56 protein-coding genes (2 of these 56 running past the window's edge) are annotated in these 57,671 nt (G+C 46.1%); 29 read left to right on the forward strand and 27 right to left on the reverse strand.

The window, feature by feature from the left end; all coding sequences use genetic code 11:
* Positions 1 to 57 carry the 5' portion of a bifunctional uridylyltransferase/uridylyl-removing protein GlnD gene (gene glnD / locus OJ16_RS03470; RefSeq protein WP_040987488.1) on the reverse strand. 2,568 nt of this gene lie to the left of the window's left edge, so the window shows 57 of its 2,625 coding nt (coding positions 1-57); its start codon is at positions 55 to 57; its stop codon lies off the left edge, out of view.
* A gap of 89 nt (positions 58 to 146) precedes the next feature.
* Positions 147 to 1,025: a type I methionyl aminopeptidase gene (map, locus tag OJ16_RS03475; protein WP_040987489.1), complete on the reverse strand. Its 879-nt coding sequence runs from the start codon at positions 1,023 to 1,025 to the stop codon at positions 147 to 149.
* A gap of 390 nt (positions 1,026 to 1,415) precedes the next feature.
* Here map and rpsB point away from each other — a divergent pair, with 390 nt between their 5' ends.
* The 20 genes from rpsB to OJ16_RS03575 all read left to right on the forward strand — a co-directional run bounded on the left by rpsB (position 1,416) and on the right by OJ16_RS03575 (position 23,582).
* On the forward strand, positions 1,416 to 2,147 hold the full coding sequence (gene rpsB / locus OJ16_RS03480; RefSeq protein WP_040987491.1) for a 30S ribosomal protein S2: 732 nt from the start codon (positions 1,416 to 1,418) through the stop codon (positions 2,145 to 2,147).
* A 131-nt stretch (positions 2,148 to 2,278) separates the two neighbouring features.
* Positions 2,279 to 3,124 (forward strand): translation elongation factor Ts, encoded by an 846-nt coding sequence (tsf, locus tag OJ16_RS03485; RefSeq protein ID WP_040987493.1) that lies wholly within the window; start codon positions 2,279 to 2,281, stop codon positions 3,122 to 3,124.
* 150 nt (positions 3,125 to 3,274) lie between these two features.
* Positions 3,275 to 4,006, forward strand: a complete 732-nt coding sequence (gene pyrH / locus OJ16_RS03490; RefSeq protein WP_040987494.1) for a UMP kinase — start codon at positions 3,275 to 3,277, stop codon at positions 4,004 to 4,006.
* Between the two features lie 105 nt (positions 4,007 to 4,111).
* Positions 4,112 to 4,669 carry a ribosome recycling factor gene (gene frr / locus OJ16_RS03495; RefSeq protein ID WP_040987495.1) on the forward strand — a complete coding sequence of 186 codons (558 nt, stop codon included), beginning with the start codon at positions 4,112 to 4,114 and terminating at the stop codon, positions 4,667 to 4,669.
* A gap of 93 nt (positions 4,670 to 4,762) precedes the next feature.
* Positions 4,763 to 5,518, forward strand: coding sequence for an isoprenyl transferase (locus OJ16_RS03500; protein WP_040987496.1), 756 nt, complete (start codon positions 4,763 to 4,765; stop codon positions 5,516 to 5,518).
* 10 nt (positions 5,519 to 5,528) lie between these two features.
* Complete coding sequence (locus OJ16_RS03505; protein WP_040987497.1) at positions 5,529 to 6,371, forward strand: phosphatidate cytidylyltransferase; 843 nt, start codon at positions 5,529 to 5,531, stop codon at positions 6,369 to 6,371.
* Between the two features lie 46 nt (positions 6,372 to 6,417).
* A complete protein-coding gene (gene ispC, locus OJ16_RS03510; protein ID WP_040987500.1) occupies positions 6,418 to 7,626 on the forward strand; it encodes a 1-deoxy-D-xylulose-5-phosphate reductoisomerase in 1,209 nt (402 codons plus the stop codon).
* Entirely contained in the window at positions 7,623 to 8,981 is a 1,359-nt protein-coding gene (rseP, locus tag OJ16_RS03515; protein WP_040987501.1) for a sigma E protease regulator RseP, read from the forward strand. The genes ispC and rseP overlap by 4 nt, the downstream gene beginning before the upstream one ends.
* Before the next feature lie 39 nt (positions 8,982 to 9,020).
* Positions 9,021 to 11,423, forward strand: a complete 2,403-nt coding sequence (gene bamA / locus OJ16_RS03520; RefSeq protein WP_040987503.1) for an outer membrane protein assembly factor BamA — start codon at positions 9,021 to 9,023, stop codon at positions 11,421 to 11,423.
* A gap of 23 nt (positions 11,424 to 11,446) precedes the next feature.
* Positions 11,447 to 11,947, forward strand: a complete 501-nt coding sequence (locus tag OJ16_RS03525; RefSeq protein WP_173424992.1) for an OmpH family outer membrane protein — start codon at positions 11,447 to 11,449, stop codon at positions 11,945 to 11,947.
* A gap of 6 nt (positions 11,948 to 11,953) precedes the next feature.
* A complete protein-coding gene (gene lpxD / locus OJ16_RS03530) occupies positions 11,954 to 12,985 on the forward strand; it encodes a UDP-3-O-(3-hydroxymyristoyl)glucosamine N-acyltransferase (RefSeq protein WP_040987507.1) in 1,032 nt (343 codons plus the stop codon).
* A gap of 152 nt (positions 12,986 to 13,137) precedes the next feature.
* The gene (fabZ, locus tag OJ16_RS03535) at positions 13,138 to 13,590 is read left to right on the forward strand and encodes a 3-hydroxyacyl-ACP dehydratase FabZ (protein ID WP_040987509.1); all 453 of its coding nucleotides are present in this window, start codon (positions 13,138 to 13,140) and stop codon (positions 13,588 to 13,590) included.
* A gap of 1 nt (position 13,591) precedes the next feature.
* Positions 13,592 to 14,380 carry an acyl-ACP--UDP-N-acetylglucosamine O-acyltransferase gene (lpxA, locus tag OJ16_RS03540; RefSeq protein WP_040987511.1) on the forward strand — a complete coding sequence of 263 codons (789 nt, stop codon included), beginning with the start codon at positions 13,592 to 13,594 and terminating at the stop codon, positions 14,378 to 14,380.
* 83 nt (positions 14,381 to 14,463) lie between these two features.
* Entirely contained in the window at positions 14,464 to 15,612 is a 1,149-nt protein-coding gene (gene lpxB, locus OJ16_RS03545; RefSeq protein ID WP_040987513.1) for a lipid-A-disaccharide synthase, read from the forward strand.
* Complete coding sequence (gene rnhB, locus OJ16_RS03550) at positions 15,612 to 16,241, forward strand: ribonuclease HII (RefSeq protein ID WP_040987515.1); 630 nt, start codon at positions 15,612 to 15,614, stop codon at positions 16,239 to 16,241. The genes lpxB and rnhB overlap by 1 nt, the downstream gene beginning before the upstream one ends.
* A 62-nt stretch (positions 16,242 to 16,303) precedes the next feature.
* Positions 16,304 to 19,783: a DNA polymerase III subunit alpha gene (gene dnaE / locus OJ16_RS03555; protein ID WP_040987518.1), complete on the forward strand. Its 3,480-nt coding sequence runs from the start codon at positions 16,304 to 16,306 to the stop codon at positions 19,781 to 19,783.
* A 37-nt stretch (positions 19,784 to 19,820) separates the two neighbouring features.
* Positions 19,821 to 20,780, forward strand: coding sequence for an acetyl-CoA carboxylase carboxyl transferase subunit alpha (accA, locus tag OJ16_RS03560; RefSeq protein ID WP_040987521.1), 960 nt, complete (start codon positions 19,821 to 19,823; stop codon positions 20,778 to 20,780).
* A 92-nt stretch (positions 20,781 to 20,872) separates the two neighbouring features.
* Positions 20,873 to 22,195, forward strand: a complete 1,323-nt coding sequence (tilS, locus tag OJ16_RS03565) for a tRNA lysidine(34) synthetase TilS (protein ID WP_040987523.1) — start codon at positions 20,873 to 20,875, stop codon at positions 22,193 to 22,195.
* 64 nt (positions 22,196 to 22,259) lie between these two features.
* Positions 22,260 to 22,598 (forward strand): nitrogen regulatory protein P-II, encoded by a 339-nt coding sequence (gene glnB / locus OJ16_RS03570; RefSeq protein ID WP_040987526.1) that lies wholly within the window; start codon positions 22,260 to 22,262, stop codon positions 22,596 to 22,598.
* Positions 22,599 to 22,718: 120 nt separating this feature from the next.
* Entirely contained in the window at positions 22,719 to 23,582 is an 864-nt protein-coding gene (locus OJ16_RS03575) for an endonuclease/exonuclease/phosphatase family protein (protein ID WP_040987528.1), read from the forward strand.
* Positions 23,583 to 23,595: 13 nt separating this feature from the next.
* Here the strand turns inward: OJ16_RS03575 and OJ16_RS03580 are convergent, their stop codons facing one another.
* The 3 genes from OJ16_RS03580 to gloB all read right to left on the reverse strand — a co-directional run bounded on the left by OJ16_RS03580 (position 23,596) and on the right by gloB (position 26,682).
* On the reverse strand, positions 23,596 to 24,282 hold the full coding sequence (locus tag OJ16_RS03580; protein WP_040987530.1) for a YIP1 family protein: 687 nt from the start codon (positions 24,280 to 24,282) through the stop codon (positions 23,596 to 23,598).
* Positions 24,279 to 25,853 (reverse strand): LysM peptidoglycan-binding domain-containing protein, encoded by a 1,575-nt coding sequence (locus OJ16_RS03585; protein WP_040987533.1) that lies wholly within the window; start codon positions 25,851 to 25,853, stop codon positions 24,279 to 24,281. The genes OJ16_RS03580 and OJ16_RS03585 overlap by 4 nt, the downstream gene beginning before the upstream one ends.
* Positions 25,854 to 25,923: 70 nt before the next feature.
* Entirely contained in the window at positions 25,924 to 26,682 is a 759-nt protein-coding gene (gloB, locus tag OJ16_RS03590; protein WP_040987535.1) for a hydroxyacylglutathione hydrolase, read from the reverse strand.
* A gap of 33 nt (positions 26,683 to 26,715) precedes the next feature.
* Between gloB and OJ16_RS03595 the strand changes: the two genes are divergently transcribed.
* Positions 26,716 to 27,477 (forward strand): methyltransferase domain-containing protein, encoded by a 762-nt coding sequence (locus OJ16_RS03595; protein WP_040987537.1) that lies wholly within the window; start codon positions 26,716 to 26,718, stop codon positions 27,475 to 27,477.
* A gap of 22 nt (positions 27,478 to 27,499) precedes the next feature.
* Here the strand turns inward: OJ16_RS03595 and rnhA are convergent, their stop codons facing one another.
* The gene (gene rnhA / locus OJ16_RS03600) at positions 27,500 to 27,964 is read right to left on the reverse strand and encodes a ribonuclease HI (protein WP_040987540.1); all 465 of its coding nucleotides are present in this window, start codon (positions 27,962 to 27,964) and stop codon (positions 27,500 to 27,502) included.
* A 56-nt stretch (positions 27,965 to 28,020) separates the two neighbouring features.
* On the opposite strand from rnhA, the gene dnaQ reads away from it, so the two are divergent.
* Entirely contained in the window at positions 28,021 to 28,764 is a 744-nt protein-coding gene (gene dnaQ / locus OJ16_RS03605; RefSeq protein ID WP_040987542.1) for a DNA polymerase III subunit epsilon, read from the forward strand.
* 8 nt (positions 28,765 to 28,772) lie between these two features.
* Complete coding sequence (locus OJ16_RS03610) at positions 28,773 to 30,089, forward strand: TIGR03503 family protein (protein ID WP_040987544.1); 1,317 nt, start codon at positions 28,773 to 28,775, stop codon at positions 30,087 to 30,089.
* Between the two features lie 89 nt (positions 30,090 to 30,178).
* Here the strand turns inward: OJ16_RS03610 and fadE are convergent, their stop codons facing one another.
* Complete coding sequence (gene fadE / locus OJ16_RS03615) at positions 30,179 to 32,626, reverse strand: acyl-CoA dehydrogenase FadE (protein ID WP_040987546.1); 2,448 nt, start codon at positions 32,624 to 32,626, stop codon at positions 30,179 to 30,181.
* Between the two features lie 299 nt (positions 32,627 to 32,925).
* Here fadE and lpcA point away from each other — a divergent pair, with 299 nt between their 5' ends.
* Together lpcA and OJ16_RS03625 are read left to right on the forward strand one after the other, a co-directional pair.
* A complete protein-coding gene (gene lpcA, locus OJ16_RS03620) occupies positions 32,926 to 33,504 on the forward strand; it encodes a D-sedoheptulose 7-phosphate isomerase (protein WP_040987548.1) in 579 nt (192 codons plus the stop codon).
* An 84-nt stretch (positions 33,505 to 33,588) separates the two neighbouring features.
* Positions 33,589 to 34,434: a class II glutamine amidotransferase gene (locus OJ16_RS03625; RefSeq protein WP_040987550.1), complete on the forward strand. Its 846-nt coding sequence runs from the start codon at positions 33,589 to 33,591 to the stop codon at positions 34,432 to 34,434.
* Positions 34,435 to 34,512: 78 nt separating this feature from the next.
* Here OJ16_RS03625 and OJ16_RS03630 read toward each other — a convergent pair whose 3' ends face one another.
* From OJ16_RS03630 to metN, 5 genes are all read right to left on the reverse strand, one after another.
* Positions 34,513 to 36,228 carry a proline--tRNA ligase gene (locus OJ16_RS03630; RefSeq protein WP_040987552.1) on the reverse strand — a complete coding sequence of 572 codons (1,716 nt, stop codon included), beginning with the start codon at positions 36,226 to 36,228 and terminating at the stop codon, positions 34,513 to 34,515.
* 109 nt (positions 36,229 to 36,337) lie between these two features.
* Positions 36,338 to 37,033, reverse strand: coding sequence for a tRNA (N6-threonylcarbamoyladenosine(37)-N6)-methyltransferase TrmO (gene tsaA / locus OJ16_RS03635; RefSeq protein ID WP_040987554.1), 696 nt, complete (start codon positions 37,031 to 37,033; stop codon positions 36,338 to 36,340).
* 180 nt (positions 37,034 to 37,213) lie between these two features.
* Positions 37,214 to 38,023 carry a MetQ/NlpA family lipoprotein gene (locus tag OJ16_RS03640; protein WP_040987556.1) on the reverse strand — a complete coding sequence of 270 codons (810 nt, stop codon included), beginning with the start codon at positions 38,021 to 38,023 and terminating at the stop codon, positions 37,214 to 37,216.
* Positions 38,024 to 38,047: 24 nt separating this feature from the next.
* A complete protein-coding gene (locus OJ16_RS03645) occupies positions 38,048 to 38,725 on the reverse strand; it encodes a methionine ABC transporter permease (RefSeq protein WP_040987558.1) in 678 nt (225 codons plus the stop codon).
* Positions 38,715 to 39,749, reverse strand: coding sequence for a methionine ABC transporter ATP-binding protein MetN (gene metN / locus OJ16_RS03650; protein WP_040987560.1), 1,035 nt, complete (start codon positions 39,747 to 39,749; stop codon positions 38,715 to 38,717). Before metN ends, OJ16_RS03645 begins: the two co-directional genes overlap by 11 nt.
* 222 nt (positions 39,750 to 39,971) lie before the next feature.
* Between metN and gmhB the strand changes: the two genes are divergently transcribed.
* Positions 39,972 to 40,523 (forward strand): D-glycero-beta-D-manno-heptose 1,7-bisphosphate 7-phosphatase, encoded by a 552-nt coding sequence (gene gmhB / locus OJ16_RS03655; RefSeq protein ID WP_040987562.1) that lies wholly within the window; start codon positions 39,972 to 39,974, stop codon positions 40,521 to 40,523.
* A 51-nt stretch (positions 40,524 to 40,574) separates the two neighbouring features.
* A complete protein-coding gene (locus OJ16_RS03660; RefSeq protein WP_040987564.1) occupies positions 40,575 to 40,919 on the forward strand; it encodes an MliC family protein in 345 nt (114 codons plus the stop codon).
* Between the two features lie 169 nt (positions 40,920 to 41,088).
* On the opposite strand, the gene OJ16_RS03665 is transcribed toward OJ16_RS03660, so the two are convergent.
* Positions 41,089 to 41,688, reverse strand: coding sequence for a YitT family protein (locus tag OJ16_RS03665; protein WP_040987566.1), 600 nt, complete (start codon positions 41,686 to 41,688; stop codon positions 41,089 to 41,091).
* A 334-nt stretch (positions 41,689 to 42,022) separates the two neighbouring features.
* On the opposite strand from OJ16_RS03665, the gene glyA reads away from it, so the two are divergent.
* Complete coding sequence (gene glyA, locus OJ16_RS03670; protein WP_040987568.1) at positions 42,023 to 43,273, forward strand: serine hydroxymethyltransferase; 1,251 nt, start codon at positions 42,023 to 42,025, stop codon at positions 43,271 to 43,273.
* 257 nt (positions 43,274 to 43,530) lie between these two features.
* Here glyA and OJ16_RS03675 read toward each other — a convergent pair whose 3' ends face one another.
* The 13 genes from OJ16_RS03675 to leuS all read right to left on the reverse strand — a co-directional run bounded on the left by OJ16_RS03675 (position 43,531) and on the right by leuS (position 56,743).
* Entirely contained in the window at positions 43,531 to 43,857 is a 327-nt protein-coding gene (locus tag OJ16_RS03675; protein WP_040987570.1) for a hypothetical protein, read from the reverse strand.
* 231 nt (positions 43,858 to 44,088) lie between these two features.
* Positions 44,089 to 45,054, reverse strand: coding sequence for a lipoyl synthase (gene lipA / locus OJ16_RS03680; RefSeq protein ID WP_006711282.1), 966 nt, complete (start codon positions 45,052 to 45,054; stop codon positions 44,089 to 44,091).
* A gap of 7 nt (positions 45,055 to 45,061) precedes the next feature.
* On the reverse strand, positions 45,062 to 45,715 hold the full coding sequence (gene lipB, locus OJ16_RS03685; RefSeq protein ID WP_040987574.1) for a lipoyl(octanoyl) transferase LipB: 654 nt from the start codon (positions 45,713 to 45,715) through the stop codon (positions 45,062 to 45,064).
* Between the two features lie 178 nt (positions 45,716 to 45,893).
* Positions 45,894 to 46,172 (reverse strand): DUF493 family protein YbeD, encoded by a 279-nt coding sequence (gene ybeD / locus OJ16_RS03690; protein WP_040987576.1) that lies wholly within the window; start codon positions 46,170 to 46,172, stop codon positions 45,894 to 45,896.
* 145 nt (positions 46,173 to 46,317) lie between these two features.
* Complete coding sequence (locus OJ16_RS03695; protein WP_040987578.1) at positions 46,318 to 47,496, reverse strand: serine hydrolase; 1,179 nt, start codon at positions 47,494 to 47,496, stop codon at positions 46,318 to 46,320.
* Between the two features lie 89 nt (positions 47,497 to 47,585).
* On the reverse strand, positions 47,586 to 48,440 hold the full coding sequence (locus tag OJ16_RS03700) for a septal ring lytic transglycosylase RlpA family protein (RefSeq protein ID WP_040987580.1): 855 nt from the start codon (positions 48,438 to 48,440) through the stop codon (positions 47,586 to 47,588).
* On the reverse strand, positions 48,440 to 49,561 hold the full coding sequence (gene rodA, locus OJ16_RS03705; RefSeq protein WP_040987582.1) for a rod shape-determining protein RodA: 1,122 nt from the start codon (positions 49,559 to 49,561) through the stop codon (positions 48,440 to 48,442). The genes OJ16_RS03700 and rodA overlap by 1 nt, the downstream gene beginning before the upstream one ends.
* Entirely contained in the window at positions 49,561 to 51,456 is a 1,896-nt protein-coding gene (gene mrdA, locus OJ16_RS03710) for a penicillin-binding protein 2 (protein ID WP_040987584.1), read from the reverse strand. Before mrdA ends, rodA begins: the two co-directional genes overlap by 1 nt.
* Before the next feature lie 6 nt (positions 51,457 to 51,462).
* Positions 51,463 to 51,933 carry a 23S rRNA (pseudouridine(1915)-N(3))-methyltransferase RlmH gene (rlmH, locus tag OJ16_RS03715; RefSeq protein WP_005593586.1) on the reverse strand — a complete coding sequence of 157 codons (471 nt, stop codon included), beginning with the start codon at positions 51,931 to 51,933 and terminating at the stop codon, positions 51,463 to 51,465.
* A gap of 3 nt (positions 51,934 to 51,936) precedes the next feature.
* Complete coding sequence (gene rsfS / locus OJ16_RS03720; RefSeq protein ID WP_040987588.1) at positions 51,937 to 52,254, reverse strand: ribosome silencing factor; 318 nt, start codon at positions 52,252 to 52,254, stop codon at positions 51,937 to 51,939.
* Positions 52,255 to 52,318: 64 nt separating this feature from the next.
* The gene (gene holA, locus OJ16_RS03725) at positions 52,319 to 53,332 is read right to left on the reverse strand and encodes a DNA polymerase III subunit delta (protein ID WP_040987590.1); all 1,014 of its coding nucleotides are present in this window, start codon (positions 53,330 to 53,332) and stop codon (positions 52,319 to 52,321) included.
* Between the two features lie 8 nt (positions 53,333 to 53,340).
* Complete coding sequence (locus OJ16_RS03730) at positions 53,341 to 54,003, reverse strand: LPS-assembly lipoprotein LptE (RefSeq protein WP_040987592.1); 663 nt, start codon at positions 54,001 to 54,003, stop codon at positions 53,341 to 53,343.
* A 163-nt stretch (positions 54,004 to 54,166) separates the two neighbouring features.
* On the reverse strand, positions 54,167 to 56,743 hold the full coding sequence (gene leuS / locus OJ16_RS03735) for a leucine--tRNA ligase (RefSeq protein WP_040987594.1): 2,577 nt from the start codon (positions 56,741 to 56,743) through the stop codon (positions 54,167 to 54,169).
* 244 nt (positions 56,744 to 56,987) lie between these two features.
* On the opposite strand from leuS, the gene OJ16_RS03740 reads away from it, so the two are divergent.
* Positions 56,988 to 57,458: a zinc ribbon-containing protein gene (locus OJ16_RS03740; protein ID WP_040987596.1), complete on the forward strand. Its 471-nt coding sequence runs from the start codon at positions 56,988 to 56,990 to the stop codon at positions 57,456 to 57,458.
* 53 nt (positions 57,459 to 57,511) lie between these two features.
* On the opposite strand, the gene lnt is transcribed toward OJ16_RS03740, so the two are convergent.
* On the reverse strand, positions 57,512 to 57,671 hold the final stretch of the coding sequence (gene lnt, locus OJ16_RS03745; protein WP_040987598.1) for an apolipoprotein N-acyltransferase. The gene runs 1,355 nt beyond the window's last position; the window shows 160 of its 1,515 coding nt (coding positions 1,356-1,515); its start codon lies beyond the right edge, outside the window; it ends in the stop codon at positions 57,512 to 57,514.

The following is a 57,671-nucleotide window of genomic DNA, read 5'->3' on the forward strand; positions in this document are numbered from 1 at the left end:
GAGCTCGTTGATATTAATTTGCTCTTCACTGAGGGTGAGTGGGGATTGAACAGGCATAGTGGCTTCCGTGCTGAATTGTCGATATCACTTTATCAAATTGGGCGAGACAAAAAAATATCCCCGCAGAAGCGGGGATAGGAAAGATATTATGCGTTTTTCATCAGGCGAGGAATACTTTCATCGCTGCGCAGGGTGAAGACTTCACAGCCGTCTTTTGTCACCATGATGGTGTGTTCATACTGTGCAGATTTTTTACCATCGCCAGTGTAAACCGTCCAATCATCTTGAGCATCGACGGTACAGCCAAATTTACCTGCATTGATCATCGGTTCAATGGTAAAGCACATGCCTTCTTTTAGAACGCGGCGATCATTGTTTTTGTAGTGCACCACTTGTGGCTCTTCGTGGAATTCATTCCCGATGCCGTGACCACAAAAATCTTTCACGATAGAGAATTTATTACGTGGGTTGTTTTTGTTGTTGGTTTTGATGTGTTTCTCAATCGCAGTACCGATTTCACCCACCGTTGCACCTGGTTTTACTTGCTTCATACCCACATAAAGTGCTTCTTGAGTCACCATGCATAGGCGTTTGTCTTCCGGTGATGCTTCGCCCACGAAGAACATTTTTGAGGTGTCACCGTGGTAACCGTTTGGACGTGAGCTAAGGTCTGCGTTTTCATCGTCTGGAATAATAACGGTAATATCGACGTTGATGATGTCGCCATTTTTTAGAATTGCTGGCTTCATCTGGCCATTGCTACCCATCTCATCCTGTGCTGCAGGAATGCCGTGGCAAACGATATGGTTAATTGAAGTACAGATTGATTTCGGGAAACCATGGTAGTCAAGTGGCGCAGAATACGCACCTTTTTCAAGCGCGTAGTCATGACAGATTTGGTTCAATGTATCTGTATTTTCCCCAGCTTTGATATAAGGTTCGATCATCTCTAAAATATCAGCGGCTAAGCGACCAGCGATGCGCATACGTTCGACTTCTTGAGCCGTTTTGATCTTGATTGACATTGGCTTTTTCTCTACTTACTCAACGGCACAACAATGTGCGAATTCTTCTATTTTAACAGGAAGAGTTGAGAATGTGTATTTGTGTTATTTCGGCAATCTTAAAATAACAATGAGATACGCATGAGAAATCGGCTTTCGAGGAATTTTTACTAGCCAAATAATGGCAAAATATGGTATAAAGCGCGCCGGAAACATCGTTCGTTCTCTTCATCGAATTTCGGTTCGACGGCGAAACGGGTGAGTTCCATAAACTTTATCTTTAAATCACACACATTTCGACACATGTTCCGGGGTGCCTTAACAATAAGACTATTTGTGCTTAAACAGATAGATGTTACAGGTCGGATTCATGGGAAATGTGGAGGCCTAACCCCATTAGAGGAATTTAAAATGGCAACTGTATCAATGCGCGATATGCTGAAAGCTGGTGTTCACTTCGGTCACCAAACTCGTTACTGGAACCCAAAAATGAAGCCATTCATCTTTGGTGCTCGTAACCGCGTTCACATCATCAACCTAGAAAAAACTGTACCAATGTTCAACGAAGCTCTAGCTGAACTAGCTAAAGTTGGCGAGAAGAAAGGTAAAGTTCTTTTTGTAGGTACTAAACGCGCTGCATCTGAAGCTGTTAAAGAAGCTGCAATCGCAAGCAACCAGTACTACGTTAACAACCGCTGGTTAGGCGGCATGCTAACAAACTACAAAACTGTTCGTCAGTCTATCAAACGTCTTAAAGAGCTAGAAGCTCAAGCTCAAGACGGTACTTTTGATAAACTAACTAAGAAAGAAGCTCTAATGCGCACTCGTGAAATGGAGAAGCTAGAGAAATCTCTTGGTGGTATCAAAAACATGGGTGGTCTACCTGACGCACTTTTCGTTATCGATGCTGATCACGAACACATTGCGATTAAAGAAGCTAACAACCTAGGTATTCCAGTTTACGCTGTGGTAGATACTAACTCTAACCCAGATGGCGTTGACTTCATCATCCCAGGTAACGACGACGCAATCCGTGCAGTTAAACTGTACCTTGACGCTGTTGCGACTACTGTAAACGAAGGTCGTAACAAAGACGTTGCTGCACTAGCTGCTGAAAAAGACGGTTTCGTAGAAGCTGAATAATATCGGCTCCGACGTCAAACTTGGTCTATGTGCAAACTCTTTGTAGCATAGATTGAGTTATAGTTATCAGCAGGGGCCGACAATGTAGGCCCCTGTTTTTTACCTTATTTCGAATCAACGAGGAATAGAGAATGGCAACTGTAACTGCTGCTCTAGTTAAAGAACTTCGCGAGCGCACTGGCGCTGGCATGATGGAATGTAAGAAAGCGCTTGTAGAAGCAAACGCTGACATCGAACTAGCAATTGAAAACATGCGTAAATCTGGCGCAGCGAAAGCAGCTAAGAAAGCTGGTAACGTTGCTGCTGAAGGCGCAATCATCATCAAAGAAGAGAACGGCGTTGCTGCTCTTCTTGAAGTTAACTGTCAAACAGACTTCGTTGCTAAAGATGCTGGTTTCCTAGCATTTGCTGACGAAGTAGCAGCTGCTGCTGTTGCTGGTCAACTAGACATCGCTGCTCTTCAAGCTCAGTTTGAAGAAACTCGCGTTGCTCTTATTGCTAAAATCGGCGAAAACATCAACATCCGTCGCGTAGAATACGTAGCGGGTACTGCACTAGCTTCTTACCGTCACGGCGAGAAAATCGGTGTAGTTGTTGCTGGTGAAGGCGAAGCTGAAACTCTTAAGCACGTTGCTATGCACGTTGCTGCTTCTCGTCCTGAGTTTGTTAACCCAGAAGACGTACCTGCAGACGTAGTTGCTAAAGAGCAAGCGGTTCAAGTTGAAATCGCTATGAACGAAGGCAAACCTCAAGAGATCGCAGAGAAAATGGTTGTTGGCCGTATGAAGAAATTCACGGGCGAAATCTCTCTAACTGGTCAAGCTTTCATCATGGAACCTAAGAAAACTGTAGGCGAAATGTTGAAAGAAAAAGGTGCTTCAGTAGTTAACTTCGTACGTCTAGAAGTTGGTGAAGGCATCGAGAAAGCTGCTGAACTAAGCTTCGCTGAAGAAGTAGCTGCGGTACAAAAAGGTTAATCCTTAGAGACCTGCAAATTTCAAGACCGTAGCCATGGCTGCGGTCTTTTTACGAATAAGCCTAACGTTTAATAGTGATGATTTGGAATTTTTAAATTCGAGTTTTAAATCATGACTGTTAATTGACAACTCCTTTGGAAGGTAAACTCCATGACTACGAACCCTAAACCAGCATATCAACGTATTCTGTTAAAACTGAGTGGCGAAGCACTTCAAGGCAACGAAGGTTTTGGCATCGATCCTGCAATTCTTGACCGTATGGCACAGGAAGTAAAAGAGTTAGTTGAACTAGGTGTTCAAGTCGGTGTGGTCATCGGTGGTGGTAACCTATTCCGTGGTGCAGGTCTTGCAGAAGCAGGCATGAACCGTGTTGTTGGTGACCACATGGGTATGCTAGCAACGGTAATGAATGGTTTGGCGTTGCGTGATGCATTGCACCGTGCTTATGTAAATGCGCGCGTTATGTCTGCGATCCCTTTGAAAGGTGTTTGTGACGATTACAACTGGGCTGATGCGATCCGTGAACTTCGCCAAGGCCGTGTGGTTATTTTCTCTGCAGGTACTGGTAACCCATTCTTCACTACCGATTCAGCAGCGTGTCTACGTGGTATCGAAATCGAAGCTGACGTGGTTCTAAAAGCGACAAAAGTAGATGGCGTATTTACTTCTGACCCAGTAGCAAACCCAGACGCAGAGCTGTATGATAATCTGACGTACACAGAAATTCTGGATAAAGAGCTAAAAGTGATGGATCTAGCTGCATTTACGCTAGCTCGTGATCACAAAATGCCAATCCGTGTGTTCAATATGAACAAACCAGGCGCATTACGTCGCGTGGTAATGGGTGAAGCTGAAGGTACGCTGATTAGCGATAAAGCTTAATTAGCTAACTCATTTGGTGAGATGCTGTTTGTCAATCAAAGAGCATCACACTAAAATCAGCCCTGTTAGATTTCTTTGATAGAAAAGAATTATTAAGGTGAAACCGTGATTAACGAAATCAAAAAAGACGCGCAAGAGCGCATGGAAAAAAGTGTTGAAGCACTAAAGAACAACCTTTCTAAAATCCGTACTGGCCGTGCTCACCCAAGCTTGCTATCTGGTATCTCAGTAGAGTACTACGGCGCGCCAACACCTCTTAACCAAGTTGCAAACGTTGTTGCAGAAGACGCTCGTACGCTAGCAATCACAGTTTTTGACCGTGAGCTAACTCAGAAAGTTGAGAAAGCGATCATGATGTCTGACCTTGGTTTGAACCCAATGTCTGCAGGTACGATCATTCGTGTACCACTTCCACCGCTAACGGAAGAGCGTCGTAAAGATCTTGTTAAGATTGTACGTGGCGAAGCAGAAGGCGCACGTGTTGCGATTCGTAACATCCGTCGTGATGCAAACGGTGATCTTAAAGCACTGCTTAAAGATAAAGAAATCTCTGAAGATGAAGATCATAAAGGTCAAGACGAGATTCAAAAGCTAACAGACATCGCAGTTAAAAACGTCGATGATGTTCTAGCTGTAAAAGAAAAAGAGTTGATGGAAGTTTAATTCTCAAACATTCATCAAAAAAAAGCGCAGCGCTCACAGCGCCGCGCTTTTTTATGGTAATCTCTGTCTCCTGCCCGTAACTCTGTTGCCTCTATGCCAAATTCACAACTCTCTTCAGAACAACTTCCTAAACATATCGCTATCATTATGGATGGCAATGGCCGTTGGGCGAAAGCTCAAGGGAAACCTCGCGTGTTTGGTCATAAAAACGGTGTCACTGCTGTTCGCAAAACCATTTCTACTGCGGCTCGTCTTGGCGTAAAAGCGGTCACGTTATTTGCCTTTAGCAGTGAAAATTGGCGTCGTCCAGAAGAAGAAGTCGGCGTGTTGATGGAACTGTTTTTGACGGTTCTTTCTACCGAAGTTAAGAAGTTACACAAAAACAATCTTCGTCTGCGCGTGATTGGTGACAAAGCTCGTTTCAGTGAGCGTTTGCAGGCTAAAATTGCGCAAGCGGAAGCGTTAACGGCGAACAATGATGGCATGGTGATCAATATTGCCGCGAACTACGGCGGTAAATGGGACATCATGGAAGCGACAAAAGCGATCGCTTCTAAAGTACGCATGGGTGAAATTAGTCTTAATGACATTGATGAGGATCTCATCACACAGCACCTAACGATGGCGGATCTGCCTGAGGTTGATCTCCTTATTCGCACTAGCGGCGAATGTCGAATTAGTAACTTTATGTTGTGGCAGCTAGCCTATGCTGAAATGTACTTCACGCCGATTTATTGGCCAGAATTTAATGAAGACAGTTTGATTGAAGCGGTTTCTTGGTTTGTGGACCGAGAGCGTCGTTTTGGTTGTACTGGCGAACAATTAAAAGCATTAATGGAATGCAATTAAGGACCTGAGTTTGAAACAAAGAATTATAACCGCACTTATCCTTGCTCCATTAGTTATCTTAGCGATTTTTAAGCTTTCTTTACCCCTTTTTATTGCCTTTATCGCTGCGGTAACCTTAATCGGTTTTTGGGAATGGACTCAATTTGTTGAAGCAAAATCGCGTATTGTTGCTTTAATTCCTAGTCTTGTTGCGACCGCTGCAAGTTTTGTTTTTATCCCATTTGATGCCTTTTCTCTTAACGCTTTGAGCGCGGAACATTATACGATCCTAGCATTGGGTACGATTTGGTGGTTATGCTCGAGCGCTTTAGCGATCACATATCCTCGCTCAGCGAAACTATGGCAAGATTCCTCTCTTCTGCGTTATTTGTTCGGCATGCTGACATTATTGCCGTTCCTGTGGAGCATTATTCTGCTACGCGCGGAAGGCATTACGACGGATGCTTATCATGGTGCAAAATTAGTACTGTATGTTTGCTTTATTGTTTGGGCTGCCGACAGTGGCGCTTATTTTGCCGGTAAGAGTTTGGGTAAACACAAAATGGCCCCGCATGTTAGCCCAAATAAAACCATTGAAGGTTTGATTGGCGGCATCATTACCGCGTTGCTGGTTGGCTGGTTAACGGCGAAGTGGTTTGACATTGAATTTAGCAGTACGGTGGCGTTTATTGCGATTACGCTCGTCACGGTAGTGATATCGGTGCTTGGTGACTTAGTTGAAAGTATGTTTAAGCGTGTGTCTGGCATTAAAGACAGCAGCAATATCATACCTGGTCATGGCGGGGTGCTTGATCGCATTGATAGCTTAACCGCGGCATTCCCCGTTTTCGCGCTTCTTTATTTCTTATTTTAAAAATTAAGCGAGCTCCGGCTCGCTTAATGAATTATTGGTTCTCGCAATGCGTAAATTAACAATCCTCGGTGCAACTGGTTCTATCGGTTCAAGTACGCTGAAAGTCATCGAAAATAACCCGGATAAATTCCAGGTAGTTGCGTTAGCAGCTGGGCAAAATGTTGAGAAAATGACTCAACTCTGCCTTAAGTGGCAGCCAAGCTACGCCGTGATGGCTTGTGATAATGCCGCCACTGAACTCAAGCGAACGCTGCAGGCCTGCAATCTTAAAACAGAAGTACTATCGGGTGTTGAAGGGCTATGTCATGTCTCTTCGTTTGATGAAGTTGATACGGTCATGGCTGCGATTGTGGGCGCGGCTGGATTGATGCCAACCATGGCGGCAGTTAAAGCAGGTAAACGCATTCTCCTAGCGAACAAAGAAGCGCTGGTGATGTCTGGTCAATTGTTTGTTGATGCCGTGAAACAAAGCGGTGCAGAGCTTTTGCCTGTCGATAGCGAGCATAATGCCATCTTCCAATGTTTACCGAGCGATATTCAAACCAACCTTGGGCATTGCGATCTTAGCCAATATGGCATTCAAAACATTTTACTGACAGGTTCTGGCGGTCCATTTCGCTATAGCGATTTAGCGGATCTTGAGCACGTCACACCTGAACAAGCTATTGCGCATCCTAACTGGTCTATGGGGCCTAAAATCTCCGTCGACTCTGCGACGATGATGAATAAAGGCTTAGAGTATATTGAAGCGAAGTGGTTGTTTAATGCCAGTCGCGAGCAACTTAAAGTGGTGATTCATCCGCAATCGGTGATTCATTCTATGGTCCAGTATCTTGATGGTTCGACGCTGGCGCAGCTAGGCGAGCCGGATATGGCGACCCCGATTGCGTTAACGCTCTCTTATCCTGAACGTGTTCAAGCGGGGGTTAAGGCGTTAGATTTTACTCAAATTGGTGAATTAACGTTTTTGGCGCCGGATTACAATCGCTACCCATGTCTGAAGTTAGCGATTGATGCGTGTTATGAAGGTCAACATGCAACGACGGCCCTGAATGCGGCGAACGAAGTTGCGGTGGACGCATTTCTGAATCGCAAACTGTCGTTTACCGATATTGCGGTTGTGAATAGCTGGGTGACCTCTAAAATCTGTGCAATGAATGAACAGGTACGCTGTGATAGCTTGGAAAGCATTCTTGAGGTCGATAGAATGGCTCGTCTATTCGCAACGGATTATATTAGTGAGCGTCAAGCATGAGTAGCATACTGTGGAATTTTGCATCCTTTATTGTTGCGTTAGGCATTTTGGTTGCGGTTCATGAGTTCGGTCATTTTTGGGTTGCACGCCGTTGTGGTGTGAAAGTCGAACGCTTTTCGATCGGTTTTGGTAAATCGCTTTGGAGCAAAGTCGGCAAAGACGGCACGGAATACAATCTTGCGATTATCCCTCTTGGTGGATATGTCAAAATGCTGGATGGGCGTGTTGATGATCTCACCGAAGAGATGCAGCAATTCGCTTTTGATAAAAAAACGCTTTGGCAGCGCACTGCGATTGTCGCGGCGGGCCCGGTGTTTAACTTTTTATTTGCCATCTTTGCGTATTGGTTGGTTTTTCTTATTGGCGTACCTGCGGTTAAACCCGTTATTGGTCAAGTTGCCCCGTATTCGATTGCTGCACAAGGCGGTTTAGAATCTGGAATGGAACTAAAAACCATTTCAGGCGTCAAAACCGCGGATTGGGAATCGGTAAACATGGGGTTGGTCTCGCATATCGGCGATGAAACACTGACCTTAACGGTGGCACCTGCGGATGAAGTCGGTTCTGAGCAACAATTGACGCTTGATATCTCTGAGTGGCAATTTGATCCAGAAAAAGAATCGTCAATGTCGGCGTTGGGTTTTAAACCATTTACGCCACCAATCTCGTTGACATTAAACTCGATATCGCAAGGCGGTGCTGGCGAAGAAGCGGGTTTGCTGGTTGGGGATGAATTATTGGCCCTAAATGGCCAGGCGCTCACTGAATGGCAACAAGTGGTCGATTCGATTCGTTCTCATGCCGATAAATCGATGACGCTTGAAGTTTTGCGTAATGGCGAGTCGACAGAGTTAGTGCTTGTTCCGCATGCTCGGGAATTGAATGATGGGCAAACGATAGGTTTTGCAGGAATCGCCCCTGAAGTCGCAGAATGGCCGGAAAACTATCGATTCGATCTGAAATTTGGTGTATTTGAATCTATCGGTAAAGCGATCGATAAAACAGGCCAAGTAATCGATTTAACCATTACCATGCTGAAAAAATTAATCACAGGTGATGTTGGCTTAAATAACTTAAGCGGTCCGATTTCAATCGCGAAAGGTGCGGGGGCGACAGCCGATTATGGTTTGGTTTACTTCCTCGGCTTTTTGGCTTTGATCAGTGTGAACCTTGGTATTATCAATTTAGTTCCACTGCCAATGTTAGATGGTGGACATTTACTGTTTTTCGCCATTGAGGCGGTTATTGGTCGCCCAGTCCCAGAAAAGATCCAAGAAATGGGTTACCGTCTGGGCGGTGCGATAATATTTGCGCTTATGGCCGTAGCGATTTTTAATGACTTTGCACGCTTATAAAGTGGATGATGGTTGTAGTAAGGAATAACTAAAACAAATATGGCGATGAAAAAAATTCTGTTAGCGACTTTGCTGGCAACGAGCGTATCTGCTAATGGCGCTGAAAATTTTGTTGTTCAGGATATTCAGGTTGACGGCTTACAGCGTGTAGCATTGGGTGCGGCATTGCTAAAAATGCCGATTCGTATTGGCGACTCAGTGAGCAACCAAGATGTCGCGGGTATCATTCGTGCACTCTATTCAACGGGTAACTTTGAAGATGTCAAAGTATCAAGAAATGGTGACGTTTTAGTCGTACAAGTGATAGAGCGACCAACCATTTCGACGATTTCTTTTTCGGGTAACAGTGCGATCAAAGATGAGCAGCTGCAACAAAACTTGGATGCATCCGGCATTCGAGTGGGTGAAGCGCTTGATCGTACGACGTTATCAAACATTGAAAAAGGGCTAGAAGACTTTTACTACAGTGTTGGTAAATACAATGCGACCGTTAAGGCGGTTGTGACGCCTCTGCCACGTAACCGTACCGATTTAAAATTTGTCTTCACCGAAGGCGTATCCGCGAAAATTAAGCAAATTAACTTTATTGGTAATACTGTTTTTACCGATGAAGATTTGCGTTCGCGCTTTAATTTGAATGAAAATGTCTCTTGGTGGAACTTCCTTTCTGATGATAAGTATCAAAAGCAAGTGCTGGCAGGTGATATAGAAGCCTTACGTTCTTACTATCTTGATCGCGGTTATCTCAAGTTTCAGGTGACGTCGACTCAAGTGGCGATATCACCGGATAAGAAAGGGGTTTATATCACCCTGAATATCGATGAAGGTGAGCAATATAGCGTTGAAGACGTGAAGTTCCGTGGTGGATTGATTGGTAAAGAAGCGGAATTTGAAGCTTTAGTACCGTTTGAAGCTGGTGAAGTTTATAACGCTTCGGCTGCAACATCTCTTGAAGATGGCGTTAAAAAAGTACTGGGTGAAGCGGGTTATGCTTACCCACAAGTACGTACTATCCCTGAGTTTAACGAAGAGACCAAGCAAGTTTCCTTGGTGGTGAACGTTGAACCGGGTAACCGCATCTATGTCCGAGATATTCGTTTTGTTGGCAACAACGCAACAAAAGATGAAGTCTTGCGTCGTGAAATGCGCCAAATGGAAGGCAGCTGGCTGAACTCGAGAGCACTTGAAACCAGTAAAGCTCGTCTGAACCGTCTGGGATTTTTCGAAACGGTAGACGTACAAACCGTTCGTGTACCAGGTAGCGAAGATCAGGTGGATTTGGTCTACAGTGTCAAAGAAGCCAACTCAGGCTCTGTCAACTTCGGTGTTGGCTATGGTACTGAGTCGGGTGTTAGTTTCCAGGTTGGTCTGCAGCAAGATAACTTTGCGGGTACCGGTAATCGTGTTGGCGTCAATGCGATGATGAATGACTACCAGAAGAACTTAACGCTAGAATATCGTGACCCATACTGGAACTTGGATGGTGTGAGCTTAGGCGGTAAAGTTTTCTACAATACCTTTGAAGCATCAGAAGCGGGTATTGTTGACTATACCAACGAAAGTTACGGCGCGAGTTTAACCTGGGGTTTCCCGGTTGATGAATTGAACCGTATCGATTTTGGTGTGGGTTATACCCATAACAAGATTGGTAATGTACCGACTTATGACCAAGCCGCGCTATTTGCTCAAAGTATTGGTCAAGAAGATGGCGACATCATTACCAATGACTTTGATATCAACTTATCTTGGACTCGTAACAACCTGAACCGTGGTTATTTCCCAACCGCCGGTAACTACCAGCGTGCGACGGGTAAAATGACGATTCCGAGCTCAGACGCCCAATATTTCAAGGTGCAATATGATGTTCGTCAATACATGCCTTTGACGAAGAAGCATGAGTTTACCTTGTTGATGCGAGGCCGTTTAGGGTACGGTAATGGTTATGGCCAAACGGATGGTAACGATAACTTGTTCCCATTCTATGAAAACTACTACGCAGGTGGCTTTACCACACTACGTGGTTTTGGCTCTAACAGTGCCGGTCCAAAAGCGGTATATACTAATAACTCAGGCAGTTGTGGTAGCAATGGCTGTGTAACCGCAACGGATGATTCTGTGGGCGGTAATGCGGTGGCTTTGGCCAGTTTAGAGCTTATCTTCCCGACGCCATTTGCGTCAGAAGAAACACGTAGCCAGTTGCGTACCAGTGCGTTTGTTGACGCGGCGAGCGTATGGGATACTGAGTTTGTATACCGAGGTGATATTGGCGACGATAAGTATTACGACTATTCTGATCCAATGAACTATCGTGCGTCGTACGGTGTTGCTCTGCAATGGATGTCACCGATGGGACCATTGGTCTTCTCAGTAGCAAAACCTATTGAAAGTTATGAAGGTGATGACGAAGAATTCTTCACTTTCACAATCGGAAGAACCTTCTAATAAAGGAAAATGTAGTGAACAAAATGATTAAAGCGGCTGGTCTAGGCCTTGTGGTAATGACATCTTCTCTTTTTGCTAACGCAGCAGAAGCCGCACAAAAAATTGGTTACATTAATACTGCGCAAGTATTCCAAGCGCTGCCTCAGCGTGAGGTGGTCTTGCAGAAGATGCAAGAAGAGTTCAAAGATAAAGCGGATGAGCTGAAAGCGATTCAAGCAGAAGCGAAGACCAAAATTGAAAAGCTTAAGCGTGATGGCGAGCTACTAGGCCAAGACGAGATCGAGAAATTACGTATCGAAATCGGCCAACTGGATAGTAAGTACAAGATCAAAGGCCAAGCACTAGAGCAGTCGTCGAAGCAGCGTGAAGCGCAAGAAACGCAAAAATTGTTCAAAGTTATCCAAGATGCAGTGGACAAGGTAGCGAAGAAAGAAGGCTACGACTTAATTATTGACGCTCAATCAGTTCGTTTTGCTAAGCCAGAATACAATATTTCTGAAAAAGTAATCAAAGCACTAAAATAAGATTTTATGAAAACATTAACATTAGCCGAATTGGCAACAATTACGGGTGGAGAGCTCATTGGTGACGCAAATGCGACGGTTACCATGGTGGCACCAATGGATAAAGCACAACAAGGCCATGTGACCTTTTTGTCTAACCCTAAATACGCAAAGCACTTGGCAGATTGCCAAGCCACGCTAGTGATGGTGAAAGAAGCTCAACGTGACTTATGTGTCGGTAATGCCTTGGTTGTGACTGACCCTTATGTTGCCTTTGCTAAGGTTGCTCAAGCCTTAGATACCACGCCAAAACCGGCGGTTGGTATTGCGCCAAGCGCCGTGATCGCTTCTGATGCGATCATCGGCCAAAACGTTGCGATTGGTGCAAATGCAGTGATTGAAACCGGTGTTGAACTGGGTGACGGCGTGATTGTCGGAGCGGGCTGTTTCATCGGTAAAAATGCGAAGTTAGGCAACAATACGAAGCTTTGGGCTAATGTCACTGTTTATCATGAAGTTTCTTTGGGTTCTGATTGCTTAATTCAATCGGGTGCGGTCATCGGTTCTGATGGTTTTGGTTATGCGAATGACAACGGTGAGTGGATTAAAATTCCTCAGCTGGGTTCTGTTCGTATTGGCAACCGTGTTGAGATTGGCGCTTGTACAACGATTGACCGTGGTGCATTGGACGATACGATTATTGAAGATAATGTCATCCTTGATAACCAACTTCAAATCGCGCACAACGTGCAGATCGGATATGGTACGGTTATGCCAGGTGGTACTATTGTTGCAGGCAGCACTAAAATTGGTAAATATTGCCAAATTGGTGGAGCGTCGGTGCTTAACGGCCACATCGAAATCGCCGATGGTGTTGCTATTACCGGCATGGGCATGGTGATGCGCAGCATTGAAGAGAAAGGTATTTACTCTTCAGGTATTCCACTGCAAACCAATAAAGAGTGGCGCAGAACGGCAACTCGAGTGCATAAAATTGATGAGATGAATAAACGTTTGAAAGCGGTTGAAAAACTGTTGGAAGACAAAACAGACTCTTAATTTTCTCTCTGAATTAAAAAGACTCGCAATGGGCGGGTCTTTTTTGTCTATATACTTAACTCAACGTGTTGGTACTTAGCATCATCAGGTTAGTTGGGTATAATGCCGACCAGATATCTAATTTAGCATTCCAAATAGATAGGAATATCACTTTGACTATTGAAAAGAAAACGATGAACATTACTGAAATTCAGGAATTGTTACCTCATCGCTACCCATTCTTATTGATTGATCGCGTTATCGACTTTGAAGAAGCGAAACACCTGACTGCAATTAAAAATGTTTCGGTCAACGAACCTCAATTTACCGGGCATTTCCCACAGCTGCCAGTTTTTCCTGGCGTACTGATCCTTGAAGCAATGGCTCAAGCGACGGGCTTGCTTGCATTCAAATCGTTTGGCGCGCCATCGGGTAATGAGCTTTACTATTTTGCGAGTGTTGATAATGCGAAGTTTCGCAAACCAGTGACGCCTGGTGATCAGCTCGTGATCGAAGTTGAATTTGTCAAAGAACGCCGCGGTATTGCTGCATTTAAATGCGCAGCAAAAGTGGATGGTGATGTGGTTTGTTCAGCAGACCTAAAATGTGCACGCCGAGAATTTTAATATGATTCATGAAACCGCTCAAATCCACCCTGCAGCGGTGGTAGAAGAAGGCGCAAAAATCGGAGCTAACGTTACGGTTGGTCCTTTCACTTACATCACGGCTGATGTAGAAATTGGTGAAGGTACCGAAGTAATGTCTCATGTGGTGATCAAAGGCCACACCAAGATTGGTAAAGAGAACCGAATTTTCCCTCACGCTGTGATTGGTGAAGAAAACCAAGATAAGAAGTACGGTGGCGAAGATACGACGGTCGTGATTGGTGATCGCAACGTTATTCGCGAAGCTGTCCAGATTCATCGTGGAACGACCCAAGACAAAGCCACGACAGTGATTGGTAATGACAATTTACTTTGTGTGAATGCTCACGTGGCGCACGATGTGATTGTTGGTAACCACACTCACATTGGTAACAATGCGATTCTTGGTGGTCATGTGACGGTCGGTGATTACGCAGGCGTTATGGCGCTGTCAGCGATTCACCCATTCTGTACTATTGGTGCCTACGCTTACATTGGCGGCTGTTCAGCCGTGGTGCAAGATGTACTGCCGTATGTACTAGCGCAAGGCAACCACGCGTCACCATTTGGTCTTAACTTGGTTGGCTTGAAGCGTAACGGGTTTGAAAAACCAGAAATCCGTGCGTTGCAAAAGGCTTACAAAGAGATTTATCGCTCAGGTAAAACTCTGGAAGAAGTGAAGCCTATCTTGGCTGAAATGGCACAAGAATGGCCAGCGATTGCACCAATGCTGACAATACTTGAATCTACAGAACGTGGCATTATCCGCTAAGTTTCTGAGTTTTTAAGTTTAAAAGAAAGATCGCAGCGACGAACTGCGGTCTTTTTGCGTTTCTAAGGTACGAGGATTAAAAAATGGAAAGGCCATTACGGATTGGTATCGTTGCCGGCGAATTGTCGGGTGATACGTTGGGAGAAGGGTTTATCAAAGCCATTAAACAGCAATATCCTGACGCAGAATTTGTCGGTATCGGTGGCCCTAAAATGATGGCTCAAGGCTGTGAATCTCTGTTTGAGATGGAAGAATTATCCGTTATGGGATTGGTCGAGGTCTTGGGGCGTTTACCTCGTTTACTGAAAGTCAAAGCGGATTTGGTCTCGTATTTTACGCAAAATCCACCGGATGTCTTTGTGGGCATCGATGCGCCTGATTTTAATCTTCGCCTTGAGCTTGATCTGAAAAACGCAGGTATTAAAACGGTCCATTATGTCAGTCCATCGGTTTGGGCTTGGCGTCAAAAACGTATTTTTGGTATCGCCAAAGCAACCAATTTAGTGTTGGCTTTCTTACCGTTTGAAAAAGCGTTTTACGATAAATTTGATGTGCCTTGTGAGTTTATTGGCCACACGCTAGCGGATGCGATTCCCTTTGAATCGGATAAAGCCCCTGCACGTGATTTATTGGGTTTGGCCCAAGATAAGCGATGGCTAGCGGTTTTGCCGGGGAGTCGTGGTAGCGAGCTCAATATGTTAGCGGAGCCCTTCATTCAAACCTGTAAACAGCTGCATAAGAACGATCCGGATTTAGGTTTTGTGGTGGCACTCGTTAACCCTAAGCGTCGAGAGCAGTTTGAAAGTGCGTGGCGTGAACATGCTCCCGAACTCGAGTTTGTTTTGATTGATGATACGGCCAAAAATGTCATTACGGCGTCTGATGCAGTGATGCTTGCGTCGGGTACCGTTGCGCTCGAGTGCATGCTGATAAAGCGCCCGATGGTAGTGGGCTATAAAGTGAATGCCTTTACGGCATTTCTTGCTCGTCGTATGTTGAAAACAAAATACGTCTCTTTGCCGAATATTCTGGCTGATCAAGAGTTAGTCAAAGAATTCCTTCAAGAAAACTGCACGCCAGAGAACCTTAGCGAAGAAGTTGAACGTTTGCTGGGCGAGCATGGCCAGACCATGGTCGAAAAATTTACCGAGATGCACCACTGGATTCGCAAAGACGCCGATAAGCAAGCGGCGACCGCTGTATTAAATTTGATTGGAATGAACAAAGCGTGATGAGTAAAGATAAAAGCAAAGAAAAAAAAGAGTTACCGCCATTTGAATACCCACAAGGTTATCAACTGATTGCGGGTGTTGATGAAGTCGGCCGTGGTCCGTTAGTGGGTGATGTGGTGACCGCTGCCGTTATCCTCGATCCTAATAATCCGATTGAGGGTCTGAACGACTCGAAAAAGCTCAGCGAAAAGAAACGCTTGGCTTTGCTTCCAGAAATCAAAGAAAAAGCACTGGCATGGGCGGTTGGACGCTGTTCCCCGGAAGAAATTGATGAATTGAATATCCTGCAAGCGACAATGGTGGCGATGCAGCGCGCGATTGCGGGTTTATCTATTCAACCAGATTTGGCCTTGATTGATGGCAACCGCACCCCAGCGTTGGATATGGATGCCATTGCCGTTGTCAAAGGTGATCTTCGCGTCGCAGAGATCAGTGCGGCGTCTATCGTGGCTAAAGTGGTGCGCGACCAAGAGATGGAAGAATTGGACAAACAATACCCGCAATTTGGTTTCGCTAAGCATAAAGGCTATCCGACCAAAGCACACTTTGACGCTATCGAGCAGCATGGCGTGATTGAACAACACCGTAAAAGTTTTAAACCCGTGAAAAAAGCGCTCGGAATAGAGTAACAATCACGTAGAATAACCACAGCACAGAATAGCTCGTTAAGCGCCAAAGCCGGAAAAAATTAATGTCAGATCCAAAGTTTATCCATCTCCGAGTCCACAGTGATTATTCCATGATCGATGGTCTGTCCAAAGTGTCACCGTTGGTAAAAAAAGTGGCCGAAATGGGCATGCCAGCCGTGGCATTAACCGATTTTACCAACCTATGTGGTTTGGTGAAATTTTATGGTGCGGCGCACAATAGCGGCATTAAGCCGATTATTGGTGCTGACTTTAAGATGCAGTCGGCCGAGTTTGGAGATGAATTAACAAAGTTAACGGTGATCGCGGCAGATAATACCGGTTACAAAAACCTCACGCTGCTGATCTCCAAAGCCTATTTGCGTGGCCATGTTCAGCATCAGCCTGTGATTGATAAAGAGTGGCTCGTTGAACTATCGGAAGGGCTTATCATCCTATCGGGTGGTAAGAGTGGCGAAATCGGTAAAGCGTTGCTCAAAGGCAACCTGCCTCTCGTTCAGCAATGTGTGGATTTTTATCAGCAACATTTTCCTGATCGATTTTACCTAGAGCTTATTCGTACTGGACGAGCGGATGAAGAGAGCTATTTACACTTTGCTCTAGAGCTGGCCGAACGTTCGGATTTGCCGGTCGTGGCCACTAACGAAGTGGTTTTTTTGCACGAAGACTTATTTGATGCGCATGAAATTCGTGTTGCGATTCATGACGGGTATACGCTCGTCGATCCTCGCCGACCAAAAAATTACAGCCCGCAGCAATACCTGCGTAGCGAAGAAGAAATGTGCGAGCTCTTTGCCGACATTCCAGAAGCACTTGAAAACAGTGTCGAGATTGCCAAGCGCTGTAACGTAACCGTTCGCCTGTGGGAATATTTCCTGCCGGCTTTCCCAACCGAAGGGATGGAAGAAACCGACTTCTTGGTGATGAAATCACGCGAAGGTCTAGAAGAGCGTTTAGAGTTCCTCTTCCCTGACGAAGCGGAGCGATTGGCTCGTCGCCCTGAATATGATGAACGTCTGCAAATTGAATTAGACGTCATCAACCAAATGGGCTTCCCAGGTTACTTCTTGATCGTAATGGAGTTCATCCAGTGGTCAAAAGACAATGAAATCCCTGTTGGACCTGGTCGAGGGTCAGGTGCGGGCTCATTAGTGGCTTACGCGCTGAAAATTACCGATTTGGATCCACTGGAATATGATCTCCTATTCGAACGTTTCTTGAATCCAGAACGTGTATCTATGCCCGATTTCGACGTCGATTTCTGTATGGACAAACGTGACCAAGTGATTGACCACGTTGCCGAAATGTATGGACGCGATGCCGTATCGCAGATCATTACCTTCGGTACGATGGCTGCGAAAGCGGTTATCCGCGATGTCGGCCGTGTACTTGGCCATCCATTTGGCTTTGTTGACCGTATCTCGAAGCTTATTCCACCAGATCCAGGTATGACGCTTGAAAAAGCGTTTGCGGCTGAACCTGCACTGCCGGAGTTGTATGCGGCGGATGAAGACGTTAAAGAGCTGATTGATAAGTGCCGTATTCTTGAAGGTTGTACGCGAAATGCGGGTAAGCACGCGGGTGGTGTGGTTATCTCGCCAACCACCATTACGGATTTTGCGCCTATTTATGCCGATGCGGAAGGCCACTTCCCCGTGACGCAGTTTGATAAGAATGACGTTGAAACTGCCGGCTTGGTTAAGTTCGACTTCTTGGGCTTGCGTACCTTAACGATCATTGACTGGGCATTGCGATTGATCAACCCAAGACTTGAGCGTGAAGGGAAAGATCCGATACGTATCGAGTCTATTCCACTGGTCGATGAAGCATCGTTCCGAGTGCTGCAAAATTCAGAAACGACCGCGGTATTCCAGCTTGAATCTCGTGGTATGAAAGAGCTGATCAAGCGTCTGCAACCAGACTGTTTTGAAGACATCATCGCATTGGTGGCCTTGTTCCGTCCTGGTCCATTGCAATCGGGCATGGTGGATAACTTTATCGACCGTAAACATGGTCGAGAAGCGGTATCGTACCCAGATGAAAAGTGGCAACATGAGTCACTCAAAGAGATCCTAGAACCGACGTACGGCATCATCCTATATCAAGAACAGGTTATGCAGATCGCTCAGGTTCTCTCTGGTTACACCCTTGGTGGGGCGGATATGCTTCGTCGTGCGATGGGTAAGAAAAAACCAGAAGAAATGGCCAAGCAGCGCGCCACCTTTGAAGAGGGGGCCATCGCCAATGGCGTGGACGGCGAGTTGGCGATGAAAATCTTCGACTTGGTGGAAAAATTCGCCGGTTACGGTTTTAACAAATCGCACTCAGCTGCTTACGCTCTGGTTTCTTACCAAACATTATGGTTAAAAACGCATTACCCAGCGGAATTTATGGCTGCCGTAATGACGGCGGATATGGACAACACCGAGAAAGTCGTTGGCCTCGTCGACGAATGTCTACGCATGAAGCTGAAAGTACTGCCGCCTGATATTAACTCTGGCTTGTATCGCTTTAACGTTGATGAAGACGGTGCCATTGTCTATGGTATTGGTGCGATCAAAGGCGTCGGTGAGGGCCCGATCGAAACCATTTTGGCCGCTCGTAATAAAGACGGTCACTTTAAAGACTTATTCGATTTCTGTGCTCGTCTTGATCTGAAAAAGGTCAATAAGCGTGTCATTGAAAAATTGATCTATGCCGGTGCATTGGACCGACTGGGGCCGCACCGTGCCGCGCTGATGGCATCGCTCAATGATGCGGTTAAATCCGCCAGTCAGCATCATCAAGCAGAATCTTTTGGTCAAACTGACTTATTTGGTGTATTAACAGAAGCGCCAGAAGAAGTTGAGAACAAGTATACTAAGGTTCCACCATGGCCAGAAAAAGTATGGCTAGAAGGTGAACGTGATACGTTAGGACTTTATTTAACGGGCCATCCGATCAATGCCTATATCAAGGAGTTGGGTAAATACACCAGCTGTCGATTAGTTGATGCAACGCCAACTCGACGAGATCAATCGGTGACGATCGCTGGACTTGTTATTGCCGCTCGCGTAATGACCACCAAGCGCGGAAACCGGATTGGTTTAATGACGCTTGATGATCGCAGCGGTCGTATGGAAGTAATGTTGTTCACTGATGCACTCGATCGGTATGCAGAATTGCTCGAAAGCGATAAAATTTTAGTGGTTTCCGGACAGGTCAGCTTTGATGATTTCAACGGGGGTCTTAAAATGACTGCGCGCGAGGTCATGGATCTTGGCAGTGCCCGTGAAAAATACGCACGTGGTCTCTCTATCTCGATCAGCGAATCGCAGATCGACAACCAATTTTTTGAGCGCTTTAGTCGCATCCTAGAGCCTTATCGTGCAGGAACCATTCCTGTGCATGTCTATTACCAACGTTCAGACGCACGAGCGCGTTTAACCTTAGGTACAGAATGGCGTGTAACGCCAAGTGATGCATTATTAGATAATTTAAAACAGCTGCTTGGTGAAGACCAAGTAGAACTCGAATTTAACTAAATTTGGCACTGATTGCCGAATAAAAAAGGATCGATAGATGAGCCTGAACTTTTTAGAATTTGAAAAGCCTATCGCAGAACTTGAAGCTAAAATCGAAGCACTGCGTGATGTTTCTCGTCACGGTGGTGATGCGGGCGTTGATCTAAATAAAGAGATTGAACTGCTTGAGAAGAAAAGCCTAGAGCTGAAAAAGAAAGTGTTTAGCGACTTAGACGCATGGCAAACCGCTCAACTTGCGCGCCACCCTCGTCGTCCATACACCTTAGATTACATCGAGCATATCTTTACTGAATTTGATGAGCTTGCCGGTGATCGTGCTTACGCGGACGACAAAGCGATTGTGGGTGGTATTGCTCGCTTAGAAGGCCGCCCTGTGATGATCATTGGTCATCAAAAAGGACGTGAAACCAAAGAAAAAGTTAAACGTAACTTTGGTATGCCAAAGCCGGAAGGTTATCGTAAAGCGTTACGTCTAATGCAAACGGCAGAGCGTTTTAAAATGCCAATTATTACGTTTATTGACACGGCGGGTGCTTACCCAGGCGTGGGTGCAGAAGAGCGTGGCCAATCAGAAGCGATTGCGACGAACTTAAAAGCCATGGCAGGCCTAACGGTTCCTGTGATCTGTAACGTCGTGGGTGAAGGCGGTTCAGGTGGCGCATTGGCGATTGGTGTGGGTGATTATGTCAACATGTTGCAATATTCAACGTATTCTGTGATTTCACCGGAAGGTTGTGCATCCATCTTATGGCGTGATTCTGATAAAGCACCGCAAGCCGCAGAAGCCATGGGCTTGATTGCACCGCGTCTAAAAGAACTTGAGTTGATTGATGAAATCGTCAATGAGCCGTTAGGTGGTGCACACAGCGACCATAAACAAACGGCTGAGAACATGAAAGAGACGTTACTGCGTCAATTAAATGAACTTGAGCAATTTGATGAAGAAGCGCTAATGGCGCGTCGTTACCAGCGTCTGATGAGCTACGGCTACTGTTGATAGTTCGCAAAACGTTAAAGGGTTGAGCATAGTCTCAACCCTTTTTATTTGGTGTAGAATAACACTTATATTCCAATGCATTATTGGCGACTATGGATTCACTTTACACGCTATTTTCTCAAGCTCTGCAAGGTTATCAACCGAATAAAATCGTGTTGGCATTTAGTGGCGGGGTTGACTCTCGTTTGCTTCTGGCTTTATTGAGTCGCTATCAACAAGCGCACGGTGTGGTGTGCCTTGCCGTGCATGTTCATCATGGGTTGAGCAAAAATGCCGACGAGTGGGCACTGCAATGTCAGCAGTGGTGCCAACATGTCGAAATTGAATGTGTTGTTGAGCGTGTACAGCTTGATTTAGATGGCAAAAGCATAGAAGAGTCGGCTCGTGAGGCGCGTTACGGCGCTTTACAACGGCATGTACAGCAAGGCGATATCTTACTGACTGGTCAGCATAGCGATGATCAGTTAGAGACCTTCTTATTGGCTTTAAAGCGTGGCAGTGGACCGAAAGGGCTGTCAGCCATGGCTCAGGCGATGCCATGGCATCAAGGCACACTGATTCGACCTCTATTGATGGCTTCGCGTGATGACATTGAACACGCGGCAAAAAAAGCGCAACTGGACTGGGTCGAAGATGAAAGTAACCTAGACACACGATTTGACCGTAACTTTATTCGTCATCAAGTCGCGCCTGTTCTTAAGCAGCGATGGCCACATATTCACACATCAATACAGCGCAGCGCGGAATTATGCGCAGAACAAGAAGCGGTTCTTGAGGAGTTGCTGCTTGCACGCTTGCAAGACTTGCGCGCTTCCGATGGCAGCCTATCTATTGATGGTATGAGGCAGCAAAGCGAGCGTGTCCGTATGCAGCTGCTGAGAATGTGGTTAGCTGAGGCGGCAATACGCATGCCGAGTCGTGCCCATTTAACCTTAATTTGGCAGCAAGTGGCACTCGCGGTTCGAGATGCGAATCCGATTTTAAACCTTGGTCAGTGCGAGATCCGACGGTTTGAGCAGCGTTTGTATCATGTGGTGCCTCAGTTAGAGGTGACGTCATGGCAAAGCCCGCTTTTTGCTGAGCAACCGTTGTTATTACCCGATGGGCTAGGGCAGATTCGCCTGACGTCAGATCATTGTGGGGATCTCGCTTTTACACAAGCTCAATTAACTCAGTTACAAGTGACCTTTAACCCTGAGGGGTTGAGCGCGCACCCAGCTGATCGTGGCCACAGCCGTAAACTGAAAAAACTGTTTCAAGAATATGGGGTGCCGAGCTGGTTGAGGCGTCGTACGCCCATCGTGCTGTGTCAGGGTGAAGTTGTCGCCGTTATGGGTGTTTTTGTTTGCAAAGATTTTATCGGCACGGGATATAAGTTGGATTGGCAAACAAAACCACGCTCGGTTTTAGGCTGAGGCTTTTTATTCCGGGCTCTTTTTGGGATAATGTTTGAAAACAACAGTAGTTTAAGGGATGAACATGAAAAAGATTGAGGCGATCATTAAGCCTTTTAAGCTGGATGATGTACGCGAAGCACTCGCGGAAGTGGGCATCACCGGTATGACGGTATCAGAAGTGAAAGGTTTCGGCCGTCAGAAGGGGCACACAGAACTGTATCGCGGTGCAGAATACATGGTCGACTTTTTGCCAAAAGTGAAGCTTGAAATTGTTGTGACGGATGAAGTCGCAGACCAGTGTGTCGATACCATTATTGAAACGGCACAAACCGGCAAAATTGGGGATGGTAAAATCTTTATCACTGACGTTGAGCGTGTTGTGCGTATTCGTACTGGTGAAGAAGACGAAGACGCCATTTAATCCTGATAGAAGAGCCGCAAGGCTCTTTTATTTTTTGAGCGGACCAAATTTGGAAGGGCCGCTGATTAAATAAGAAGGATATACAATCAGCATACTGCTAGATGAGTGCGACCCCATACGATGAAAAAAAGAGTCCTTATTACGCTGGCGGGGCTTGTGACTGCCGCGACGTATTTTACTTACCAAGCCATTTTCACTTTACCTGAATCTGCTCAGGTCACGACCATCACCTCGTCAATAACCCCGAGTCACGATCTTCAGCCTGAGCTCGCTTGCTATCAAAACCCTGCCCCCCAAGTGATTGACCATAATGGTCAGCTCAATGTGTTGGTGTGGAATATCTATAAACAGAATCGTCCCAATTGGCAACGTGCCTTAGAGGGATTCTCTCAAGATAAGCAGTTGTTGTTATTACAAGAAGCGAGCATGACATCACAATTACGTGAGTGGATTGTTCAAGGGCGGTGGAGTGGTCATTTAGTCGATGCGTTTAAAGCTTTTGATACTTCAGCAGGAGTGCTCAATTTAGCGCATCAATTGCCGGAACTGGCTTGTGGCTATACCGAAATGGAACCGTGGCTGCGGCTGCCAAAATCTGCGCTTTATGCCACTTACCCTTTGTCTAACGAGCAATTGTTAGCGGTGGTGAACATTCATGCGGTCAACTTTACCTATGGAACGCAAGAGTACCATCATCAGCTTGAGAGATTGGCGAAAGTGCTGAAAACGCACGTTGGTCCGATCATTGTGGCGGGGGATTTTAATAGTTGGAGCGAGCAGCGATTAGCGGTGATGAAGCAAGTCTTGGCAAGCGTAGGTGTCACTGAGGTGACTTATCAGCGTGATCACCGTAAACAGTTTATTAATGGCTTACCGCTTGATCACTTATTTTATCGCGGCTTGACGCTTGAAAAAGCAGAGGCGCCCATTTCTGACGCCTCTGATCACAATCCGCTTGAAGTCTATTTCCGCTTACTTCCGTAAGCGGAGAACCGTATTAGAATATCGCTAAGAACACGGCCCAAACACTGTAAACAACGATCCAAGGCAGGGCCGCAATAGCGAGGGCTTGGCCACGTTCAAACTCGGTCCAAGTGCCGACGGCGGCAAAACCAAGCGCAATATACCAAGGCATAAGCAGTGGCAGTGAATTGGCAAAGGCAAACCAATCGCTGGTCATTGGCAATTTTAATAGACCATTTAAGCTATTTAGATTCGCCGCATAGCTGAGCACTTGGCCATGTTTAAGCAAGGCGCTGACATAGCTGGCGAGATCCCCTAGAACCACTGGGAACAAAATAGCGCAACTGGCAGCAAACCACTTCCAGTAACCATGTTGGTGTTGGCTTGGTTTCGTCGCGAAATGAAGCCAAAAAGCCAATAAGGCAATCGTCGTCATTCGGCCGAGAATGTCAGCGATGATCTCACTGGCCATTAATGTATTGGCATCGAGTAGAATGGCTTGTTCTGGTCTTACTTGCTGCAATTGAGGCAGTAAGATCTGCTGTAGCCATGCAAAATTAACGATATCGAAATAAGCCCCCCAAAACAGGAAGGGGGTTAATAGCAATACAATAAAGGGTTGCCAGCCCCACATGCCATTTTGATGCAGTGCGATAAAACACGCGCTAGGCGAGCGGAAAATATCGACGAGCATGCTGAGAGGGTTGCTTGAAGGCGTCATACACTCACCTTAGTGACATCTACATACAGCTTTAGCTTTTGCCCAGGCTTAAGATATTTTTTCTTTTCTAGGCTATTCCACTTCACAACATCGATTGTTTTGACTTTGAATTTATTGGCAATTCCACTAACGGTGTCACCGTTACGAACGTTGTAGAATACCGTTCTAATCACCGCGCCATCCGCGCCGTTTTTCCAAATCACCAAGTCTTGGCCAATGCGTAGGGTGTCACGAGGACCCATGCCATTCCATTTCGCCAGTGAGGCATGCGAGATTTTGTTGGCTTTCGCAATACTCCACAGGCTGTCGCCTTTTTTGACCGTATGCGACAACTTGTATTGGCCGCGCGCTTTTGATTGCGTTTTGGCGAGACGGTTGGTTGCACTGAGGGTGTAATCTTTATCATCTTTGGTTGAGATTGGGATGAGTAAGTGCTGACCAATGCGAATATTGTTGTTACTCATGTTATTCGCCGTGCGAATCACTTGGCTGGTGGTGTGGTATTTTTGCGCCAATGTGCTCACGGTATCTCCCGATTGCACTTTATAGCGAGCCACTTTCATCCCTTTGCCGCGGTTTTGCGCCAATTGAGCATTGAACTTATCAACAGAGGCAATCGGTAAAAGCAGTTGTGTATTGCCTTCAGGGGATGTTGCCCACTGATTGTACGCAGGGTTCAAGCTTTGCAGTTCGCCAACCGAAATGTCCGCGTAGCTTGCCGCAATCGCGAGGTCGAGTTGTTCGCCTGGTTTAACGAGTTCGACAACGGGCTTGTTGGCAATCGGCGGAATATCAATGCCGTATTTTTCTTGATTCGCAATGACGTCCGCTAATGCCAGCAGCTTTGGCACGTATGCGCTGGTCTCTTTTGGCAGCGAGAGCGAGAAAAAGTCGATAGGTTTGCCCGCTTTGGTGTTTTTACGAATCGCGCTGGATACGCGACCACCACCACTGTTATAGGCGGCAATGGCGTGTGACCAATTGCCATCAAAACGCTGGTTTAAGTCGGTCAGAAAATCAAGGGCTGCATCCGTTGCTGCATCCACGTCACGACGACCGTCATACCAATAATCTTGTTCGAGGCCGTACATTTTTCCTGTTGATGGCACAAATTGCCACAAACCAGCGGCACTGCCGTGTGAGTAAGCAAAGGCATCAAATGAGCTTTCTACAACAGGCAATAGGGCCAGTTCTAGTGGTAAGCCACGCTGTTCAATCTTCTCTGTAATCAGGTACAGGAAGGGTTGTGCGCGCTGAGAGACCGTTTTGAGGTGACTTGGGTGTTTTAAGTACCAAGTACGGTAATAGTCGACGGTTTTATGATCGGGTATCGGCATCTCAAGCTGCATAGCAATACGTTGCCATACATCTTCTTGTGTTTGGGGCGTCACGACTGGCGCAGCAACTACAGGTGTTTCTACCGGTGCAATGACAGGGGTGACAGGCGCTACTGGTGCAGTAGTAGAGGTGTTATCTGGGGTCGTTTTGACGTCAGATTTTGGCGTAGTTGGCTGGGAGACTTGGCAACCGGTTAATACCAGTGCAAGAACCCAGCTGTGTTTAAATCGCATGGTACAGCCCTTCTTTTCAACGGCTGCTGATAATACTTGTCTCGTTAGTAAAGTGACAAGCAAGAAAACGTTAAAATTCGTTTTTCCACTCACGCAATGCCGTAAAAATTGACACAGGATCAATTTGCGACGTTCGGTTACTGACTGAGCGTATGACACTTGCTTCATCAACTCGCAAAAATGGATTGATCCATTTTTCACGGCGAATGGTGGTGGGAATTGTCGACTGGTTTTGTGCGCGGAGGCGGTTTACTTCGTCACGATATTTCTGCAATTGTGCATTTTCTGGTTCGACAGCAAGAGCAAACGCAAGATTGCCTGCCGTATATTCATGCGCGCAGTACACTTCGGTCTCTTCTGGTAAAGCCGCGAGCTTCGTCAGTGATTGGTACATTTGTTCCATCGTGCCTTCAAACACGCGTCCACATCCCGCAGAAAAAAGTGTATCGCCACAAAAAAGTTTACCGTCGCCGACATAGCCAACATGACCTAAAGTGTGACCTTCAAGACCTAGTACAAAAAAGACTTCGTCAAAAAGATGAATTTGATCGCCCGCCTCTACAGGGTGGGTTAATGTAGGTACAGGTTCATTCGCCGGGCCGACCACATCAATCGTTGGAAATTGACGAACCAACTCTGGGATACCACCAATGTGGTCATTATGATGGTGAGTGATTAAAATCGCTTCTAGAGTTAACTCATGTTGTTTTAAGTAAGCCAGAACAGGCGCAGCATCGCCCGGATCAACAACCGCACAGCGACCATCACTGTTTTGAATTAGCCAGATGTAATTGTCGTTAAACGCAGGTATGCTTTTGATATATAGCATGGTTTTATCTCCATTTATCAAAGTGAGCTCGTTATGAAACCAGCACGCAGTGAAAAAAAGCTTATACAGCCCCATTCTTGGGAGCAATTAAAAAACGGCCAATGGGTTAACGAATCTATCCAAACTCGGCTCGATGAGTGGTGCCCTAAACTTTTTGGCTATCATATGCTTAAGTTGGGTGGTTTAAGCTGTGAGCTCACCAGTTGCAACTGTAACATTCAACACCAAGTAAATGTAGATATCCACAATCCTTTGCATAATGTGATCGCAGATGGTTACGATTTGCCCTTTTTACAGAAAAGCTTTGATACGGTGATTCTCTCTCATCAGCTCGATTATTGTAATGATCCCCATCGCATGTTGCGTGAAGTGGATAGAGTGATGATGGACGATGGTTATCTGATCTTAACAGGCTTTAATCCGATCAGTTTGACGGGCCTAGCCAGTGTTATGCCGTGGCGAAAAAATAATTTACCGTGGAGTGGGCGAATGTTCACCACTAATCGGATTAAAGATTGGTTAGGTATTTTGAACTATCAAGTGATTGCTTGTGATCAATACGGCTTATTCCCAATGCAGCGCTATCGCACATTTTGGACTTGGCTAGAGGGTGGTATGGGAGATTGGGCGACCCCGATGGGCAGTTTGTATTTCATTGTCGCTCGTAAGCGTACATATCCCCTTAAACCGATCAAACCGCATTGGAAGCTGAAACGAAAATTAACGCCGGTCAGCGTTAATTATAAGTTGTCATCGAAGTCCCACCGTCACTCTCACCCACGTCATAACGATTAACGATAGTCTTGACGATGACGATTTAGTTTGGGATATACCCGTGGTCGGTATCGGTTGGGTTTTCCGCCGCGGTGCGGGCCAATTCGTCACACATTTCGTTTTCACGATGACCAGCATGACCTTTTACCCAGCGCCAATCAACGGTGTGGCGTTGGGTTTCAATATCTAAAGCTTTCCAAAGATCAGCGTTTTTTACCGGCTTTTTATCGGCGGTTTTCCAATCGCGTTTTTTCCAGTTATGAATCCACTGTGTGATGCCTTGACGGACGTACTGACTGTCAGTGGTGAGCACCACTTGGCATGGCTCTTTTAAGGCCTTAAGTGCCACGATGGTTGCCATCATTTCCATGCGATTGTTGGTGGTGAGGGTATAGCCGTTGGCGAGCGTTTTTTCGACTTGCTTGTAACGTAACACAACGCCATAACCACCAGGCCCTGGATTACCTAAACAAGAACCATCAGTGAAAATTTCCACTTGTTTCGTCATGATTTGATACTATAGGTGTTAGCACATAATCCACATAGTCTGACATATAGTTCGCAATGAATACCAGTAACAATTCAAATCAGCATCGTATCGTTGTTCTCGATACAGAAACCACCGGTATGAACCAAGACGGTGGACCGCATTACCTTGGCCACCGCATTGTTGAAATCGGTGCTGTTGAGATTATTGACCGCAAACTGACGGGTCGTCACTTCCACGTCTACATTAAACCTGATCGTGAAATTCAAGCAGAAGCGGTCGCTATTCACGGTATTACCGATGAGTTCCTACGCGATAAGCCGGAATATGGTGAGGTTCACCGTGAATTCTTAGACTTCATAAAAGGCGCTGAACTTGTTGCCCATAATGCTCCCTTCGATGTGGGCTTTATGGATTACGAATTCGAGAAGTTAGACCGCTCTATTGGTCGAACAGAGCAATATTGTAAGGTGACCGATACCTTAGCCATGGCGAAGCGCATTTTCCCAGGCAAGCGTAATAACCTTGATATTCTTTGTGACCGTTACGGTATTGATAACTCGCACCGAACGCTTCATGGCGCATTACTCGATGCGGAGATATTGGCTGACGTTTATCTATTGATGACCGGTGGGCAAACGTCTTTGCAATTCAATCCGGGCAGTGAAAATGGTGATGATGTGGGAGGCGGATCGATAAAACGTGCGTCGAGTGAGCGAAAAGCGCTAAAGGTTTTACGCGCTACCGCCGATGAAATAGAGGCACACAATAGCCGTTTAGATATCGTCGATAAAAGCGCAAGCTGCCTTTGGCGTCAATAGGAGGAAAGATGTTGAGGATTTGGTTTGCCCTAATGGGGTTATTCGTTTGTTCAGTGGGCTATGCAGCACAGAGCTATGCAGCACAGAGCTATGCAGCACAGAGCACCTCAATGTCTGACCATTCTCCTTCTGAAAGCGCGATGTCGTTACTGGATAACCGCTTTAGAGTTGACTCGAGTATTGAACATATTACGTTTGTTATTTATCGAGCCCAAGCCTCTAAACCGGTGGTGTTAGTCCGCCCTGATGGTCGCAAATACTATTTTAATCGTAGCCCTGATAACGTTCGATGGTATCAAGAATCCACGATGGATATTATTTCCATCGAGAACCCGATGGCAGGGCCTTGGCAGGCGATTGGCCAAGTGACACCAAAGAATAAAATTAAGTTAATCTCTCATCTCAAATTGTCGGCGGAATCATTACCCGAGCGTTTGTTCCAAGGTGAAGATATTAAATTCACCGCGCGTTTAACCTCAAATGGACACCCCTTGGTATTACGTGATTTTCTCGATCGCGTTAAATTGAAAGTCACCTTCACTAAATTCATTGAAAATGAAGCCAGTTTGGTGAAAGAGGCCCGTCCTGTTCCGATCGAAGTGGGTGTGTTTGCTGATGATGGCCAAAATTTAGATGAAAAGCCGGGTGATGGCGTCTTTACGGTGTCTTTGCCCGTGAGTACGCCGCCTGGTAAATATCGGGTTCGTATCACTTCCGGCAATGGTGTGTTTTTGCGAGCGCAGGAACAAGAGGTTTTGGTTTACCCCAACCCAATCGAACTCTCCTTTATTCAATCACGTAAAGAAAACCAATCGCATCAGGTTATTTTTTCGGGTGAGCAGGGCATGATTCAACCGGGATCGTTGGCGGCACATATTGAACATGTCGATGCTTTAGGTGAGCTCATCGCGGTCGAGCGCGCGGCAGTGGATGCTGAAGCGATGAGAGTGCAATTGAACATTCCTTATCGAGGTGTGATTGGTGAGTATGCTTGGTCAGGCAAGGTTTTTGCGACAGAGCTAGGCTCAGGGCGAGAGTTGATGTTCCCATTAGCGGAACAAACGTACAGCGTCGTGAAGGACATTGATTTGGCCGAAACTCGTCGTTTACAAGAAGAAGAGCAAATCAAACAGGCGCAGCGTTTGGAAGAGATTCGCATTAAACAGCAACGTGAAGAGGTGCGTCATCGTAGTATTATGATCATCGTATTGAGTAACGTGGTGATTGTGCTTGGTGCGATATTCATTTGGTTTGCGATGCGCAAAGTGAAAGCGAAAAAAGCAGCGATTCCAGAAATGCAGCTAGAGATCCCTAAAAAGCGTTAGCAAGCATGCTCCCTTTAATTGGCATAAAGGACGAGGTGTCGCCCTTTATGCCGGTGAGAGTATGGTTTCAACGTTCTTCTTTCAGTTAATTAAGCGACCTCATCCATTGCCGCTGGGCTTTGTGGTTTAGCGGCCAATTCTTGTGGGGCAAAATCATCCACATTAATCACGTATAAGCGTTGCGTTTCTGCTTCAATTAGCAGCTGAGCTTCTTCTTGATTAATCACCTTTAGTTCTAAGCCTTGCTCAGCAATCATGTCGAGTTTTAAGAACGGTCTGCGCTTGCCCTGCGCTTTACACACTTTATCAAACACTGGCTCGGCATCTAATATGATGTGCAAAGCGTGTTCAATACGGCCTGCTGGATTGTGCTCACTGGCCGTTAAGTATTGATTGCGACCTAGACGTGAACGCGTTACGCTCGGAGTTTGGATGATTTGTGCCACTTCACTGTCTAATCGATCACTTGGCTGGTGACGAACTTTACCGAGTGGCATGACAACCCATTTTAACAATGTCGCAATGGTGCGATTCGGGAAGTTGGCCAGTAACCCATCAATCGCTTGCTCGGTTTGATACAAGCAGTCTTGCATCCCCCAATGTAACAGCGGTAAATCTTCTTTATTGCGTCCCTCTAAATCGTAACGCTTCAGTGTGGCAGAGCCTAAGTAAAGCTGACTGAGGACGTCACCAAGGCGAGCGGATAGGCGCTCTTTACGTTTGAGTGAGCCGCCAAGCACTGCCATTGAGATATCAGAGAGTAAAGCGATATTGGCGCTGTAGCGATTGAGCTGCTGGTAATAACGCTGGGTGTCATCTTTGCTCGGTGCAGTGGAGAAATGGCCATCGGTTAGCCCTAACCATAAGCTGCGTACAAAGTTACTGGCGCTAAAGCTCACGTGTCCTGCTAGCGCCTCATCAAACTGATTGAGCGCGTTGTGATGTTCGGAGTATGCCGCTTCCATCTCGGTCAGTACATATGGATGGCAGCGAATCGCACCTTGGCCGAAGATGATCATTGAACGAGTGAGAATATTGGCACCTTCAACGGTAATGGCAATCGGGGCGCCTTGGTAGCTTCGAGCAAGGAAGTTAGAAGGGCCGAGACAGATCCCTTTACCGCCCACAATATCCATCGCATCAATGATGCTGCGTTGACCACGATGGGTGCAGTGGTATTTGACGATCGCAGAGATAACCGAAGGTTTTTCACCTAAGTCGATACCGGTGACAGTGAGCGCGCTGGCGGCATCCATCACATACGCATTACCGGCAAGGCGAGCGAGTGGCTCTTCAACCCCTTCCATATGACCAATCGGCTGTTTGAATTGGCGGCGAATGCGCGCATAAGCCCCCGTGGCTAATGCCGCGGTTTTAATTCCGCCTGTTGAGTTAGAAGGCAGGGTAATGCCACGACCAACAGAGAGGCATTCCACTAGCATACGCCAGCCTTGTCCTGCCATTTGTTGTCCACCAATGATGTACTCGATCGGTACAAACAGCTCGTTGGCGCGAGTAGGGCCGTTTTGAAAAGGCACATTTAATGGTGAGTGGCGATTGCCGATCTCAACGCCAGGAAGGTTGGTTGGAATCAAGGCACAGGTAATACCGAGATCTGGAGTGTCACCGAGTAATCCATCAGGATCACGCAGTTTAAAAGCCAGACCAAGAACGGTGGCGACCGGCGCCAGTGTGATATAGCGTTTATTCCATGTTAAACGCATCCCAAGAACTTTTTCCCCATGCCATTGGCCATAACAAACCACGCCATAGTCGGGAATGGAGCCCGCATCTGAGCCCGCTTCTGGACTGGTTAAGGCAAAACAAGGGATCTCTTTACCTTGCGCAAGGCGGGGAAGGTAATAGTTTTTTTGTTCGAGTGTGCCGTAGTGTTGTAGTAATTCACCAGGCCCGAGTGAATTGGGGACGCCGACGGTCGAGGAGAGCACGCTAGACACGCCCGTTAATTTTTGCAGTACCAGCGATTGAGCGTAGGCAGAAAACGCTAATCCGCCATATTCCTTTTTGATGATCATAGCGAAGAACTTATGATCTTTGAGATATTGCCAGACATGCGGGGGCAGATCGGCCAATTCGTGTGTGACTTCATAATCACTGACCATGGCACACACTTCTTCTACTGGGCCATCTAAGAACGCTTGCTCTTCTGCACTCAGGGTTGGTGCGGCGATATCATGCAGTTTTTGCCAGTCAGGTTTGCCTTTAAACAGCTCGGCTTCCCACCATACTGTGCCCGCCTCTAAGGCTTCTTTTTCCGTTTGAGACATGGCTGGCAGCACTTGTTTGAATAAAGAAAGCGCTTTTCGGCTGATGAGTTTTTGTCGAATGCGAGGGACGGTCAATAGGGCGACGGCAGCGAGGAAAAGAATCCAACTGATCGAACCGATGTAACCCATCACAGAGAGGGCGATCATCGTGGCACTCAATGCGGCCAATGACAGCAGCAGTGATGAGCGGTGATAGAGGCAAGCGCCAAGTACGGCAATAAAGCCAAGAGTAGAGAGCAAGATATCCATATTATGTGTTCCTTCTCAGACTTTTTGATTTCTCGTTGTCTGGAGTAATTTAGTGGTCTAACCAGTTAAATTGTAATCGAGATATTAATAAAATGTAAAACTCTAGATTGTTCAAAAAGTGATCCGTGTAGAGTAAAGAGTCTATAAATGTGCGGTGATGTCGGTTTTGTGAACCGCAAAGGTCAAGATTCGATGAAATCTTTCGGGCAGGCTCTCGACAGTGCGAATGGTTCAAGTAAACTCAGAAGAGTCTGAGGCTGTAATAACAGCGCTCTAATATTGATTAAAAGAGAATGCTTATGTACCAGGATTTGATTAAAAGTGAGCTGACTGAAGCGGCTGAAGTGCTGAACACGTTTCTAAGTGATGATCATAATATTGCCCAAATTGAAGCAGCAGCAAAATTGATCGCTGATTCGTTTAAACAGGGCGGTAAAGTACTGTCTTGTGGTAACGGTGGCTCTCACTGTGACGCGATGCACTTTGCGGAAGAACTTACTGGTCGTTACCGTGAAAACCGCCCTGGTTACCCAGGTATTGCGATTTCAGATCCTAGCCATCTTTCTTGCGTGAGTAACGATTTTGGTTACGATTTTGTTTTTTCTCGCTACCTTGAAGCCGTGGGTTCAAAAGGCGATGTTTTGTTTGGTCTTTCAACCTCAGGCAATTCAGTGAACATTTTGAATGCCATTGAAGCGGCAAAAAAGAAAGGCATGAAAACCATCGCGTTAACGGGTAAAGATGGCGGTAAAATGGCGGGTTGTGCGGATATTGAAATTCGCGTACCGCATTTTGGTTATGCTGATCGTATTCAAGAGATTCACATCAAAATTATCCATATTGTGATTCAGTTGATCGAAAAGGAAATGGAAAAGTAATTCCCATTCCGCTGCACGGTTTATCCCAATACCAACAATATGTTAGTTTGGTATTGGGTGTTTATTTAGGGAGTGAGTTAAACCATGTGTGAATTGCTCGGAATGAGCGCAAATGTACCCACAGACATTTGCTTTAGTTTTACCGGTTTGATGCAACGTGGTGGCAATACTGGCCCCCATCGCGATGGCTGGGGGATTACTTTTTACGAAGGCAAAGGCTTTCGTACCTTCAAAGATCCCAACCCTAGCTGCCAATCAAAAATTGCCGAATTAGTTCAGAATTACCCGATAAAAAGTCGTGCGGTGATCAGCCACATTCGTCAAGCTAATCGTGGCGGCGTTAATCTCGAAAATACCCACCCATTTACCCGAGAGCTTTGGGGGCGTTATTGGACATTCGCTCACAATGGTCAACTGACGGATTATCAAGAGTTGTCTCTTGGGCGCTTTCGTCCTGTAGGGCAAACGGACAGCGAACTGGCTTTCTGCTGGCTGATGACGCAACTTGAGCAGCGCTACCCAGAACCACCCCAAGATATGATGGGGATGTTTCGATTTTTGGCCGAGTGTTGCGATACGCTAAAAGAAAAGGGCGTGTTTAACATGCTGCTGTCTGATGGTGAGTATGTGATGACGTACTGCACGAATCATCTTTATTGGATTACCCGCCGCGCGCCTTTTGGCAAAGCCAGCTTGATTGACGAAGACGTGACGATTAATTTCCAAGAAGAGACGACACCCAATGATGTGGTATCGGTGGTGGCAACACAGCCTTTAACTGATAACGAAGCTTGGCATCGGATGAAACCGAGCGAGTATGGTTTATTTCACTTTGGTGAGTTGATTGATGGCAATGCTGATCAGCTGGTGGATGCCCCATTTGCGGCCATGAAAGTCGCCAGCCAAGCGCCGAGTGGATCGTTGGATTAGAGTCATTAAATAAAATGACTCCCAATAAAAAAGGTTGATGCTTCCACATCAACCTTTTTCTATTTTGAGTGCTAACGCTTACGCGAATTGCGCTTTAACGTGCTCAACAATGTCTGCCATTGCTACCGCCGTTTTCTCACCTGAACGACGGTTCTTATATTCAAAGTTACCTTCGTCCATGCTGCGATCGCCAATCACGATAGTGTGAGGGATACCGATCAGTTCCATATCCGAGAACATCACGCCTGGGCGCTCTTTACGATCATCAAATAGCACTTCGATACCCATAGCAGTGAACTCAGCGTATAGCTTTTCTGCTGCTTCTTGAACGCGCTCAGATTTGTGCATGTTCATTGGTACGATCGCTACTTGGAAAGGCGCTAGAGCGTCTGGCCAGATGATGCCGTATTTGTCGTTGTTTTGCTCGATAGCAGAAGCGACAACACGTGAAACACCGATACCGTAACAACCCATTTCTAGGATTGAGTTCTTACCGTTTGAATCAAGAACGCTACAGTTCATTGCTTCTGAGTAAGTCGTTCCAAGTTGGAAGATGTGACCTACTTCGATACCGCGTTTAAGCAGTAATGTACCTTGGCCACAAGGGCTTAGGTCGCCTTCAACAACGTTACGTAGATCGGCAACTTGGCCTAGCTCAACGTCACGACCCCAGTTGATACCGAAGTAGTGCTTGCCGTCGATGTTTGCACCAGCGCCGAAATCGCTCATTACCGCAACAGAGCGGTCAACGATGAATGGTAGCTCAAGACCGACAGGACCCAGTGAACCCGCACCCGCGCCGATAAGATCGCGCATTTCATCTTCAGTTGCCATTTCAAGTGGAGCAGCAACTTCAGCTAGGTTTTCAGCTTTGATTTCGTTTAGCTCATGATCACCACGGATGATAAGAGCAACGATTGGCGCATCGATGGCGTCAGACGCTTTAACGAAAAGCGTTTTAACGGTTTTCTCAATCGCTAGGCCGTGCTGCTCAACCAATTCTGCGATGGTTTTCGCGTTTGGTGTATCAACAAGCGTCATCTCTTGAGTTGGTGCCGCCAGTTCAGTTGCTGGAGCAAGAGCTTCTGCTTTTTCGATGTTTGCTGCGTAATCAGATTCGGTTGAGAATGCAATCAAATCTTCGCCGCTTTCTGCAAGCACGTGGAATTCTTGTGAACCGTTACCACCGATAGCACCAGAGTCTGCCAATACTGGACGGTACTCAAGGCCCATGCGATCGAACGCTTTACAGTAAGCATCGTGCATTGCTTGGTAAGATTTCTCTAGACCCGCTTTATCGATGTCGAAGCTGTAAGCATCCATCATGCAGAATTCACGTGCACGCATTACGCCGAAACGTGGACGACGCTCGTCACGGAATTTAGTTTGGATTTGGTACAGGTTTAGCGGAAGTTGTTTGTAAGAGCTCACTTCGTTACGCACAAGGCTAGTGATCACTTCTTCAGCTGTTGGGCTTAGTACAAACGGACGAACGTGGCGGTCAGTAAAGCGAAGCAGTTCAGGACCCATCTTTTCAGAACGACCTGTCTCTTCCCAAAGTTCAAACGGCTGAACAACGGGCATCAACGTTTCGATTGCACCGGCATTATCGATTTCTTGACGAACGATGTTTTCGACTTTACGCAATACACGTAGACCAGTAGGTAGCCAGGTGTAAAGACCTGAAGCCAGCTTACGGATCATACCTGCACGTAGCATGAGCTGGTGGCTCACTACTTCTGCGTCGTTTGGAGTCTCCTTAAGAGTAGAAAGAAGATAATTACTGGTACGCATTCAATTTATCCGTTTAGTAAAGTTAGATACTCAGCCAGAGTGGGCTGGAGTAAGAAGATCCCACGAGGGGAATTTGTTAGCCGCCTATAATATCAGCCAAACGCCTTTGTCAAAAGTGTTCAATCACCGTAACAGACACTAAGTTATCGTTTACGGTGAATTTAACATTCAAATCGAACAAATTTACCGCGTACTCTTTCGTGTCAGGTTTCCCTTTCTTATAGGCTGGGCGAGGGTCTTGTGCCAATACTTGCTCGATGACCTGGCGGATATGCTGGCCATTTACAATATTCGTAAGGACTTCGACGGCTGGAGGCAAAAAGCACACGATAGCCTTTTCCGGTTCGCTTTCGGCATAACCACCGTCAGCATCAACAATCGCATCGGAATAAGGGATGTACGGTTTGATATCGATAATTGGTGTGCCATCGACAAGGTCTACGCTGCCCAGCTCTAAATAATACTGGTCACCTTCCTGACGGATTCCTTTCAAAGCCACCGCAGACATGCCAATGCCATTAGGACGAAAAGTTGAACGTGTGGCGAGTACGCCCATTCGTTCATTGCCGCCAAGGCGAGGGGGGCGCACGGTCGGCTTCCACCCGGCAGCTAAATTTTGATCAAACAAAAAGAGCAGCCACACATGGCTAAATTGCTCAATACCGCGTAAAGCTTCGGCGCAATTGACCGCACCTTGTAGTTTTACTCGAGCGGTTGCCGCAGGGACTAAACGCGGTTGTCGTGGTACGGCAAATTTCTCTTTATAAGGGCTTTGGATAATGCCAATAGGGTCAATGGTGTGCATGCCATCATCTCTGAATAATTGTTTTGCACAAGATAACACACACGGAAAGGCAAGTATTTGCTAAGCGATGTGGTGACGTGAGGAAAGTTGGAAATGAGCGGTCTTGGTGATTGGAGCGCGTAAAATAAAAAAGCTGGCAAGAATGCCAGCTTTGTCAGGTTAGGAAGAAAAGGAGGTGAATTACCAGCCTTTTACGACACCACCTTGGAAAATTTTAGAAGCTGCGTTGTACACTTCTTCTGTTTGGTATGCTTTTACGAAGTTCTGTACATTCTCAGCATTCACGTTGTTTTCACGTGCCACGATTAGGTTCACGTATGGAGATTCTTTATCTTCAACGAAAATACCATCACGTTGTGGTGTTAGGTTTACTGAACTTGCGTAAGTGTTGTTGATGACGGAAAGAACCACATCGTCTAGAGAGCGAGGAAGTTGCGCAGCATCAAGCTCAACGATAGTGAGGTTTTTCGGGTTCGCCGTGATGTCACGAACAGTCGCTTGTAGACCCGCACCTTCGCGTAGCGTGATCAAACCTTGTTGCTCAAGCAGCAGCAAAGAACGGCCTAGGTTCGTTGGATCGTTTGGTACTGCGATACGAGCGCCATCTTCGATTTCATCAACCGATGTGATCTCTTTTGAGTAGCCAGCAATTGGGTAAACAAACGTATTACCCGCGGCAACGATTTTGTAATCGCGATCGGCGATCTGTTGGTCAAGGTATGGTTTGTGTTGGAACGCGTTGATGTCGATTGAACCATCGTCTAGCGCCGCGTTTGGCGTGACGTAATCAGTAAAGGTCACAAGCTCGACGTCTAAACCGTATTTTTCTTTGGCGACTTTAGCGGCAATCTCTGCCACTTGCTCTTCAGCACCTGCCATGACACCGACTTTAATCTTGCTTGTATCGACTTCCTTTTCGCCACAACCAGAAAGAATCAGTGCAGACGTTGCAACGGCAATCGCCAGTAAACCTTTAACATTAAATTTCATAACAATCTCCTTATAAAAACTTTTTTATCTATGATCTACGCGGCGAACAACGGCATCACCGATAGATTGAATGATTTGAACGAGCACAATGAGCATGACGACGGTCACGGCCATGATCAGCACATCGTAGCGGTGGAAGCCGTAACGGATGGCCACATCACCTAGACCACCACCACCCACGGTTCCTGCCATTGCAGAGTAACTGACCAAGGTGACAAGCGTAATGGTGACTGAGTTAACAATGGTCGGCATTGCTTCTGGAAGCAGCACTTTGTTGATGATTTGTAATGGGGTCGCACCCATCGATTGTGCCGCCTCAACAAGGCCATTTGGCACTTCAAGTAGCGCGCCTTCAATCAAACGAGCGACAAACGGAATTGCCCCAATAGTAAGTGGTACAATCGCGGCGGTAGTACCGATAAAAGTGCCAACCAGCAGTTTGGTTACTGGAATGATTGCGACCATCAACACCAAGAAAGGCACCGAACGGCCCACGTTTACCACCGCACCAAGAATGCTGTTAAGGCGCGTATTTTCGAGTAGACCGCCTTTCTTAGAGGTATGCAGAATGACGCCAAGTGGAATACCCACGGCAAAACCGACGATGCCGGATACGGCAACCATATAGAGTGTTTCAAATGTTGCGCCTAGCAATAAATCGGCATTTAAGCTTAGCCATTGAGAAAACGTATTAAAGGACATAGCCAAGCACCTCTACTTTCACATTATGCTCACGTAAGAATGCGATAGCATTATTACCATCTTCTTCACTACCAAATAATTCAGCGACCATCATGCCAAATTTGACGCCACCGGCGTAATCCAGGTCAGAGCTTAGAATATTGACGTCAATATTGTACTTACGCGCAATTTGACTCATCAGCGGAGCATCAACTGTCGCGCCGGTAAACTCTAAGCGCACTAATGGGTAGCTACCTTCAACACGAGTTGGCTGCAAGCGAACCTGGTAATCTTCAGGGATAGAGAGATCCAGCGTTGAACGGATAAATTGGTGAGCAAGTTCCGTCTTCGGATGGGCAAAAATTTCACCGACCGTGCCTTTTTCAACCAGTTCACCGCCACCAATGATCGCCACTTCGTGACAGATGCTTTTTACTACGTCCATCTCATGCGTGATCAACAAAATGGTGATCTTCAGCTTACGGTTAATTTCGCGCAGCAATTCCAGAATCGATTGAGTTGTTGCAGGATCAAGTGCGCTGGTGGCTTCATCACACAGCAATACCTTCGGTTCTGAAGCGAGTGCGCGAGCGATTGCCACACGTTGCTTTTGACCACCACTAAGATTAGCAGGGTAGGTTTCGTGCTTGTCTTCAAGGCCGACGAGTTTGAGTAACTCAGACACTTTGGCTTGAATGTGTTTTTTGTCTTTGCCTGCTAATTCTAAAGGGAGAGCGACATTGCCGAAAACGGTACGAGAAGAAAGCAGATTAAAGTGCTGGAAGATCATGCCGATGTTACGGCGAGCTTCGCTTAGTTGAGACTTGCTTAAGGCCGTCAATTCGACGCCATCAATAATAATTTTGCCACTTGTTGGCACTTCAAGCATATTAACACAGCGGATCAGTGTACTTTTACCTGCACCCGATGCGCCAATTACGCCAAAAATAGTCCCTTGAGGGATGCTAAGATTGATGTCTACTAAGGCAGGAATTTCCTTCTTACCTTGATAGAAAATCTTATTAACTTGGTTGATTTCAATCATTGAGAACCCTGCTTTGGCTCGAAATAGGAACAGTAGATAATGTTGAGCTACATCTCATTTATCAGATGATGCTATGGGTTTGTTGAATTAGTGTCAATAGGTATTTTTACGTCTAGACGTCTATTTGAATTGCGCATTATTGTTGATTCAGAATTAGATCGTGATGAAAGAAATAAAGCGTGCAATAATTCTGATTAAATAAAGTAGATAGAGAAGCAAATTTTGGCGAAACCAGCAGTCTTTTTAGATCGTGACGGTGTGATCAACGTTGATCACGGCTATGTCCATGACGAGCATGACTTTGAATTTATTGACGGTGTCTTTGAGGCAACCAAAAAATTAAAAGACATGGGTTACCTACTTGTGCTTGTGACCAATCAGTCTGGTATTGCGCGCGGCATGTTCAGCGAAGAACGATTCGAGTCATTGACTCAATGGATGGATTGGAACTTTGAGGATAATGGTGTTGAGTTAGACGGTATTTATTATTGTCCGCACCATGCTGAGCACGGCCAAGGTATCTACAAGGAAGATTGTGATTGCCGTAAACCAAAGCCAGGTATGTTCATATCGGCTCGTGATTTTCTAAAAATTGACATGGCGAATTCCGTCATGGTTGGCGATAAAGCAGAAGACATGATGGCGGCAGACGCAGCGGGTGTGGGCACTAAATTATTGGTTCGCACGGGCAAGCCAATCACCGAGCAAGGTGAAGCGCTGGCGAGTGCCGTGCTAGATAGTATTGCTGATGTTCCTAACTATCTAAATAAATAGACTATTATATAAAGGCTGCAATTGCGGCCTTTATTTTTACAGGAGGTAAACATGGTCAAAGTAGGGCTTCTCGTAACAACAATGCTGCTCATGGTTGGTTGTGCGGGTAATGGTGACACGCAAACATCCGATTCCGGTTCGCATCAGTATCAATATTCTTGTGATGAAGGGATGCAATTTGCGGCAACGTATCTCATCGCAGAACAAGGTGCTCAAATCCGCGTCGAAGAGGTTGATTATTCACTGGTACAGGCTCCAGCAGGGTCTGGCACTCGTTACGTGTTACCAGAAAGCGCGACATCAGAGATCTTTCCGGTCACCTTATACACTAAAGGTCCTTATGCTCGTTTAGAGCTTGGTCGTAATGTATATAAAAACTGTGAGACGAATGAGTGAGATGATGTTCAATAACACACGCTCTGTGCTGACGGTTAAATAAACGTCCATTGCGTGAGTTAACGCCGAGCATACTCTTGATACTCTCCTGTGACAGCATCATAAAAAAGGCTTGTGGTTTATCCCCCAAGCCTTTTTCGTTTCAAATTTTCGTGTTAATCGCGTGACATCAGCGGTAATTCACGACATAGCGAGTCGGCTTATGATTCATGGCTAGCACAACATTGAGTGCAATGGCGCCAAATACGGAATAGAGCAGCGTATCAAGTGAAACGAAGAAGCTCGATGTAATAAGGATTGCGCAATCAATCAATAATTGAGTTTTTCCAACGGAAATACCGAATTTGTCTTGGATAAGCAAGCACAAGACGTTGAACCCACCCAAGCTCGAACGGTGGCGAAATAGGATCAACATGCCCAATCCCATCAACATCCCCCCTGCGAACGCACAATAGGCTGGATTTATCTTATCGAGACTGATGACTAAATCGAGATGATCAGTGATAACCGAGACTAATGCGCCAGAAATAGCACTATTGAACGCAAAGCGTGCCCCAAAGCGTTTCCAAGCTAAAAGATAAAACGGGCAGTTTGCCAAAAAGTACAATGTACCAAATGACCAAGGCACAACCTGACTGACTAACAAGGCTAGTCCGGTCGTTCCTCCGGTAAGAAGATGCGCAGATTGAAGAAAAAAGACCCCTTGAGCCACGATAAACGACCCCGTTAAAATGGCGATCCAGTCTTCTTTATGTGTATGTTTTTCCATCAATTAAAAATTAAACCTTGAACGAATGGTCAGCATACTAAGGAAAAGATGAGGTTTTCGGTAGATTGAGAGCGAAAATTAAGGTAAACCTATGTAATTGTCGTTTTACAAGGTGTAAAACTGTACGCTGATGGTTATTGGTTCAAGATAACCTCAACATGACAATCCTTGAAAACCAGTATGAAAAAACTGCATGAGAAAAATACAATTTTTTCTTTATGACCTAGATCAAATTATGTAAAATGCGCGCCAGTAGGGTGACGAAAACGTTTGCGTCGGGGTCGTTTGCCAGTTTTTTGCAACTTTCAGTCTAAATCTGAGTCAGGAGATACAGATGCTTAAGCGTGATATGAACATCGCAGATTACGATGCGGATTTGTTCGCAGCTATTCAAGAAGAAACCGTTCGCCAAGAAGAACATATTGAACTTATCGCTTCAGAAAACTACACCAGCCCACGTGTAATGGAAGCGCAAGGTTCTCAGCTAACCAATAAGTACGCAGAAGGTTACCCAGGCAAGCGTTACTACGGCGGTTGTGAGTATGTTGATAAAGTGGAAACGCTAGCGATCGAACGTGCATGTGAGTTATTCGGCGCAGAATACGCGAACGTACAGCCACACTCTGGTTCTCAGGCAAATAACGCGGTTTACATGGCGCTACTTAATGCGGGTGATACCGTTTTAGGCATGAGCCTAGCACACGGCGGTCACCTGACTCACGGCTCACCAGTCAACTTCTCAGGTAAGCTATACAACATCATTCCTTACGGTATCGACGAGAACGGTCAAATCGATTACGAAGAGATGGAAGCACTCGCGGTAGAACATAAACCTAAGATGATCATCGGTGGTTTCTCTGCTTACTCTCAAGTGTGTGATTGGGCGCGTATGCGTGAAATCGCGGACAAAGTAGGGGCTTACTTCTTCGTTGATATGGCACACGTAGCGGGTCTTATTGCGGCAGGCGTTTATCCGAACCCAGTGCCACATGCACATGTCGTGACAACCACAACGCACAAAACACTGGCGGGTCCTCGTGGCGGTCTTATCCTTTCTAACGAAGGTGAAGATCTTTACAAGAAGCTAAACTCGGCTGTATTCCCGGGTGGCCAAGGCGGCCCTCTAATGCACGTTATCGCCGGTAAAGCGGTCGCGTTTAAAGAAGCGCTAGAGCCAGAATTCAAAGAATACCAAGCGCGCGTTGTGGCTAACGCAAAAGCAATGGTGGCTGAATTCCTAGCACGCGGTTACAACATCGTTTCTGGTTCGACAGAGAACCACCTGTTCCTTGTTGACTTGATCGACAAAGACATCACGGGTAAAGAAGCGGATGCTGCTCTGGGCGCTGCTAACATTACGGTTAACAAGAACTCAGTACCAAACGATCCACGTAGCCCATTCGTAACGTCTGGTATCCGTGTTGGTTCTCCATCAATCACTCGCCGTGGCTTTACTGAAGAAGATTCAAAAGCATTGGCAGGTTGGATGTGTGACATCCTAGACAACATCGGTGATGAGTCTGTGATTGAAGCAACCAAAGTGAAAGTACTGGCAATCTGTAAGCGTCTACCGGTTTACGCTTAATTTTTTACTGAATGACTCGACGTCTGCGTTAAAGGTGCTCATTTACTAATGTAAATTGCGCGCCTTTTCCTTGAATTCGCCGCCATTCAGTTTGAAATTATGACACTTAGTATTCACTAAAATAGCACTCAGTAGAAACAGTGCTGCTTGATACTTATGTACTGGTGAAACGCAACGCTGAAAAGGAGCCTTAAGGCTCCTTTTTTTCGTCTCAATACCCTAGTGGAAATGAGGTGTTGATAACCACTTGGTCGTCTTTATTTCGCGATACTCAGTAATGTGCCGGATTTACACTTGAAAGAGTAGTAGCTTGAGCTCTCGTTAAACTTACCGAGCCCTTCACCATGACAGTAATCAATGTTGATATCGCGCATCGTATCGAGTGTACTTTCGGTATTGAGGGCAAATTTCGAACCATCTGAACATAATATTCGGACTCTGCCATCATCGCTTTGTGAGTAAATATCAACAGCAGCGTTACACAGTTCAAAAGACGCTTCTTGATAGTGAGCATGCTTTGGTGCGGAAGAGCAAGCTGTCAGTACCAAGCAAGCAGAAAGAGAAAGTAACAGGCGTTTATCCATGGCTATATCCTATTGTTATTATTCATGATGCTCTGACGTCCAGCCGATTGGTCACGTATGTCCTGTGCCAATCAATATAAGTATTTGATCGTTCTTACTGATGGATTAAGAGTAGGTATGCATACTGGATGGTGCAAGGCGACAAACGTTTTGTCGGCGTGGAATCTCGAAAGTCGAATACAAAAAAACCAGTCTAGGACTGGTTTTTTAGAAGAGGTGTGCGGCAAGTGATTAGCTCACTTCGATACCTTGTGCCTGAAGATCGGCATGGTAAGAAGAGCGAACAAATGGACCACACGCAGCATGAGTAAAACCAAGTTCAAGCGCAATTTCTTTTAGCTCATCAAACTCTGCTGGTGGCACGTAGCGCTCAACAGGCAAGTGGTGACGGCTTGGTGCAAGGTATTGACCAAGTGTCAGCATGGTGACGCCGTGCGCACGCAGATCTTTCAGTACTTCGACGATCTCTTCTTTCGTCTCACCTAGTCCCATCATGACACCAGATTTAGTTGGGATCTCAGGGTGCTGCTCTTTGAATTTCTGCAGCAGTTGTAATGACCATTTGTAGTTCGCACCAGGGCGAACTTTGCGGTATAAGCGCGGTGCTGTTTCAAGGTTGTGATTAAACACGTCCGGGGTGTTTTCGCTTAGCAATTCGAGTGCAACATCCATGCGGCCGCGGAAATCGGGTACTAATGTTTCGATCTTGATGTTCGGGCTTAATGCGCGAATTTCACGGTTACAATCAGCAAAATGCTGTGCGCCACCATCACGAAGATCGTCGCGGTCAACAGAAGTAATCACGACATACTTAAGCTTCATGTCAGCAATAGTTTGTGCCAATTTTTTCGGCTCGTTGGCTTCTGGCGTCACTGGACGACCATGGGCAACGTCACAGAATGGACAACGTCGAGTACAAATCGCACCTAAGATCATAAAGGTTGCTGTACCGTGGTTGAAACATTCCGCAAGGTTAGGGCATGAGGCCTCTTCACAAACAGAGTGCAGGTTGTTTTTACGCATTGCTGATTTAATGTCTTGGATGCGTTGACTGTCAGCAGGCAACTTAATCTTCATCCACTCAGGTTTGCGCAGAACTTCTTTCTGCTCAGTTGGCATATTCTTTACTGGAATTAGTGCCATTTTGTCAGCGTCACGGTATTTAACGCCTTTTTCCATTTGGATTGGTTTACTCATGCTTTTATTACTTCTCGTTTGGGACTGCTGTGCTGACTTGTAGTTGTTGGTAATCCAACAGAGTCGCAAGTTCTTTTAGTAGTTGTTCGGCAACGACATTGACATCATCAGGACCACCAAGTTGGCTAACTTGTGCCATTTCCATCCCCGCATAACCACATGGGTTGATGCGCAGAAATGGTGACATGTCCATATTAACGTTAAGTGCTAAACCATGAAATGAGCATCCTCTGCGGATACGCAAGCCGAGTGAGCAGATTTTTTTATTATCTACATACACACCAGGTGCATCTGGTCGAGCCGCTGAATCGATATTGTAAGCTTTAAGTGTATTGATCACGAGGTTCTCAATGTGAGTAACGAGATCTCGCACGCCGAATTTTTTGCGGCGTATGTTTATCAGGAAATAGACCACCATTTGCCCAGGGCCATGGTAAGTCACTTGGCCACCGCGATCACTTTGCACCACAGGTATATCTCCTGTGTTGAGCAGGTGCTCAGTTTTTCCCGCTTGGCCTTGAGTGAAGACAGGATTATGTTCTACAAACCAAATTTCATCGAGAGTCTCCTCGTTGCGTTGATCGGTAAAGGCATGCATGGCACGCCAAATTGGCTCGTAATCTTGTTTACCAAGATGTCTCACAACCAAAGTTTCTTGCATTCCTGAATCCATTTTAAATCACTAAAGTGGTTGGATTATAAACCTCTTCGCGACCTCGGACTATATGTTGATAACACTTTTTTAACCATGCACAGCGTGTGTGATTTTTATATTATTGATATATAACAAAAAAGCAGCCTAAGCTGCTTTCAAAAATATTTTATTATTTAAAATAAAATTATAGAACCATGCGAACGATATCGATATCACCAAGTTCTTTATAGAGCGCTTCTACTTGTTCAATAGAAGTGGCTTTGATAGTAACTGACACAGCGTGGTAGCTACCTTTTGAACTTGGTTTCACAGTTGGACTGTAGTCACCCGGAGCATGGCGTTGAATCACCTCTAACACTTTCTCTGGCAATTCAGGCTTGGCGTAGCCCATTACCTTATAAGTAAATGAACAAGGAAACTCAAGCAGGTCTTTCAGTTTTGCATCTGAGTTAATAGTCAGCATTTTTGGAAACTCCAAGTTGAAATGTCGATCTGAGCAGCGCGGAATGTTACTGCCAAACGAGTTGAATCTCAAGGTTGCCGATCATGCGGCAATAAAACAAAAGCCGCCCAAAGGCGGCTTAGTATCGATTATTCAGAGGCCGAGATTAGAATAAGCTTTTAACCAGCATTACGATGTAATCCCAAAGGCGACTAAATAAGCTACCCTCTTGCACATCTTCAAGTGCAAGTAATGGGTATTGTGCAATATCTTCACCGTCTAGTTGGTAGTATAGCGTACCAACAACGTCGCCTTTACTAATTGGGGCTTCAAGTTCTTTTTCAAGTACAAAGCTCGCTTTTAGATTTTTAGCTTGGCCACGAGGCAAAGTGACATAAGTGTCTTGGTCAAGACCAAGCGCTACCATCTCTTTGTCACCCATCCAAATTTTTTCTTCAACAAACGTTTCACCGGCTTTATGTGGTGCAACAGTTTCGAAGAAACGGAAGCCATAACTCAGTAGCTTTTTGCTTTCAGATTTACGCGCATTGGCATTTTTGGTGCCCATCACGACAGCAACAAGGCGCATTTTGCCTTCAGTCGCTGAGCTTACTAAGCTATAACCTGCATTGTTGGTGTGGCCGGTTTTAATGCCGTCCACATTCATGCTTTTATCCCAAAGTAGACCATTGCGGTTGTATTGAGTGATGCCGTTATAGGTAAACTTTTTGTCTGAGTAGATTCGGTACTCTTCTGGAACATCACGGATCAGTGCTGAGCCTAATAGCGCCATATCGTAAGGCGTTGAGTAAAGCTCATCGTTGTCTAGACCATGAACGTTACCGAAGTGGGTGTTGGTCATATTCAGCGTGCTTGCCCAAGCATTCATAAGATCAACAAAGGCATCTTCTGAACCTGCAATGTGTTCTGCCATCGCGACACAGGCATCATTGCCTGATTGGATGATGATGCCGCGGTTAAGATCGCCAACCTTAACGGTGGTGCCGACTTCGATAAACATCTTAGAAGAATCTGGGAAGTTTTTCGCCCATGCATTTTTACTGATGGTGACATCGTCATTTTCAGAAATATTGCCACGCGCCAGTTCTTGACCGATAACGTAGCTGGTCATCATCTTGGTTAAGCTAGCCGGTGACAACTGGGTGTTCATTTCTTTTTGCGCCAGTACTTTGCCTGAATGGTAATCCATCAGAACGTAGCCTTTTGCTGCAATTTGTGGTGCATCAGGAACGACAATTGGAGATGCCATTACAGAAGAGGCGAAGCTTGCCGTAAGCGCAATAGAAGACGCAAAAACGGTTTTAATTAACGTTGTTTTTTTCATATTGACTACAGATTTATCTTGAACTGTCCATATATTAACAGAAACCAGCGTTCAGACCAGACAAGGGAATGCTCTGAACGAGAAGGAAACTAGTTTTTTCTAATGAAGGCACTGGAATAACCCAGGAGTTTAACTTGTTCTAATGCGTTTTGCGTCAGATTATAGTCATCAAATGGGCCCAACAGCACGCGATGTATTTCTTGGTCTGAGCCAACAAAGCTCGGCACCGACAGCTTTTGACTCAGATCTTGCGCTAAAGTTTCAACGCGATCTTTGTGTGGCGAAGAGGCGACCTGAATTTGGTATTTCGGCAGCGTTTTTTGCTGATGTTCAGATTGTGGTTTTTCTGGCGTAATGACCTCAATTTCAACATTAGCAGTACCGGTGTGGATAACATCCAATTTGGTCGCCGCTGCATAGCTTAAATCGATGATGCGCCCCGGATGAAAGGGACCTCGGTCATTCACTCGTACAATTGTGCTTTTACCATTATCAGTATTGGTGACTTTTACATAGCTAGGGAGCGGTAATTCCTTGTGCGCAGCACTCATTGAGTACATGTCGTAAACTTCGCCAATCGATGTCAAATGGCCGTGGAACTTTTTGCCATACCAAGAAGCCTGACCTTTTTCTTTAAAGCCTTTGGGATCTTTAATGATTTGGTAGCGCTGCCCACGGACGGTGTAATTCTTGGTGCCGCCTAAACTGTAAGGTTCATACTGGGGAACGATCTCATCAATGTGTTCGACCGACATCGGTTCTTTCGGCGCTAAGTCCTCTTTGATGTCGTAACGCTCAGCTTGATAGCGATCAGATTCTGAGATCGGAGGCGTTGTTGGTTCTGTTGGCGTCGGCGTTTTCTCTGGCTCAGAAGGTGAAGATGAACAACCAACGATTACAGTGCTAATTAATGCCAGTGAGGCGAGTTTGTGTAATTTATTCATTAGGTTGCCTTTGAAAACGCTTTTCTATGTGTGTGGATAGACATCAAAATACCAAAACCGGCCATTAAGGTTACCATTGAGGTACCGCCGTAACTAATTAAAGGCAGTGGCACACCAACGACGGGTAAAATGCCACTTACCATACCAATGTTTACAAACACGTAAACAAAAAAACTTAACACAATACTGCCCGCAATCATTCGGCCAAAGGCCGTTTGCGCTTGGCTTGCCAGGTATAACCCTCGGCCAATAATAAAGAGGTATATCACCAAGAGTGAGAGAATGCCGACTAAGCCCCATTCTTCAGCAATCACGGCAAAGATAAAGTCGGTATGACGCTCAGGTAAAAACTCCAATTGTGATTGGGTACCTTGCAGCCAACCTTTACCCATAATGCCGCCAGAGCCGATCGCAATTTTACTTTGGATGATGTGGTAGCCAGCCCCTAAAGGATCGGACTCAGGATCAAACAAGGTTCTTACTCGTACCTTTTGATACTCGCGCATCAAGAAAAACCACAGGATAGGCAAAAAAGCACTGACCGTGCAGACCGCACTAAAGATGATTTTCCAGCTGATACCGGCGAGGAAAATAACAAAAACACCCGAAGCGGCAATCAGGATTGACGTACCGAGATCCGGTTGCTTCGCGATGAGTATCGTGGGGACGCATACCATGACCAACGACATCATCAGTGTTTGAAAGGTCGGAGGCAGGGAGCGTCGGCCAATGTAACGAGCCACCATGAGTGGTACGGCGAGTTTGAGCAGTTCAGAGGGCTGAAAGCGGACAAACCCTAAATTGAGCCAGCGTTGTGCCCCTTTTGACGATTCACCAAAAAACAGCACGCCGATCAATAACGCTACCCCCAAGAAAAAGAGTAAGGGGGCAAGCGTTTCATAAGTGCGAGGCGGTAACTGAGCAAGAAAGAGCATCACCCCTAATGCGAGTATCATTCGCATTGCTTGGCGATCCATCATCGCAAAACTTTGTCCACTGGCGCTGAACATGACCACTAGGCTAAAAGCCATCAGCAGTAAAATGCCCAATAACAGGGGTAAATCGATATGGAAACGCTCAAACAGCGACCGGTTTTGGCCGGTCGCGGGGTCAAAACTCATTACTTTTTCACCTCACTATATTGTTCTTTGTTATCAACTAATATTCGGTCAAACACTTTTCTCACCACTGGAGCTCCATTGGTTGAACCACCGCCCGCATTTTCTAATACGATGGTGACAACGACCTGAGGATCCTCGATAGGAGCAAAGCCAGTGAAGAGGGCGTGGTCGCGCAAATGCTCCGCAAGTTCATCTGCGTTGTATTCCTCATCTTCCCCTAAGCCAAAGACTTGAGCGGTGCCCGATTTACCTGCACTGACGTATGGCGTATCGACAAATGCACGGCGAGCAGTCCCTTTTCTACCATGGTTTACGCGGCGCATACCTTCAATCGCAATATCCCAATAGCTGCTTTTGACGCCAGAGATAGGCGGGTAAGTGAGCGCTTCGACCATAGAACCTTGGCTAAAAGGTTGTCCATTTTCAATGGTTGCTCGCAACAAGTGAGGAGCAAAGACTTCGCCACGGTTAACCAGTACGGAGGTGGCCTTCGCCAACTGCATTGGGGTGGTTGTCCAATAGCCTTGCCCAATACCAACGGGAATCGTATCGCCTTGATACCAAGGGGTGCGGTGACGCGCCTGTTTCCACTCTCGTGTTGGCATATTCGCTTTGCTTTCTTCGTGGATATCGATGCCGGTGTAATCGCCAAAGCCAAACATCATCATCCATTGTGAGATGCGGTCTATGCCCATGTCATAAGCGACTTGGTAATAGAAGGTGTCGACTGATTCTTCAATCGATTTCACCACATCAACCCTGCCATGTCCCCAGCGTAACCAATCGCGGAAGGGCTTGGTTTTTGAATTCGGAATCTTCCAATATCCAGGGTCATTACGCACGGTGTTAGGCGTGATAACTCCTTCTTGTAAGGCCGAAACCGCCATCATGGGTTTGATGGTTGACGCGGGTGGGTAGATACCCAGTGTCGCTCGGTTGACTAACGGACGATCTTTGTTGCTCAGCAGCGCTTGGTAATCTTTACCTGAAATGCCATGTACGAAAGAGTTCGGATCGTAGCTTGGGCTTGAAACCATGGCTAAAACGCCGTTGTCATGCGGATCAAGTACCACCGCGCTTCCGCGTCGATTGGCAAGTAAGTCATGAATATATTGTTGTAAATCGATATCAAGGTTTAAAACAATGTCGTTCCCTGGAATCGGTGGGACGTATTTTAACACGCGAATGATACGGCCTCGGCTGTTGACCTCGACTTCCTGATAGCCCGCGGTTCCATGAAGTGTGTCTTCATAGTAGCGTTCAATACCGAGTTTGCCGATGTCGCGCGTGGCTTTATAATTTGCTTCTTTTTCTTCACGGACCAAACGTTGTATATCGCGATCATTAATGCGGGATACGTAGCCGATAACGTGCGTTAGGACTTCCCCATAAGGGTAATAACGTTTGAGGTTTGCGTTAACCGTGACGCCAGGAAACTTATGCTGATTGACTGAAAACTTCGCGACTTGCTCTTCACTCAGTTGGTTAAGAATCGGCACGGAATTAAAGCGGCGAGTCTGACGTCGTTCTTTTTCAAAGCGAGCGACTTGCTCAGGCGTAATGTTTAAAATTTGCTGGAGACGCGCAACCGTATCATCCATGTCTTTGATTTTTTCTGGTGTAATTTCCAGACTAAAGACAGGACGGTTTTCGGCTAATAAGATGCCATTGCGATCATAAATAAGCCCGCGATTAGGCGCGATAGGCACGACTTTAATGCGGTTGTCGTTTGAGCGGGTTTTGTAGTCTTGATATTGGTTCACCTGGATATTGTACAGGTTGACGATCAAGATCCCCATCATGACAAAAATACCAATGAAGGCGACAATGGCTCTGCTGCCAAACAATCGCGATTCCTCTTGGTAATCGCGAATACGGGTACGCTTCCTCAACATCGATGGCTATTCTCGGTGATAGGGATGGTTAGTCGTGATGCTCCACGCTCGGTATAGACTTTCTGCCATCACAATACGAACCAGCGGGTGTGGTAAAGTAAGAGCAGAGAGTGACCAGCTTTGTTCCGCCGCGGCTTTACAAGCCGGCGCGAGACCTTCTGGGCCGCCAATCAAAATTGAGACATCTCGGGCATCGAGTTTCCATGCTTCAAGCTGTTCGGCAAGTTGAGGGGTATCCCATTTCTTACCTGGAATATCGAGCGTAACAATGCGGTTGCCCTTTGGTACCGCAGCCAACATCGCTTCGCCTTCTTTCTGCAAGATTCTGGCGATATCTGCATTCTTACCGCGCTTACCGGCGGTAATTTCAATTAACTCTAGTGGCATATCGTGAGGGAAACGACGACGGTATTCTTGAAAACCTTCTTCTACCCACTTTGGCATTTTAGTGCCGACGGCAACTAATTGAATTTTCATCCGTTAGCCCCAAAGTTTTTCAAGTTGGTATAGCTCGCGTTGTTCTTGTTGCATGACGTGTAAAATCGAGTCACCCATATCCACAATTACCCATTCACCTTCTTCGGTGCCATCGATAGCAAAAGGTTCTTTACCAACGAGCTTCGCTTCGCGAGCGACATGTTCTGCAATTGAAGTAACGTGACGCTTAGAGGTTCCAGTACAAATGATCATAAAGTCAGTAATACTTGATTTGCCCTGCACATCAATAGTTAAAATGCCTTCGGCTTTCATGTCGTCTGCTTTGTCTACTAGGAATGCGTTAAGTTGTTCGTTTTGCAAATTGATTTCCTCAATGAAGCGGGGTGTTCGGGTCAAAAATAGGCGGCGGATTATAGCACGCTTTTTATAGCTGCACTTGTGGCAAGCAAATCTCGGTACTGAGTTGGTGTAATGTTGGCCAACTTGAGATGTCATATTGAGTTTTACTTTGTACTTCGATACGCGCTAACAGTTGCAACAATTGCAGCAGTTTGGTTGTATTGAGGCGTTGCAATGCTGCGCTATACAATGGTCGTTTGGTTTGCCAAATTCTATAGCTATCAAAAACTTGATTGATGCTGCTCGTCTGGGCTTGTTGCTGCATTTGCAGTAATTGTGTCAGTTCACGTTGAATGGTGCGAACGAGAATCACGACTTCTGTCCCTTCCGCCTCTAATTGGCGCAAAATACGTTGGGCGCGATTGCCTTTACCGGCAAGTAGAGCATCGGTCCAATGAAAAGCCGTAAAATGGTTATGACGGCTGAGAGACTCCTCCACTCGCACCATGGTCAATTGACCATCGGGGTAGAGCAGAACCAATTTCTCTAAGCTTTGGCTTAACGCAAATAAATTGCCTTCGTGCCATTGTGCCAGCATCTGAACCGCTTCTGCATCCGGTTGTAACCCCAGAGCACGGCAACGAGTTTGGACAAACTGAGGTAAGCGCTGTAAATCAGGGCTAAGGCAGTTTACCCAGCAAGCTTGCGCGCTTAAGGTTTTAAACCATTTCGCACTTTCTTGCGCTTTCGTTAGTTTTGACCCTACGATAACCAAGATGACATCAGGATGAAGCATGTCTGCCACGATAAGCAGTTCTTTTGCTATCGCGACATTAACGCCAGATTCAGGCAGTTCTAACTCAATCAATTGACGAGCTGAAAATAGGCTCATCGCTTGGCAGCAATCATACACCTGATACCAGTCAAAGCTGGCATCGATGGTAAATCGATGCCGTTCTTCAAACCCTTGTTGGACCGCCGCTTTTTGAATCGCTTGTCGAGACTCTTGCAGTAAGAGCGGCTCATTACCAAACAAAAGGTAGATTGGGTGAAGCTGTTTACTCAGTTGATCCGTTAAACGGTCAGCAAAAATACGCATTTAGATCTCTATTGCTCAAGTTCAGTTTGCTGAAGATCCGGCTCCTGAAGATCGATTGAGTTGGTTTCATCTTCAATCGTATCAATGCGGTATTGTTCTTCTTCCTCTGCGCGTTCCTGTGCTTTTTGTTCATCCACTTCTTGACCAGTCAGCATGGTGCCAGCTTCGATATCTGCTTTTAGGCGAGCCATTTGACGAATGATTTGGCTTGCGGCTAGTTTGCGCATTTCATCTTCAATCATGTCGCGCTCAACCGATTTTGCAAGAGCGGTGAGTGGGTTATCAAGATAGCTGCGCGTCACGCTAGTGGAGAGTTGGCGTGAACCAATTTCAGGAATCGTCACGCGGTATGAAGTATTAAATGTAAGTTCTTTTTCGGCTGCGCGCGTATTTTGGTAGAGCGACAATGTACGTTCGCCGACGCTTTCACCGAGCAAGTGAAGATTTGGGACATTTTCAGCTGGTGGCACAAGGGTGACTTCACTCATGCGCAGTTGAGCGCGCATCATACGGGTAAAGGTGCTGTATTGGTCGTAACTGGTGAGCGACATAGTGTCGAGTTCTTCGGGAATCGAATAATCGCCTCGTAGGTGGAAACCACAAGCAGTCAAAAGGCTCGCTGCTAGTACAACACTAGTTAGCTTAATCGAAGATAGGGAAAATAGACGCATTGAGGTACGGCTCTCTGTTATGGGTTATTTATCTAAAATCACTGACGATTGAGTGGCAAGTCGCGAGTGACTTTAGATAAATAAACAGGGTGGGGAAACCACCCTGTTTATAGGCAGGAGCACCGCGATTGAGTCGCCATGTTCCTGCGCTGAGTGACGAGAATTAGTTTGCTACGATGTTCAACAGTTTACCTGGTACGTAAATCACTTTACGAATGGTTAAACCATCAAGGAACTTCGTTGCGTTTTCATCATTTAGACCAAGTTCACGAACTTGTTCTTCTGTTGCGTCAGCGGCAACGGTGAGTTTTGCACGCAGCTTACCGTTGATCATCACAACAACCGTGATTTCGTCTTCAACCAGTGCGTTCTCATCGAATGTTGGCCATGTTGCTGAGTCAACATCTGATTCACCTAGTGCAATCCACATTTCGTAGCTGATGTGTGGTGTCATAGGGTAAAGCATACGTACAACCGCTTTTAGTGCTTCATCTAGAATCGCGCGATCTTGCACGGACTCTTGAGGCGCTTTCGCCAGTTTGTTCATCAGTTCCATGATCGCGGCGATCGCAGTGTTGAACGTTTGACGACGGCCGATATCGTCCGTTACTTTCGCGATCGTTTTGTGTACATCGCGACGTAGGGCTTTTTGGTCACCAGACAGTGCTGCAACGTCAACCGCTTCAGCTGCGCCTTTCGCTGTGTGGCTTGCCACAAGCTTCCAAACACGTTTTAGGAAGCGGTTAGCCCCTTCAACGCCTGACTCTTGCCATTCCAGCGTCATGTCCGCTGGTGATGCAAACATCATGAATAGACGAACGGTATCTGCACCGTATTTGTCGACCATCTCTTGTGGGTCAATACCGTTATTTTTTGACTTAGACATTTTGATCATGCCTGAGTGTTCAACGTTACGACCTTGGTTATCAACCGCTTTCTCGATACGACCTTTACCATCACGCTCAATGGTGACGTCAGTCGGTGCGATCCACTCTTTACCGCCTTTTTCAGTGGTGTAGTAGAACGCATCCGCAAGAACCATGCCTTGGCATAGTAGCTGCTTGAATGGTTCGTCAGAGGTAACGTAACCTGCATCACGTAGCAATTTGTGGAAGAAGCGCGAGTACAATAGGTGCATACAAGCGTGCTCGATACCACCGATGTACTGGTCTACTGGCAGCCAGTAGTTTGCTTTTTCTGGGTCTAGAATGTCGTCTGCTTGTGGAGAACAGTAACGTGCGTAGTACCAAGATGATTCCATAAAGGTATCGAAGGTATCGGTTTCACGCAGTGCTGGCTCGCCATTAAATGTGGTCTTCGCCCACTCTTTGTCTGCTTTGATTGGGCTTGTTACGCCATCCATCACAACATCTTCAGGTAGGATCACTGGCAGTTGGTCTGCAGGAACTGGGTGAACTTCACCGTCTTCAGTGGTTACCATTGGGATTGGTGCACCCCAGTAACGTTGACGAGATACGCCCCAGTCACGTAGACGGAAGTTAACCGTTTTAGTGCCTTTGCCTTCTGCTTCTAGTTTCGCTGCGATAGCATCAAATGCCGCTTGGAATTCTAGGCCGTCGAATTCGCCTGAATCAAACAGAACACCTTTTTCAGTGTAAGCCGCTTCAGAAACGTCAACGTCAGAGCCATCAACCGGCTTGATAACTGGAATGATGTCTAGGCCGTACTTGGTCGCAAACTCAAAGTCACGTTGATCGTGAGCAGGAACCGCCATTACCGCGCCTGTGCCGTAATCCATCAGTACGAAGTTAGCAACAAAGATAGGCACTTCACGACCGTTCAATGGGTGAATAGCAGTAAGGCCAGTCGCCATACCTTTCTTCTCCATTGTCGCCAGTTCCGCTTCGGCTACTTTGGTGTTCTTACATTCTTCAACGAATGCTGCAAGCTCAGCGTTGTTCTCAGCCGCTTTTTCAGCCAGAGGGTGACCAGCAGCAATACCGACGTAAGTCACGCCCATAAGCGTGTCAGGACGTGTGGTGTACACTTCTAGTGGTGATGCTTCGCCTTGCACTTCAAATGAAAGCTCGACGCCTTCTGAGCGGCCAATCCAGTTACGCTGCATGGTTTTCACCATATCAGGCCAACCATCTAGGTTGTCTAGATCGTCAAGTAGCTCTTGAGCGTATTCAGTGATTTTAATGAACCACTGTGGAATTTTCTTTTGCTCAACCGGCGTGTCACAACGCCAGCAGCAGCCGTCTTCAACCTGTTCGTTCGCAAGAACGGTTTGGTCGTTAGGACACCAGTTTACAGAAGACGTCTTTTTGTACACTAAGCCTTTTTCGTACAGCTTAGTGAAGAATTCTTGTTCCCAACGGTAGTACTCAGGCGTACAAGTTGCGAATTCACGATTCCAATCGTAACCAAAACCAAGCAACTTAAGCTGGTTTTTCATGTATTCGATGTTTTCGTAAGTCCAAGGCGCAGGTGCAGTGTTATTTTTTACTGCTGCGTTTTCTGCTGGTAGGCCGAATGCGTCCCAACCGATAGGTTGCATTACGTTTTTACCTTGCAGTCGTTGGAAACGAGAGACAACATCACCGATAGTGTAGTTACGCACGTGACCCATGTGCAGTCGACCACTTGGGTACGGGAACATAGACAAACAGTAGAATTTTTCTTTGTTTGGGTCTTCACTTACAACAAAGGTCTTGTTGTTATCCCAGTGCTGTTGAACTTTTTGTTCAATATCTTGCGGGTTATATTGCTCTTGCATCGATGATATCCGGTTATCTTGGAAAGTGTGAGTTCAGTTAGAACAGACAATAATAGATCGTCATAGAATACATAAAGGAGCAGTGTTCAACAATAGCCAGCATGCTTCATCCATAAACTTGCTGGTTTGTTGATTGATTTCATCTTCTGAATCGCACTCGGTGGCGTTCAGAAGTTCACTCATTTACCGTGCAAACTGAGTAAACCACCGGTTTTAGCGGGATGACATGATAGTGGGAGTGACTATGCCAAAACGTAAATCGAGTTATGAAGATATGTTTGAAGATGTGGTGGAAGCACTCAAACACAGTCCGGAAGAGGTGAATCACGTGCTCGAAACGTCGGGTAAATACGTGGAAGCCGCCAACGATATGACCAAAGATGAACTTGCTTTGATTTCAGCTTACATGAAATCCGACTTGAAAGAGTTCTCTGAGAATTATGAACACTCTAAGAGTGGGCCATTTTATCAAATGGTGACCAATTCAATCTGGCAAGGGTTGCTCGATATCACGGACCGAACCAAGGTGGAGTGGGTTGAGTTGTTTGCAGACTTAGAGCACCAAGGTTTGTACCAAGCGGGTGATGTGATTGGGCTAGGCACTTTGGTGTGTGACGAATGTGGCCACCAAACTCAATACAATCATCCCACCGAGATCATCTCGTGTATTCAATGCGGCCATACGGCATTTACACGTAAGCCATTAAAACCTTAGCTTAAAATCAATTCAGCTGAAGAAAAAAGGGCTCATTTAAGAGCCCTAATTTTTTAGTTCTGACGACGGAGGTAAAGGCCAATCGAAATACATAGCATGACCCAAATGTACAGCGGCCAAGAGCCTACGGCATGGTAAGGCGTTTGCCCTGTGGTCGAGGTGACATTTGCACGCAATACACCGGTTTCAAACTGAGGGATTTGCGCCGTAATT

It is taken from the genome of Vibrio renipiscarius, from assembly GCF_000827885.1.
Taxonomy (GTDB): domain Bacteria; phylum Pseudomonadota; class Gammaproteobacteria; order Enterobacterales; family Vibrionaceae; genus Vibrio; species Vibrio renipiscarius.

What these genes read in the sequence shown, in the direction of transcription:
- tsaA (WP_040987554.1), bottom strand. Translation starts at nt 37,033, where the DNA reads ATGCACACCATTGACCCTATTGGCATTATCCAAAGCCCTTATAAAGAG.
- OJ16_RS03695 (WP_040987578.1), bottom strand. Translation starts at nt 47,496, where the DNA reads ATGAAAAAAACAACGTTAATTAAAACCGTTTTTGCGTCTTCTATTGCG.
- lpxA (WP_040987511.1), top strand. Translation starts at nt 13,592, where the DNA reads ATGATTCATGAAACCGCTCAAATCCACCCTGCAGCGGTGGTAGAAGAA.
- OJ16_RS03595 (WP_040987537.1), top strand. Translation starts at nt 26,716, where the DNA reads ATGAAACCAGCACGCAGTGAAAAAAAGCTTATACAGCCCCATTCTTGG.
- dnaQ (WP_040987542.1), top strand. Translation starts at nt 28,021, where the DNA reads ATGAATACCAGTAACAATTCAAATCAGCATCGTATCGTTGTTCTCGAT.
- tilS (WP_040987523.1), top strand. Translation starts at nt 20,873, where the DNA reads ATGGATTCACTTTACACGCTATTTTCTCAAGCTCTGCAAGGTTATCAA.
- lpxD (WP_040987507.1), top strand. Translation starts at nt 11,954, where the DNA reads ATGAAAACATTAACATTAGCCGAATTGGCAACAATTACGGGTGGAGAG.
- rseP (WP_040987501.1), top strand. Translation starts at nt 7,623, where the DNA reads ATGAGTAGCATACTGTGGAATTTTGCATCCTTTATTGTTGCGTTAGGC.
- glnB (WP_040987526.1), top strand. Translation starts at nt 22,260, where the DNA reads ATGAAAAAGATTGAGGCGATCATTAAGCCTTTTAAGCTGGATGATGTA.
- OJ16_RS03730 (WP_040987592.1), bottom strand. Translation starts at nt 54,003, where the DNA reads ATGCGTCTATTTTCCCTATCTTCGATTAAGCTAACTAGTGTTGTACTA.
- mrdA (WP_040987584.1), bottom strand. Translation starts at nt 51,456, where the DNA reads ATGTTGAGGAAGCGTACCCGTATTCGCGATTACCAAGAGGAATCGCGA.
- gloB (WP_040987535.1), bottom strand. Translation starts at nt 26,682, where the DNA reads ATGCTATATATCAAAAGCATACCTGCGTTTAACGACAATTACATCTGG.
- fadE (WP_040987546.1), bottom strand. Translation starts at nt 32,626, where the DNA reads ATGGATATCTTGCTCTCTACTCTTGGCTTTATTGCCGTACTTGGCGCT.
- rlmH (WP_005593586.1), bottom strand. Translation starts at nt 51,933, where the DNA reads ATGAAAATTCAATTAGTTGCCGTCGGCACTAAAATGCCAAAGTGGGTA.
- OJ16_RS03675 (WP_040987570.1), bottom strand. Translation starts at nt 43,857, where the DNA reads ATGGATAAACGCCTGTTACTTTCTCTTTCTGCTTGCTTGGTACTGACA.
- OJ16_RS03525 (WP_173424992.1), top strand. Translation starts at nt 11,447, where the DNA reads ATGATTAAAGCGGCTGGTCTAGGCCTTGTGGTAATGACATCTTCTCTT.
- rnhB (WP_040987515.1), top strand. Translation starts at nt 15,612, where the DNA reads ATGAGTAAAGATAAAAGCAAAGAAAAAAAAGAGTTACCGCCATTTGAA.
- leuS (WP_040987594.1), bottom strand. Translation starts at nt 56,743, where the DNA reads ATGCAAGAGCAATATAACCCGCAAGATATTGAACAAAAAGTTCAACAG.
- dnaE (WP_040987518.1), top strand. Translation starts at nt 16,304, where the DNA reads ATGTCAGATCCAAAGTTTATCCATCTCCGAGTCCACAGTGATTATTCC.
- OJ16_RS03580 (WP_040987530.1), bottom strand. Translation starts at nt 24,282, where the DNA reads ATGACGCCTTCAAGCAACCCTCTCAGCATGCTCGTCGATATTTTCCGC.
- OJ16_RS03740 (WP_040987596.1), top strand. Translation starts at nt 56,988, where the DNA reads ATGCCAAAACGTAAATCGAGTTATGAAGATATGTTTGAAGATGTGGTG.
- rpsB (WP_040987491.1), top strand. Translation starts at nt 1,416, where the DNA reads ATGGCAACTGTATCAATGCGCGATATGCTGAAAGCTGGTGTTCACTTC.
- OJ16_RS03640 (WP_040987556.1), bottom strand. Translation starts at nt 38,023, where the DNA reads ATGAAATTTAATGTTAAAGGTTTACTGGCGATTGCCGTTGCAACGTCT.
- metN (WP_040987560.1), bottom strand. Translation starts at nt 39,749, where the DNA reads ATGATTGAAATCAACCAAGTTAATAAGATTTTCTATCAAGGTAAGAAG.
- OJ16_RS03645 (WP_040987558.1), bottom strand. Translation starts at nt 38,725, where the DNA reads ATGTCCTTTAATACGTTTTCTCAATGGCTAAGCTTAAATGCCGATTTA.
- OJ16_RS03625 (WP_040987550.1), top strand. Translation starts at nt 33,589, where the DNA reads ATGTGTGAATTGCTCGGAATGAGCGCAAATGTACCCACAGACATTTGC.
- lpxB (WP_040987513.1), top strand. Translation starts at nt 14,464, where the DNA reads ATGGAAAGGCCATTACGGATTGGTATCGTTGCCGGCGAATTGTCGGGT.
- OJ16_RS03665 (WP_040987566.1), bottom strand. Translation starts at nt 41,688, where the DNA reads ATGGAAAAACATACACATAAAGAAGACTGGATCGCCATTTTAACGGGG.
- OJ16_RS03575 (WP_040987528.1), top strand. Translation starts at nt 22,719, where the DNA reads ATGAAAAAAAGAGTCCTTATTACGCTGGCGGGGCTTGTGACTGCCGCG.
- tsf (WP_040987493.1), top strand. Translation starts at nt 2,279, where the DNA reads ATGGCAACTGTAACTGCTGCTCTAGTTAAAGAACTTCGCGAGCGCACT.
- OJ16_RS03585 (WP_040987533.1), bottom strand. Translation starts at nt 25,853, where the DNA reads ATGCGATTTAAACACAGCTGGGTTCTTGCACTGGTATTAACCGGTTGC.
- OJ16_RS03500 (WP_040987496.1), top strand. Translation starts at nt 4,763, where the DNA reads ATGCCAAATTCACAACTCTCTTCAGAACAACTTCCTAAACATATCGCT.
- lipB (WP_040987574.1), bottom strand. Translation starts at nt 45,715, where the DNA reads ATGCAAGAAACTTTGGTTGTGAGACATCTTGGTAAACAAGATTACGAG.
- lipA (WP_006711282.1), bottom strand. Translation starts at nt 45,054, where the DNA reads ATGAGTAAACCAATCCAAATGGAAAAAGGCGTTAAATACCGTGACGCT.
- accA (WP_040987521.1), top strand. Translation starts at nt 19,821, where the DNA reads ATGAGCCTGAACTTTTTAGAATTTGAAAAGCCTATCGCAGAACTTGAA.
- ybeD (WP_040987576.1), bottom strand. Translation starts at nt 46,172, where the DNA reads ATGCTGACTATTAACTCAGATGCAAAACTGAAAGACCTGCTTGAGTTT.
- glyA (WP_040987568.1), top strand. Translation starts at nt 42,023, where the DNA reads ATGCTTAAGCGTGATATGAACATCGCAGATTACGATGCGGATTTGTTC.
- rnhA (WP_040987540.1), bottom strand. Translation starts at nt 27,964, where the DNA reads ATGACGAAACAAGTGGAAATTTTCACTGATGGTTCTTGTTTAGGTAAT.
- pyrH (WP_040987494.1), top strand. Translation starts at nt 3,275, where the DNA reads ATGACTACGAACCCTAAACCAGCATATCAACGTATTCTGTTAAAACTG.
- rodA (WP_040987582.1), bottom strand. Translation starts at nt 49,561, where the DNA reads ATGAGTTTTGACCCCGCGACCGGCCAAAACCGGTCGCTGTTTGAGCGT.
- OJ16_RS03610 (WP_040987544.1), top strand. Translation starts at nt 28,773, where the DNA reads ATGTTGAGGATTTGGTTTGCCCTAATGGGGTTATTCGTTTGTTCAGTG.
- OJ16_RS03700 (WP_040987580.1), bottom strand. Translation starts at nt 48,440, where the DNA reads ATGAATAAATTACACAAACTCGCCTCACTGGCATTAATTAGCACTGTA.
- OJ16_RS03660 (WP_040987564.1), top strand. Translation starts at nt 40,575, where the DNA reads ATGGTCAAAGTAGGGCTTCTCGTAACAACAATGCTGCTCATGGTTGGT.
- ispC (WP_040987500.1), top strand. Translation starts at nt 6,418, where the DNA reads ATGCGTAAATTAACAATCCTCGGTGCAACTGGTTCTATCGGTTCAAGT.
- map (WP_040987489.1), bottom strand. Translation starts at nt 1,025, where the DNA reads ATGTCAATCAAGATCAAAACGGCTCAAGAAGTCGAACGTATGCGCATC.
- OJ16_RS03630 (WP_040987552.1), bottom strand. Translation starts at nt 36,228, where the DNA reads ATGCGTACCAGTAATTATCTTCTTTCTACTCTTAAGGAGACTCCAAAC.
- holA (WP_040987590.1), bottom strand. Translation starts at nt 53,332, where the DNA reads ATGCGTATTTTTGCTGACCGTTTAACGGATCAACTGAGTAAACAGCTT.
- bamA (WP_040987503.1), top strand. Translation starts at nt 9,021, where the DNA reads ATGGCGATGAAAAAAATTCTGTTAGCGACTTTGCTGGCAACGAGCGTA.
- lpcA (WP_040987548.1), top strand. Translation starts at nt 32,926, where the DNA reads ATGTACCAGGATTTGATTAAAAGTGAGCTGACTGAAGCGGCTGAAGTG.